At 66.2% G+C, this 55798-nt stretch carries 53 protein-coding genes (2 of these 53 only partly in view); 26 read left to right on the top strand and 27 right to left on the bottom strand.

Features of this window, described 5'->3' with window-relative positions; all coding sequences use genetic code 11:
- The 4 genes from grpE to dnaJ all read left to right on the top strand — a co-directional run.
- Window positions 1–187, top strand: the end of a protein-coding gene (gene grpE / locus JL37_RS10160; protein WP_043543723.1) for a nucleotide exchange factor GrpE. It extends 371 nt beyond the left edge of the window; the window shows 187 of its 558 coding nt (coding positions 372–558); its start codon lies off the left edge, out of view; it ends in the stop codon at window positions 185–187.
- Window positions 188–201: 14 nt separating this feature from the next.
- On the top strand, window positions 202–606 hold the full coding sequence (locus tag JL37_RS10155) for a thioredoxin family protein (protein WP_043543722.1): 405 nt from the start codon (window positions 202–204) through the stop codon (window positions 604–606).
- A gap of 80 nt (window positions 607–686) precedes the next feature.
- Entirely contained in the window at window positions 687–2612 is a 1926-nt protein-coding gene (gene dnaK / locus JL37_RS10150) for a molecular chaperone DnaK (protein ID WP_043543721.1), read from the top strand.
- A gap of 109 nt (window positions 2613–2721) precedes the next feature.
- Window positions 2722–3846 carry a molecular chaperone DnaJ gene (gene dnaJ, locus JL37_RS10145; protein WP_043543720.1) on the top strand — a complete coding sequence of 375 codons (1125 nt, stop codon included), beginning with the start codon at window positions 2722–2724 and terminating at the stop codon, window positions 3844–3846.
- Window positions 3847–4088: 242 nt separating this feature from the next.
- Here dnaJ and JL37_RS10140 read toward each other — a convergent pair whose 3' ends face one another.
- Together JL37_RS10140 and JL37_RS10135 are read right to left on the bottom strand one after the other, a co-directional pair.
- Window positions 4089–4478, bottom strand: a complete 390-nt coding sequence (locus JL37_RS10140; RefSeq protein ID WP_043543719.1) for a DUF4148 domain-containing protein — start codon at window positions 4476–4478, stop codon at window positions 4089–4091.
- 290 nt (window positions 4479–4768) lie between these two features.
- Window positions 4769–7525 carry a pitrilysin family protein gene (locus tag JL37_RS10135; protein WP_043543718.1) on the bottom strand — a complete coding sequence of 919 codons (2757 nt, stop codon included), beginning with the start codon at window positions 7523–7525 and terminating at the stop codon, window positions 4769–4771.
- 107 nt (window positions 7526–7632) lie between these two features.
- Between JL37_RS10135 and JL37_RS10130 the strand changes: the two genes are divergently transcribed.
- The 3 genes from JL37_RS10130 (at window position 7633) to JL37_RS10120 (ending at window position 9459) form a co-directional block, all read left to right on the top strand.
- Window positions 7633–8232 carry a GNAT family N-acetyltransferase gene (locus tag JL37_RS10130; protein WP_043543717.1) on the top strand — a complete coding sequence of 200 codons (600 nt, stop codon included), beginning with the start codon at window positions 7633–7635 and terminating at the stop codon, window positions 8230–8232.
- A 231-nt stretch (window positions 8233–8463) separates the two neighbouring features.
- The gene (locus tag JL37_RS10125) at window positions 8464–8841 is read left to right on the top strand and encodes a hypothetical protein (RefSeq protein WP_043543716.1); all 378 of its coding nucleotides are present in this window, start codon (window positions 8464–8466) and stop codon (window positions 8839–8841) included.
- A 60-nt stretch (window positions 8842–8901) separates the two neighbouring features.
- Entirely contained in the window at window positions 8902–9459 is a 558-nt protein-coding gene (locus JL37_RS10120; protein ID WP_052097047.1) for a GNAT family N-acetyltransferase, read from the top strand.
- A 9-nt stretch (window positions 9460–9468) separates the two neighbouring features.
- On the opposite strand, the gene JL37_RS10115 is transcribed toward JL37_RS10120, so the two are convergent.
- Both JL37_RS10115 and JL37_RS10110 read right to left on the bottom strand, forming a co-directional pair.
- The gene (locus JL37_RS10115; RefSeq protein WP_043543713.1) at window positions 9469–10641 is read right to left on the bottom strand and encodes a VWA domain-containing protein; all 1173 of its coding nucleotides are present in this window, start codon (window positions 10639–10641) and stop codon (window positions 9469–9471) included.
- Between the two features lie 25 nt (window positions 10642–10666).
- Complete coding sequence (locus JL37_RS10110) at window positions 10667–11548, bottom strand: MoxR family ATPase (protein WP_043543711.1); 882 nt, start codon at window positions 11546–11548, stop codon at window positions 10667–10669.
- 175 nt (window positions 11549–11723) lie between these two features.
- Here JL37_RS10110 and JL37_RS10105 point away from each other — a divergent pair, with 175 nt between their 5' ends.
- Together JL37_RS10105 and JL37_RS10100 are read left to right on the top strand one after the other, a co-directional pair.
- A complete protein-coding gene (locus JL37_RS10105) occupies window positions 11724–12077 on the top strand; it encodes a cytochrome c (RefSeq protein WP_043543710.1) in 354 nt (117 codons plus the stop codon).
- An 11-nt stretch (window positions 12078–12088) separates the two neighbouring features.
- Complete coding sequence (locus JL37_RS10100; protein ID WP_043543708.1) at window positions 12089–12451, top strand: cytochrome c; 363 nt, start codon at window positions 12089–12091, stop codon at window positions 12449–12451.
- 55 nt (window positions 12452–12506) lie between these two features.
- Here JL37_RS10100 and JL37_RS10095 read toward each other — a convergent pair whose 3' ends face one another.
- Complete coding sequence (locus JL37_RS10095) at window positions 12507–12932, bottom strand: DUF1841 family protein (protein WP_043543706.1); 426 nt, start codon at window positions 12930–12932, stop codon at window positions 12507–12509.
- Between the two features lie 203 nt (window positions 12933–13135).
- Between JL37_RS10095 and icd the strand changes: the two genes are divergently transcribed.
- A complete protein-coding gene (icd, locus tag JL37_RS10090) occupies window positions 13136–14392 on the top strand; it encodes an NADP-dependent isocitrate dehydrogenase (RefSeq protein WP_043543705.1) in 1257 nt (418 codons plus the stop codon).
- A gap of 109 nt (window positions 14393–14501) precedes the next feature.
- Complete coding sequence (locus tag JL37_RS10085; protein WP_043543878.1) at window positions 14502–15779, top strand: O-antigen ligase; 1278 nt, start codon at window positions 14502–14504, stop codon at window positions 15777–15779.
- On the opposite strand, the gene kdpE is transcribed toward JL37_RS10085, so the two are convergent.
- The 6 genes from kdpE to kdpF are packed head-to-tail and all read right to left on the bottom strand — an operon-like array spanning window position 15761 to window position 23970.
- The gene (kdpE, locus tag JL37_RS10080; RefSeq protein WP_043543704.1) at window positions 15761–16453 is read right to left on the bottom strand and encodes a two-component system response regulator KdpE; all 693 of its coding nucleotides are present in this window, start codon (window positions 16451–16453) and stop codon (window positions 15761–15763) included. The genes JL37_RS10085 and kdpE overlap by 19 nt on opposite strands.
- A 12-nt stretch (window positions 16454–16465) precedes the next feature.
- Window positions 16466–19252 (bottom strand): sensor histidine kinase KdpD, encoded by a 2787-nt coding sequence (locus JL37_RS10075; protein WP_043543703.1) that lies wholly within the window; start codon window positions 19250–19252, stop codon window positions 16466–16468.
- 25 nt (window positions 19253–19277) lie between these two features.
- Window positions 19278–19886 (bottom strand): potassium-transporting ATPase subunit KdpC, encoded by a 609-nt coding sequence (gene kdpC, locus JL37_RS10070; protein WP_043543702.1) that lies wholly within the window; start codon window positions 19884–19886, stop codon window positions 19278–19280.
- Between the two features lie 24 nt (window positions 19887–19910).
- Complete coding sequence (gene kdpB / locus JL37_RS10065; protein ID WP_043543877.1) at window positions 19911–22070, bottom strand: potassium-transporting ATPase subunit KdpB; 2160 nt, start codon at window positions 22068–22070, stop codon at window positions 19911–19913.
- Between the two features lie 17 nt (window positions 22071–22087).
- Window positions 22088–23881 carry a potassium-transporting ATPase subunit KdpA gene (gene kdpA, locus JL37_RS10060; protein WP_043543701.1) on the bottom strand — a complete coding sequence of 598 codons (1794 nt, stop codon included), beginning with the start codon at window positions 23879–23881 and terminating at the stop codon, window positions 22088–22090.
- A complete protein-coding gene (kdpF, locus tag JL37_RS10055) occupies window positions 23881–23970 on the bottom strand; it encodes a K(+)-transporting ATPase subunit F (RefSeq protein WP_043543700.1) in 90 nt (29 codons plus the stop codon). Before kdpF ends, kdpA begins: the two co-directional genes overlap by 1 nt.
- Window positions 23971–24683: 713 nt before the next feature.
- Between kdpF and JL37_RS10050 the strand changes: the two genes are divergently transcribed.
- Both JL37_RS10050 and JL37_RS10045 read left to right on the top strand, forming a co-directional pair.
- Window positions 24684–24962: a DUF4212 domain-containing protein gene (locus JL37_RS10050; RefSeq protein ID WP_043543699.1), complete on the top strand. Its 279-nt coding sequence runs from the start codon at window positions 24684–24686 to the stop codon at window positions 24960–24962.
- The gene (locus JL37_RS10045) at window positions 24962–27070 is read left to right on the top strand and encodes a sodium:solute symporter family protein (protein WP_052097045.1); all 2109 of its coding nucleotides are present in this window, start codon (window positions 24962–24964) and stop codon (window positions 27068–27070) included. The genes JL37_RS10050 and JL37_RS10045 overlap by 1 nt, the downstream gene beginning before the upstream one ends.
- Before the next feature lie 78 nt (window positions 27071–27148).
- On the opposite strand, the gene JL37_RS10040 is transcribed toward JL37_RS10045, so the two are convergent.
- From JL37_RS10040 to trxB, 3 genes are read right to left on the bottom strand one after another with little or no spacing between them, the layout of a single operon-like run.
- Window positions 27149–27478 carry a multidrug efflux SMR transporter gene (locus JL37_RS10040; RefSeq protein ID WP_008158844.1) on the bottom strand — a complete coding sequence of 110 codons (330 nt, stop codon included), beginning with the start codon at window positions 27476–27478 and terminating at the stop codon, window positions 27149–27151.
- Entirely contained in the window at window positions 27475–28143 is a 669-nt protein-coding gene (locus JL37_RS10035) for a Smr/MutS family protein (protein ID WP_043543698.1), read from the bottom strand. Before JL37_RS10035 ends, JL37_RS10040 begins: the two co-directional genes overlap by 4 nt.
- The gene (trxB, locus tag JL37_RS10030) at window positions 28130–29089 is read right to left on the bottom strand and encodes a thioredoxin-disulfide reductase (RefSeq protein WP_043543697.1); all 960 of its coding nucleotides are present in this window, start codon (window positions 29087–29089) and stop codon (window positions 28130–28132) included. The genes JL37_RS10035 and trxB overlap by 14 nt, the downstream gene beginning before the upstream one ends.
- A gap of 42 nt (window positions 29090–29131) precedes the next feature.
- Here trxB and JL37_RS10025 point away from each other — a divergent pair, with 42 nt between their 5' ends.
- Together JL37_RS10025 and lolA are read left to right on the top strand one after the other, a co-directional pair.
- Window positions 29132–31510: a DNA translocase FtsK gene (locus tag JL37_RS10025; RefSeq protein WP_156124262.1), complete on the top strand. Its 2379-nt coding sequence runs from the start codon at window positions 29132–29134 to the stop codon at window positions 31508–31510.
- The gene (lolA, locus tag JL37_RS10020) at window positions 31510–32133 is read left to right on the top strand and encodes an outer membrane lipoprotein chaperone LolA (protein WP_043543695.1); all 624 of its coding nucleotides are present in this window, start codon (window positions 31510–31512) and stop codon (window positions 32131–32133) included. Before JL37_RS10025 ends, lolA begins: the two co-directional genes overlap by 1 nt.
- A gap of 260 nt (window positions 32134–32393) precedes the next feature.
- On the opposite strand, the gene JL37_RS10015 is transcribed toward lolA, so the two are convergent.
- The 9 genes from JL37_RS10015 to JL37_RS09975 form a co-directional block, all read right to left on the bottom strand.
- A complete protein-coding gene (locus JL37_RS10015) occupies window positions 32394–32831 on the bottom strand; it encodes a RidA family protein (RefSeq protein WP_043543693.1) in 438 nt (145 codons plus the stop codon).
- A 65-nt stretch (window positions 32832–32896) separates the two neighbouring features.
- On the bottom strand, window positions 32897–34351 hold the full coding sequence (locus JL37_RS10010; RefSeq protein ID WP_043543692.1) for an amidohydrolase family protein: 1455 nt from the start codon (window positions 34349–34351) through the stop codon (window positions 32897–32899).
- Window positions 34352–34365: 14 nt separating this feature from the next.
- Window positions 34366–35238: a MurR/RpiR family transcriptional regulator gene (locus tag JL37_RS10005; protein ID WP_043543691.1), complete on the bottom strand. Its 873-nt coding sequence runs from the start codon at window positions 35236–35238 to the stop codon at window positions 34366–34368.
- Window positions 35239–35251: 13 nt separating this feature from the next.
- Window positions 35252–36253: an ABC transporter ATP-binding protein gene (locus tag JL37_RS10000; protein WP_043543690.1), complete on the bottom strand. Its 1002-nt coding sequence runs from the start codon at window positions 36251–36253 to the stop codon at window positions 35252–35254.
- Window positions 36250–37257: an ABC transporter ATP-binding protein gene (locus JL37_RS09995; RefSeq protein WP_043543689.1), complete on the bottom strand. Its 1008-nt coding sequence runs from the start codon at window positions 37255–37257 to the stop codon at window positions 36250–36252. The genes JL37_RS10000 and JL37_RS09995 overlap by 4 nt, the downstream gene beginning before the upstream one ends.
- 2 nt (window positions 37258–37259) lie before the next feature.
- Complete coding sequence (locus tag JL37_RS09990) at window positions 37260–38129, bottom strand: ABC transporter permease (RefSeq protein ID WP_043543688.1); 870 nt, start codon at window positions 38127–38129, stop codon at window positions 37260–37262.
- A 253-nt stretch (window positions 38130–38382) separates the two neighbouring features.
- Window positions 38383–39324: an ABC transporter permease gene (locus tag JL37_RS09985; RefSeq protein WP_043543687.1), complete on the bottom strand. Its 942-nt coding sequence runs from the start codon at window positions 39322–39324 to the stop codon at window positions 38383–38385.
- Window positions 39325–39533: 209 nt separating this feature from the next.
- A complete protein-coding gene (locus tag JL37_RS09980) occupies window positions 39534–41090 on the bottom strand; it encodes an ABC transporter substrate-binding protein (protein ID WP_043543686.1) in 1557 nt (518 codons plus the stop codon).
- 71 nt (window positions 41091–41161) lie between these two features.
- The gene (locus JL37_RS09975) at window positions 41162–42430 is read right to left on the bottom strand and encodes an amino acid deaminase (RefSeq protein ID WP_043543684.1); all 1269 of its coding nucleotides are present in this window, start codon (window positions 42428–42430) and stop codon (window positions 41162–41164) included.
- 236 nt (window positions 42431–42666) lie between these two features.
- Here JL37_RS09975 and JL37_RS09970 point away from each other — a divergent pair, with 236 nt between their 5' ends.
- The 5 genes from JL37_RS09970 (at window position 42667) to JL37_RS30385 (ending at window position 46898) form a co-directional block, all read left to right on the top strand.
- On the top strand, window positions 42667–43458 hold the full coding sequence (locus JL37_RS09970) for a deaminated glutathione amidase (RefSeq protein ID WP_043543682.1): 792 nt from the start codon (window positions 42667–42669) through the stop codon (window positions 43456–43458).
- A gap of 77 nt (window positions 43459–43535) precedes the next feature.
- The gene (locus tag JL37_RS09965) at window positions 43536–44876 is read left to right on the top strand and encodes a replication-associated recombination protein A (protein ID WP_043543681.1); all 1341 of its coding nucleotides are present in this window, start codon (window positions 43536–43538) and stop codon (window positions 44874–44876) included.
- 42 nt (window positions 44877–44918) lie between these two features.
- Window positions 44919–46265, top strand: a complete 1347-nt coding sequence (gene serS / locus JL37_RS09960) for a serine--tRNA ligase (RefSeq protein ID WP_043543678.1) — start codon at window positions 44919–44921, stop codon at window positions 46263–46265.
- Window positions 46266–46498: 233 nt separating this feature from the next.
- A complete protein-coding gene (locus JL37_RS30000) occupies window positions 46499–46747 on the top strand; it encodes a hypothetical protein (RefSeq protein ID WP_081955020.1) in 249 nt (82 codons plus the stop codon).
- A complete protein-coding gene (locus JL37_RS30385; protein ID WP_156124261.1) occupies window positions 46734–46898 on the top strand; it encodes a hypothetical protein in 165 nt (54 codons plus the stop codon). The genes JL37_RS30000 and JL37_RS30385 overlap by 14 nt, the downstream gene beginning before the upstream one ends.
- Before the next feature lie 94 nt (window positions 46899–46992).
- Here the strand turns inward: JL37_RS30385 and JL37_RS09955 are convergent, their stop codons facing one another.
- Together JL37_RS09955 and JL37_RS09950 are read right to left on the bottom strand one after the other, a co-directional pair.
- Window positions 46993–47310: a virulence factor gene (locus JL37_RS09955; protein WP_043543677.1), complete on the bottom strand. Its 318-nt coding sequence runs from the start codon at window positions 47308–47310 to the stop codon at window positions 46993–46995.
- 304 nt (window positions 47311–47614) lie between these two features.
- A complete protein-coding gene (locus tag JL37_RS09950) occupies window positions 47615–48118 on the bottom strand; it encodes an ASCH domain-containing protein (RefSeq protein ID WP_043543676.1) in 504 nt (167 codons plus the stop codon).
- A 189-nt stretch (window positions 48119–48307) separates the two neighbouring features.
- On the opposite strand from JL37_RS09950, the gene JL37_RS09945 reads away from it, so the two are divergent.
- Together JL37_RS09945 and JL37_RS09940 are read left to right on the top strand one after the other, a co-directional pair.
- Entirely contained in the window at window positions 48308–48505 is a 198-nt protein-coding gene (locus JL37_RS09945; RefSeq protein ID WP_043543675.1) for a hypothetical protein, read from the top strand.
- A 68-nt stretch (window positions 48506–48573) separates the two neighbouring features.
- Window positions 48574–49767 carry an amidohydrolase family protein gene (locus JL37_RS09940; RefSeq protein WP_043543674.1) on the top strand — a complete coding sequence of 398 codons (1194 nt, stop codon included), beginning with the start codon at window positions 48574–48576 and terminating at the stop codon, window positions 49765–49767.
- 12 nt (window positions 49768–49779) lie between these two features.
- Here the strand turns inward: JL37_RS09940 and JL37_RS09935 are convergent, their stop codons facing one another.
- Complete coding sequence (locus tag JL37_RS09935; protein ID WP_043543673.1) at window positions 49780–50658, bottom strand: LysR family transcriptional regulator; 879 nt, start codon at window positions 50656–50658, stop codon at window positions 49780–49782.
- Window positions 50659–50820: 162 nt separating this feature from the next.
- Between JL37_RS09935 and JL37_RS09930 the strand changes: the two genes are divergently transcribed.
- From JL37_RS09930 to JL37_RS09920, 3 genes are read left to right on the top strand one after another with little or no spacing between them, the layout of a single operon-like run.
- On the top strand, window positions 50821–51948 hold the full coding sequence (locus tag JL37_RS09930) for a mandelate racemase/muconate lactonizing enzyme family protein (protein WP_043543672.1): 1128 nt from the start codon (window positions 50821–50823) through the stop codon (window positions 51946–51948).
- A gap of 16 nt (window positions 51949–51964) precedes the next feature.
- On the top strand, window positions 51965–52870 hold the full coding sequence (locus JL37_RS09925) for a dihydrodipicolinate synthase family protein (RefSeq protein WP_043543671.1): 906 nt from the start codon (window positions 51965–51967) through the stop codon (window positions 52868–52870).
- Between the two features lie 37 nt (window positions 52871–52907).
- Window positions 52908–53888: a tripartite tricarboxylate transporter substrate binding protein gene (locus JL37_RS09920; RefSeq protein ID WP_043543670.1), complete on the top strand. Its 981-nt coding sequence runs from the start codon at window positions 52908–52910 to the stop codon at window positions 53886–53888.
- A 78-nt stretch (window positions 53889–53966) separates the two neighbouring features.
- On the opposite strand, the gene JL37_RS09915 is transcribed toward JL37_RS09920, so the two are convergent.
- Window positions 53967–54815 carry an IclR family transcriptional regulator gene (locus JL37_RS09915; RefSeq protein WP_043543668.1) on the bottom strand — a complete coding sequence of 283 codons (849 nt, stop codon included), beginning with the start codon at window positions 54813–54815 and terminating at the stop codon, window positions 53967–53969.
- 161 nt (window positions 54816–54976) lie between these two features.
- Between JL37_RS09915 and JL37_RS09910 the strand changes: the two genes are divergently transcribed.
- On the top strand, window positions 54977–55798 hold the 5' end (the start) of the coding sequence (locus tag JL37_RS09910; RefSeq protein WP_043543667.1) for an MFS transporter. 831 nt of this gene lie beyond the right edge of the window; only the first 822 of its 1653 coding nucleotides appear in the window; the start codon lies at window positions 54977–54979; the stop codon falls past the right edge of the window.

The raw sequence follows: 55798 nt of genomic DNA, 5'->3' as shown, positions 1-55798 counted from the left end.
CAATCTGCTCAAGGACATTGCGCCGGCGCAGGGCGACAAGTTCGACCCGCACCTGCACCAGGCCATTTCGTCCATTCCCCACGAGCAGCCCGCCAATACCGTGGTGCAGCTGCTGCAAAAGGGCTATTCCATCGCCGACCGGACCCTGCGCCCGGCGCTGGTGGTGGTGTCCGCCGGACAAGGCTGAACGGCCCGCGCGCCATGACGACCCCCCGTTTCGACCCGGCCCAGGTATTCCAGGCGTTCGGCATGCGCCACGTCGATACCGAGGGTTTCGACGCGGCGGTGGTCCAGGCGCCGGGAGCGGATCTGCGCTGCGTGTTCCTGTGGGGCCAGGACTGCTATAACTGCAATCTTTTCAAGCAGGCCGCGCTGCTGCACCAGGAAACGCTGCTGGGGCTGGGCCTGACCTGGTTCGAGGCCGACGTCTACGCCGACGAAGCCTTGGGCCGGCGCTTCTCCCTGCATGGCGTCCCCACTTTTGTGATGTATCGCGCCGGGAAGCGGCTAGGGCGCATTACCGGCTGGCCCGGGCTGCCCCAGTTCACGGCGGCGGTCGGGCGCCTGCAGGAAGCGGCATCGGAAAATTCGAGCCGGGCGTCTTGAAAAACCCTGCGGGCAGCCCCAGTTACGTGGGGACAAGAAGTTTCTCCCTATTTTCATAGATTCAATCAAGGTAACCCACCATGAGCAAGATTATTGGCATTGACCTGGGCACGACCAACAGCTGCGTGGCTGTCATGGACGGCGGGCAGGTCAAAATCATTGAAAACGCGGAAGGCGCTCGCACGACTCCCTCCATCGTCGCCTACATGGACGATGGCGAAACCCTGGTCGGCGCGCCGGCCAAGCGCCAGGCGGTGACCAACCCGAAGAACACCCTGTACGCGGTGAAGCGCCTGATCGGCCGCAAGTTCGAGGAAAAGGCGGTGCAGAAGGACATCAACCTGATGCCCTACGCCATCGTCAAGGCCGACAACGGCGACGCCTGGGTGGAAGTGCGCGGCAAGAAGATGGCGCCTCCCCAAGTGTCGGCCGACGTGCTGCGCAAGATGAAGAAGACCGCCGAGGACTACCTGGGCGAAGAAGTGACCGAGGCCGTCATCACCGTGCCCGCCTACTTCAACGACAGCCAGCGCCAGGCCACCAAGGACGCGGGCCGCATCGCCGGCCTGGAAGTCAAGCGCATCATCAACGAACCCACCGCTGCCGCGCTGGCGTTCGGCCTGGACAAGACCGAGAAGGGCGACCGCAAGATCGCCGTCTATGACCTGGGCGGCGGCACGTTCGACGTGTCCATCATCGAAATCGCCGATGTCGATGGCGAAAAGCAGTTCGAAGTGCTGTCGACCAACGGCGACACCTTCCTGGGCGGCGAAGACTTCGACCAGCGCATCATCGACTACATCATCGGCGAGTTCAAGAAGGAACAGGGCGTCGATCTGTCGAAGGACGTGCTGGCCCTGCAGCGCCTGAAGGAAGCCGCCGAAAAGGCCAAGATCGAGCTGTCCTCGGCCCAGCAGACCGAAATCAACCTGCCGTACATCACGGCGGACGCCTCGGGCCCGAAGCACTTGAACCTGAAGATCACGCGCGCCAAGCTGGAAGCGCTGGTCGAAGAACTGATCGAACGCACGATCGAGCCCTGCCGCGTCGCCATCAAGGACGCCGGCGTGAAGGTTTCCGACATCGACGACGTGATCCTGGTCGGCGGCATGACCCGCATGCCCAAGGTCCAGGAAAAGGTGAAGGAATTCTTCGGCAAGGATCCGCGCAAGGACGTGAACCCCGATGAAGCCGTCGCCGCCGGCGCCGCCATCCAGGGCTCCGTGCTGTCGGGCGACCGCAAGGACGTGCTGCTGCTGGACGTGACGCCTCTGTCGCTGGGTATCGAAACCCTGGGCGGCGTGATGACGAAGATGATCCAGAAGAACACGACGATCCCGACCCGGTTCTCGCAGACCTTCTCGACCGCTGACGACAACCAGCCGGCCGTGACGATCAAGGTGTTCCAGGGCGAGCGCGAAATCGCTGCGGGCAACAAGGCCCTGGGCGAGTTCAACCTCGAAGGGATTCCCCCGTCGCCCCGCGGCATGCCGCAGATCGAGGTCACGTTCGACATCGACGCCAACGGCATCCTGCACGTGTCCGCCAAGGACAAGGGCACCGGCAAGGAAAACAAGATCACCATCAAGGCCAACTCGGGTCTGTCGGAAGACGAGATCCAGCGCATGGTCAAGGATGCCGAGGCCAACGCCGAGGAAGATCACCGCGTTGCCGAACTGGCCCAGGCCCGCAACCAGGCCGACGCGCTGGTGCATGCCACCCGCAAGTCGCTGACCGAATATGGCGACAAGCTCGAAGCCTCCGAAAAGGAAGGGATCGAAGCCGCCATCAAGGAACTGGAAGACACGTTGAAGGACGGCGACAAGGCCGCGATCGACGCCAAGGCGGAAGCCCTGTCCTCGGCATCGCAGAAGCTGGGCGAGAAGATGTACGCCGATATGCAGGCTCAGCAGGCCGCAGGCCAGCAGCAGGCAGCCGACAACGCGAAGCCGGTGGACGACAACGTCGTCGACGCCGACTTCAAGGAAGTCAAGCGCGACCAATAATGGCCGGGCGCTGACCAGCCTCTGCCGCCCGGTAGCCGGAGAAATCCGCCTACCGGGCGTACTCATTCTGTAGCACTGAAAAGAAGGCTCGTTTTCGAGCCCACGGATCATGGCAAAACGCGACTATTACGACGTCCTGGGTGTGGCCAAGAACGCCTCGGACGACGAACTCAAGAAGGCCTATCGAAAGCTGGCCATGAAATACCATCCGGACCGCAATCCGGACAGCAAAGAAGCCGAAGAGAAGTTCAAGGAAGCCAAGGAAGCCTACGAGGTCCTGGGCGATGAGCAGAAGCGCGCCGCGTATGACCGCTACGGCCATGCGGGCGTGGATCCCAACGCCGCCGGCATGGGCGGCGGCATGGGCGGCGGGTTCGCCGACGCGTTCGGCGACATCTTCGGCGAAATCTTCGGGGGCGGCGGCGGCCGCCGTGGCGGCGGTCCGCAGGTCTATCGCGGCGCCGACCTGAAGTACGCGCTGGAGATCACGCTGGAGCAGGCCGCAGCGGGCTTCGATACCGAGATCCGCGTGCCCAGCTGGGAAAACTGCGACACCTGCCACGGCTCGGGCGCCAAGCCCGGCACCTCGCCCAAGACCTGCCGCACCTGCGGCGGATCCGGCGCCGTGCGCATGCAGCAGGGTTTCTTCAGCGTGCAGCAAACCTGCCCGACCTGCCATGGCAACGGCAAGGAGATCACGGATCCCTGCCAGGCGTGCGACGGCGTGGGCCGCATCCGCCGCAACAAGACCCTGCAGGTAAAGATTCCGGCCGGCATCGACGACGGCATGCGCATCCGCTCCAGCGGCAACGGCGAGCCCGGCATCAATGGCGGGCCTCCGGGCGACCTGTATGTGGAAATCCACATCAAGCAGCACAAGATCTTCCAGCGCGATGGCGATGACCTGCACTGTGAATTGACCATCCCGTTCACCACGGCCGCCCTGGGCGGAGAGCTCCAGGTGCCGACGCTGGGCGGCAAGGCCGAGATCTCGATTCCCGAAGGCACGCAGTCCGGCAAGACGTTCCGCCTGCGGGGCAAGGGCATCCGGGGAGTGCGGGGCAGTTATCCGGGCGACCTGTACTGCCACGTCGTGGTCGAAACGCCGGTGCGGCTGAGCGACGACCAGAAGAACATCCTGCGCCAGTTCGAGGCTTCGCTGAACGATGGCGGCGACCGCCACTCGCCGCAGAGCAAGTCGTGGACGGACCGCGTGAAGGAATTCTTCAGCTGAGCCGCCTGGCCAGGCAAGAAAGCCGCGACAGCCGTCGCGGCTTTTTTTTGTCCGCCATGGCCTCGGGCGCGGAAGGCAAAAAAAACCGCGGCTTGCGCCGCGGTCGTACTGCTACTTCAACTGCTACTTCAACTGCTACTTCAACTTCAACTTCAACTGCTACTTCAACCGCTGCTGTCGCCGGAAAAAACCGGCCTCAAGCCATGATGCCGCGTGAGGCCGGCCGGGCCACAGCAAGCAGCTCACCGGGTGATCGGCGGGTATTCCAGTTCGCCGAACGTGTATTGGCCGCTGGCCTTGGCTTGCGCCAGTTCAGCCTGGACATCGGCGCGCGACTTGGCGCTGGCCGAGGCCGTCGCGACGGGCGGGTATTCGAGTTCGCCAAACGTGTACTGGCCGTTGAACTTGGCCTGTTGCAGCTGGGATTGCACTTCCTGCGAGCTCAGGCTGGTCGTTTGCGGCAGGGCGGGCGGGTAATCCAGTTCGCCGAAGGTGTATTGGCCGCTGGCCTTGGCTTCCTGCAGTTCAGTCGCCACCTGGGCGCTGCTCTTGGCTTGTTCCAGGCCGGCAGCTTGGGCGCCGACGCCCGCCAGGGCCAGGGAAAGCAGAAGGGTGGTGGTTAGGCTTTTCATGGTAGACCTCCAATTCGTCTTGTGTGGGGACCGAATCCGGCGGCCCTCCGTCGTGGTTCGTTGTTTGTTCCCGATGACTGAATTGTGATCGCTATCCCACCTGGGATAAACCCGTATTTCTTGAAAACATCTTTCCAAATATTCGAGTAATTAGCTTTTTTCTATTTATTACTTCCATGAATGGCATTGTCATGGGGCTGCCCTAGCCTTTTTGGGTGACACAACAAGGGCACGAATGCCAAAAAAAGCCCCGCCGAGGGCGGGGCTTGGGGCGGGGCAGTCGCGTAGGGTCAGGGCGCAGCCTTCTTTTTGAAGTCGCCGGCCACTGCGGTGCTGAAGCCGTCCGGACGCAGGTACTTGCGCAGGGCGGCGTTGACCTCGTCGGCAGTCAGCGCGGAGATCTTCTTGTCCATTTCGGCGGACCAGGCGAACGTGCGGCCCCGCTGCAGGTAGTCCAGCCAGGTGCTGGCCAGCACGTCGTCCTGGGCGCGCGCCAGGTTGCGGTAGTTCAGCAGCGCATTGATGCCGTCCGAGATTTCCTTGTCCGTGAAACCATCCTTCAGCACGCGGGCCAGTTCCTCGCCGATCGCCTTTTCGAGGCGTTCGCGGTTCTGCGGCGCGTAGATCGCGTACATGGTCCAGTTTGCGGAAGGTTCGAACGACGAAACGGACAGCGAGCTGCGCACGTTATAGGACAGGCCTTCGGTTTCCCGCACGCGATTCCACAGGCGCGAAGTTTCCGAGGCTCCGAACAGGTAGTTGCCCAGGTACAGCGCCGCGTAATCCGGGTCCGTGTCTTGCAGCTTCAGCGGCATGCGCGATATGTAGAAGGCGTTGGCCTTGTCGGGCGTGTCGATGTCGAACTGCTTGGCGGAGACGTCGCGGTACGGGTTGGGCACGCGGGTGTAGGCGGGCGCCTTCTTCCAGCCGGCCAGCCCGTCCTGCAGCGCCTTTTCCACGGACTTGGGTTCGAAGTCGCCGACGGCGGAGTACTCGATATTCCCCGCGCCATAGAACTTGGCGTGGAACTCGACGAGGGCGTCGCGCGTCAGCCCCTGCGCGCTGGCGAGCGCTTCTTCGAAGGTGGGAACGTAGCGCAGGTCGTCGGCGGGCCAGGGGTTGTCCTGGCGGGCGATGGCCCGGCCGGCCAGGGCCGAGGGCTCGGTCATGGCGTTTCGGATGGAGGTTTCCATCTGGCGCTGGTATTCCTCCAGCTGTTCCTTCGGGAAGTTGGCGTTGCGGACGATATCCAGCGCCAGTGCGGTGAGGGCAGGCAGGTTTTCGCCCTTGGTCGACATGGCGATCTTCAGCGTGGTGCCGCTGCCGCTGAAGCCCAGTTCCGCCTGCAGCGCATCCAGGCGGTCCTGGATGTCCTGGCGCGACAGCTTGGCCGTGCCGCGCAAGAGCAGGTCGGCAGCGGCGCTGGCGTTTACGCGTTGTCCGCGCAGGTCTTTCTCGTTGCCGAATTGGATCAGCATCTGCGCCTGCACGCGGTTGCCACGCGTAGCCTTGGGCAACAGCGCCAGCTGCACGGGGCCATTGGGCAGCTCCAGCTTCTTGCGCTGCGTCAGCTTGTCGATGTTTTCGGGCGAAGGGTCGAACGCGGAGGCGGCTTTGAAGTCCGGATCGCCCTTGTAGTCCTTGAAAACGGCCGTCAGGTCCACGCGCTGCGCCTGAGGGGCGCGCACGGGCTTTTCCGTGGGGATGTAGCGGCCTTCGATGCGGTTGCTCTGCACCAGGTAGGACGTCGCGGCGTGCTGCACTTCGGCCAGCGTGGCCTTGCGCGCGCGGTCGCGTTGCAGGAAGAACAGGCGCCAGTCGCCGGCGGCGATGGCCTCGGAGAGCGCGATGCCGACCTGCTCCGGATCGCTGTAGGTCTGTTCCCAGGCGGTCAGCCACTTGCTGCGGGCGCGGTCGAGCTCCTGCTGCGTGAACGGCTTCTTGCCCAGGGACTCCAGCGTGTCCGTCAGCGCCTTCATCGCGGTATCCAGGCTTTTGCCCGGCGTCAGTTGGGCGGCGAACATCGCCAGGCCAGGGTCCAGGTTCTCCATGGTGAAACCGAACACGCCCGAAGCCAGCTTGGTCGGGACCAGGGCATGGTAGAGGCGCCCGGAAGGCGTGTCCGCCAGGATGGTGGCGGCCAGGTCCAGCGGCACGAAATCGGGGCTGCCCGCGGCGGGGATGTGGTACATCGCGGCCACCAGCGGCGTGCCGCCCGCGCGGCGCAGCGTCACGGAGCGTTCGCCGTCCTGGGCGGGCTCGACGGTGTACTCGGGCGGTAGCTTGCGCTCGGGCTTGGGCAGCTTGCCCAGCGTTTCCTCGATGTCGGCCAGCGTGGCCTGGGGATCGAATTTGCCCGCCACGATCAGCACCGCGTTGTCGGGCTGGTAGTACTCGTGATAGAAGGCGCGCAACTGGGCGATGTCCACGTTCTCGACATCGGAGCGGGCGCCGATCGTGTTCTTGCCGTAGCTGTGCCACTGGAACGCCACGGACTGCATCTTCTGCATCAGGATGCGGAAGGGGCTGTTCTCGCCGCTTTCCATTTCGTTGCGGACCACGGTCATTTCCGAGTCCAGGTCTTCCTTGGCGATCAGGGAATTGACCATGGCGTCGGCTTGCCAGCCCAGGTACCACTTGAGGGTGTCGGGATTGGCCGCGAAGCTGGCGAAATAGTTGGTGCGGTCGCTGGAGGTGGAGCCGTTGGCCTGCAGGCCGCGTCGCGAGAACTCGCCCATGGCGTTGCGCGTCGTGGAGGTGCCCTTGAACAGCATGTGCTCGAGCAGGTGGGCCATGCCCGTCTGGCCGTAGTTCTCGTTGCGCGAGCCCACCAGGTAGGTCATGTTGACGGTCGTGGAGGGCTTGGATTCGTCGGGAACCAGAAGCACCCGCAGGCCGTTGGCCAGGCGGTATTCGGTGATGCCTTCGATCGAGGCGGCCTCCGAGACGCCGGCCGGCAGGCTGGCGGCCCCGGCCTGGAAGGCCAGGAAGGAGGTGAACAGCAGCGCGCCCAGCGGGCGCGGCAGCTTCGATAGGGACAGGCGCATGGCAGACAATTCCTTTGGCATGGCAGAATCCGTTGGAGTGTATACGTTGGCAATGGTTCAGGGGCCGCGCAGCGTGCCCCCTGGCCGCCAGGCAAAGGAAATCGGGAATGTCCATATCCATAGAAGTCGAAACGCCGCGCCTGGTGCTGCGGCAATGGCGCTCGGCCGACCACGCGCCTTTCGCGGCGCTGAATGGCGATCCCCGCGTCACGGAGTACCTGCTGCCCTTGACCGCGGCCGAGAGCGATGCGCTGGCGGGCCGGCTGGCCGCCGGCATCGACGAGCACGGCTGGGGGTTCTGGGCGGTGGAGGCGCCGGGCGTCGCGCCGTTCATCGGTTTCGTGGGCATCAAGCCTTTGCAGCCCACGCTGCCGTTCGCCCCGGGCGTGGAGATCGGCTGGCGCCTGGCGCGGCCGCACTGGGGCAAGGGCTATGCCAGCGAGGCGGCCGCGGCTGCGCTGAAAGTGGGGTTCGAACAGGTGGGGCTGGACGAAATCGTGGCCTTCACCGTGACGGGAAACCAGCGCTCGCGCGCGGTGATGGAGCGCCTGGGCATGAGGGCGGACCTGAATCCCTTCGACCATCCCGCCGTGCCGGAAGGGAGCCCGCTGCGCCAGCACGTGCTCTACCGGATCGGCCGGGACGACTGGCGCGCACAAAAAAATGGTGACACAGACTCCGGCGAGGCGCCAGTCGCCTTGGGGTGAGGAAAGCCCCGCGCGCCGCGACCCTGCGGCCGGCAGAGCTGATTTGAGGTGCCCCGGCCTGCGGGTGTAAGCTGTTCAGCACGTAGTAGCAGTCCGCCGACGGGATGCGCGATAGCCGCCACTGGCTTCCCGTCCAACGCCTGGCGCCGCCCGATGCGCGCGGCGCGGGTGCTTGTCGTTCGCGCCTTCGCTGCCGGTATCCTGCCGGCGCATCTTTCGGAGGAACGACCCATGCTGACCGAGATCGTCACGCGTGCGCTGTCCCAATTGACCGGAACCCGCCTGAGCGGAGACGGAATCAAGGGGCAGTTTCAGTACGCTTATGCCAGTGATGACGGCCAATTCGTGGCCATACTGACCCACGACATGACCACCTATGTGGTGGACCTGAGCACACAACGATATTTTGCGGAGTGCGGAGGATCGCCCCGGGGATTTGCCGGGCACGTGCTTGAGATGGAAGGTGTCGCGGCGCGCAGCCACCCCTGGCCCGCCGCGAACGATCTGTTCGACCTGGACATGGACGCCGACGAATTGTCGTGGCGCCAATGCCCCGGCCTGCGCCAGCCTCCTTCCGCCGACCGATCTGTGGAGAGCCGCGCCGCCTGAGAGTGGCCAGAAGCGGCAATGTTTCACTGAACCGGCGGTATCGCCGTTTTTTTTTCCGCCATGACTACGCCCGCCGAAACCCGCGCGCCCGAAGGCGCCACCCTGGTCGACTGCACGCATGAGCGCCATGCGGACCAGATCCTCGCCATTTTCAATGACGCGATCGCCACCTCGACCGCGCTGTACGACTACAAGCCGCGCCCACGCGAAGCGATGGAGGCCTGGTTCCAGGCGAAGCGGCAGGGCGGCTTCCCGGTGGTGGGGTACGAAAACGAAGCCGGCGAACTGATGGCGTTCGCCAGCTACGGCACGTTCCGCGCGTGGCCTGCCTACAAGTACTCGGTCGAGCATTCCGTGTACGTGGAAGGGCGCTTCCGCGGGCGGGGGCTGGCCGAAGCGCTGATGCGGGAACTGATCGCGCGGGCCCGGGCCAGGCAGGTCCACGTGCTGATCGGCGGCATCGACGCGGCCAACCAGCGCAGCATCCGCCTGCACGAGAAGCTGGGCTTCACGCATGCGGGCACAATCCGGGAGGCCGGCTTCAAGTTCGGGCGCTGGCTGGACCTGGCCTTCTACCAGTTGACGCTGGAGACGCCCGATCAGCCGGTGGATGGCTGAGGCGGCGGTTTACTTCGACAGCGTGCGCATGGCCTGTTCCAGGCCGGCGACCGTGACCGGATACATGCGGCCCTGCATGATGTCGCGCAGCAGCGCGATGGACTGGCGGTACTGCCAGGATGCGGTAGGCTCAGGATTGAGCCAGACCGACTTGGGCCAGGCTTCCAGCAGGCGCCGCACCCACTCCGCGCCGGGCTCCTTGTTGTAGTGCTCGACCGAGCCGCCCGGCTGCAGGATTTCGTAGGGGCTCATGGTGGCGTCGCCGACGATGATCAGGCGCCAGTCGGGGTTGTACTTGCGCAGCACGTCCCAGGTGTCGAAGCGTTCGCTCTGGCGGCGGCGGTTGCTCTGCCAGAGGCTTTCGTATGGGCAGTTGTGGAAGTAATAGACTTCCAGGTTGCGGAATTCGCTGCGGGCCGCGGAGAACAGTTCCTCGACGCGCCCGATGTGGTCGTCCATGCTGCCGCCCACGTCCAGCAGCATCAGCACCTTGACCGTGTTGTGGCGCTCCGGGACCATGCGCAGGTCCAGGTGGCCGGCGTTGCGGGCGGTGCTGGCGATGGTGTCGTCCAGGTCCAGCTCCATTTCGGCGCCTTGCCGGGCGAAGCGCCGCAGGCGGCGCAGCGCGACCTTGAAATTGCGCGTGCCCAGTTCGACCTGGTCGTCGTAGTCCTTGAACTGGCGCATGTCCCACACCTTGACCGCGCTGCGGTTGCCGGCGGATTCGCCGCCCACGCGTATGCCTTCGGGGTGGTAGCCGCCATTGCCGAAGGGCGAGGTGCCGCCGGTGCCGATCCACTTGCTGCCGCCGGCATGGCGTTCCTTCTGCTCTTTCATGCGCTCTTTGAAGAGCTCCATCAGCTTGTCCCAGCCGTGCTTTTCGATCGCGGCCTTTTCTTCGGGCGTAAGGCTTTTCTCGAACTGCTTGATCAGCCAGTCCAGCGGGATTTCCTTGCCCGGGGGCAGGGCGGCGGCGATGCCGCGGTAGTACGCGCCGAATGCCTTGTCGTAGCGGTCGTAGAGCGCCTCGTCCTTGACGAGGGCGGCGCGCGCGAGGAAGTAGAAATCATCCAGCGTGGGCGCCATGAGGCCCTGGCGCAGGGCGTCCACCAGGGTCAGGTATTCCTTGACCGAGACGGGGAGCTTGTGCGCCCTGAGATGGTAGAAGAAATCGATCAGCATTTGCGGGCCGCTCGTGGATGCCGGATCAGCGGCGCTGGCCGCCGCGCGTCATGGCCGCCAGGCGTTCCAGCAGGTGCACGTCCTGTTCGTTCTTGAGCAGCGCGCCGGCCATCAGCGGCACCGCCGTGGCGGTGTGCGCGTCGATCTCGGCGGCGGTGGCGCCCTCGGCCAGCAGCAGGCGCAGCCAATCCAGCAGTTCGGACGTGGAAGGCTTCTTTTTCAGGCCCGGCGCGTCGCGCAGCGAGAAGAATGTGTCCAGCGCCGCGCGCAGCACGTCCTGCTTCAGGTCGGGATAGTGCACGGCCACGATATCGCGCATGGTCTCGCGGTCGGGGAAGCGGATGTAGTGGAAGAAGCAGCGCCGCAGGAAGGCGTCGGGCAGGTCTTTCTCGTTGTTGGACGTGATGATGACCAGCGGGCGGTGCTGCGCCGAGATGGTCTCGCGCGTTTCGTATACGTGGAACTCCATGCGGTCCAGCTCGCGCAGCAGGTCGTTCGGGAATTCGATGTCGGCCTTGTCGATTTCGTCGATCAGCAGGACGGCGGGCTCGGGCGACTGGAAGGCCTGCCACAGCGTGCCCTGCACGATGTAGTTGCGGATGTCGCGGACTTTCTCGTCGCCGAGCTGCGAATCGCGCAGGCGCGACACGGCGTCGTATTCGTACAGGCCCTGGTGCGCCTTGGTGGTGGACTTGATGTGCCATTGCAGCAGCGGGCGGCCCAGCGCGCGCGCCACCTCTTCCGCCAGCATGGTTTTCCCGGTGCCGGGTTCTCCCTTGATCAGGAGCGGGCGCTGCAGGACGAGCGCGGCGTTGACGGCGAGTTTCAGGTCATCGGTGGCGACATAGCTGTCGGTCCCGTCGAAGCGGTCGGGCGAGGCGGAAGTAGCGGACTGGGCTGCGGACATGGTCGGATGGCATATGTGGTTTGATGGAGATCAATACCATCGTAAGGTATTAATCCTGAGCAATTATCGTACAATCAGGCGGTTTTGCTTTGGGTTCGACCCGCAACGTGTTTGCCGAGGGCCTTTTCTTGAGAGCAGGCCCTAGTCCTTAGCCATACGAAGAAGAGCCACTCCAATGAAGTTGCGAACCTCTCTGAAGTACACGCTATCCGTGTTGGCCGCAATGGCATCCTGTGCGATCGCCGGCCAGGCTGTTGCTGCGGACGCAGCACCGGTCGGTAATGTCCAGAACGCCCGCGACAAGGTTTCCATGTGCATCGGTTGCCACGGCATCGAAGGCTACAAGGCGACGTTTCCCGAGCTTTACCATGTTCCGATGATCGCTGGCCAGAACGCCAAGTACATCGAAACCGCCCTCAACGAGTACAAGAAAGGCGCGCGCAGCCATCCCACCATGGATGCCATCGCCGGCAGCCTGTCCGACCAGGACATCGCCGACCTGGCCGCGTACTACTCGAATCTCAAATAAGGGGCAAACAGATGAATCGCATCATGCTTGCCCTCGCGGGCGCGACCCTGGCCATGGCGGGCACTGCCTCGCAGGCCCAGGAACTGGCGGCCGGCAAGGCCGTATTCGACAAATTCAATTGCGCCTCCTGCCACGGCGCCGACGCCAAGACGGCGGTGGATCCGGCCTACCCGGTCCTGGCGGGGCAGCATGCGGACTATCTGGTCCATGCCCTGAAGGCCTACAAGCGCGGCGCCTCCGGCAGCGCGGCCACGGCCAACGTGCGCAAGAACCCCATCATGGGGGCCTTCGCCACGCAGCTGTCGGACCAGGACATCTCCAACGTGGCGGCATGGCTCTCGGCGCAGCCGAGCGACCTGGGCGTGCGCAAATAGGGCTTCCGCGGCCCTCGCATACGGAAAACCCTCGGCATGCCGAGGGTTTTTGTTTTCAGCGCCCGACGCGCTGGCGGATCAGGTCGATGTAAGTGTCGCTGTCCAGCGGCGTGCCCAGCCGCTGCGCCTCCCAGACCACCTGGCCGAGGCATTCCATGATTTCATGCGCGGCGTGGTGCGCGTCCGTGCGGGCCACCAGTTGCTGGTAGGCGTTCCGGATGCCGGGCGGATGGTCGATGGACAGCTGCTCGGCGATGGCCAGGTGCATGGACAGATGCAGAAAGGGATTGGTGCGCCCCTTTTCCACCGAGTATTCCGCCGTCATGGCTTCAGGGTTTTCCAGGTCGCCGTGGTACTCCGGGTGCTCGATGATCCAGTCCAGGGCGATGGCTTCGAGGGGCGTAAGCACTTCGGCTGCGCGGTGTTTGCGCCAGGTTTCGATGAAGAATTCGCGGACTTGGTCGCGGGAGGGATTGAACATCTGCGGGGGACGGAAAGCGGGCTGTCGATGCATTATTTTACCGCCCGGCGCGGCCCGCCGGGCCGGGCGGCCCCTTTGCGATATAGAATGGGTTGCCATCCGCCATCCGGTGTGCGGTTCTCGAGGACGGTATTCCCCGCGGAATCGGACGCTTCCCGATGCCGGCGCGTGCAGAAAAATCACCCGGAGCAAATGGAGCATTCATGTCCTACCAACATATCAAGGTTCCCGCTGGCGGCCAGAAGATCACGGTCAACGCCGATTTCTCGCTGAATGTGCCCGAGCAGCCCATCGTTCCCTTCATCGAGGGCGATGGCACGGGCGCCGACATCACACCGGTGATGATCAAGGTCGTTGACGCGGCGGTGCAGAAGGCCTACGGCGGCAAGCGCAAGATCCACTGGATGGAAGTCTATGCCGGCGAAAAGGCCACCAAGGTCTACGGCCCGGACGTATGGCTGCCCGACGAAACCCTGGAAGTCGTCAAAGACTACGTGGTTTCCATCAAGGGCCCGCTGACCACCCCGGTCGGCGGCGGCATCCGTTCGCTGAACGTGGCGCTGCGCCAACAACTGGACCTGTACGTCTGCCTGCGTCCGGTGGCGTACTTCAAGGGCGTGCCTTCTCCGGTCCGCGAACCCGAAAAGACGAACATGGTGATCTTCCGCGAGAACTCGGAAGACATCTATGCCGGCATCGAGTACATGGCTGAAAGCGAGCAGGCCAAGGAGCTGATCCAGTTCCTGCAGACGAAGCTCGGCGTGAAGAAGATCCGCTTCCCGAACACGTCGTCGATAGGCATCAAGCCCGTGTCGCGCGAAGGCACCGAGCGCCTGGTGCGCAAGGCCGCGCAGTACGTCATCGACAACGACCGCACGTCGCTGACCCTGGTGCACAAGGGCAACATCATGAAGTTCACGGAAGGCGGCTTCCGCGACTGGGGCTATGCCCTGCTGCAGAAGGAGTTCGGCGCCCAGCTGATCGACGGCGGCCCGTGGTGCAAGTTCAAGAACCCGAAGACGGGCCGCGAGGTCATCGTCAAGGACGTGATCGCCGATGCCTTCCTGCAGCAGATCCTGCTGCGTCCGGCCGAATACGATGTGATCGCCACCTTGAACCTGAACGGCGACTACATCTCGGACGCGCTGGCCGCGCAAGTGGGCGGCATCGGCATCGCCCCGGGCGCCAACCTGTCCGATTCGGTCGCCATGTTCGAAGCCACGCACGGCACCGCGCCGAAGTACGCCGGCAAGGACTACGTGAACCCCGGCTCCGAAATCCTGTCGGCCGAAATGATGCTGCGCCACATGGGCTGGACCGAAGCCGCCGACCTGATCATCTCCAGCATGGAGAAATCCATCCTGTCCAAGAAGGTCACGTACGACTTCGCCCGCCTGCTCGAAGGCGCGACCCAGGTGTCGTGCTCGGGTTTCGGCCAGGTCATGATCGAAAACATGTAATCGGCGGCTTCCCGCCTGCAAGTCCCATAAACCCGCCCGCCGTCATGGCGGGCGGGTTTTGTCTAGCGGTTCGGCATAGGCATGCCGTTTTTTTTCCAGGTTGATCGTTGTGCCCCGACTGTACATTTCCCTGGCCACCTGGCTGGTGCTGCTGGTGCCGGCGCTGGCATTGACCAGCCCGGTGGGCGGGCCGGCCATTGTGTATCTCGCGGGCCTGATCGCACTGGCCGCGCTTGCCGCCAATGCGGTCCGGCGCTATGAGCCGATGGATTTCCGGGCCCTGTGGCCCATGGCCGTGGCCTTGCTGCTGCCGCTCGTTTGCTTGTTCGCCACGTCGGCGGTGCGCGGGGTGTGGAGCGACTCGGAACTTGAGAAGCTGCTCCGGTTCGCGCTGGCGCTGCCGGTGCTCTGGCTGTTGCTGAGGGCGCCGCGGCAGTGGCTCAGGCAGATCCAATGGAGCATCGTGGCCGGCGCGCTCGCCGGTTCGGCGATGCTCATCGCCATCATGATGACCGCGGACCGCAACGCCGTGGTCCAGGTGGGCGGGCGCTATAACGCCGTCGCCTTCGCGAACCTGACGCTGCTGTTCGGCATGATGTCGCTGCTGAGCATGGGTTGGGGCGCCAGCACGCGCTGGCCGCGCGCCGAGAACGCCCTCAAGCTGCTGGCCGGGGGGCTGAGCGTCTGGGCCACCTGGCTGTCCGAGACGCGCAGCAGCTGGATGCTGCTTCCCATCCTGGCGGTGGTCTTCCTGTTCGGACTGCATGGATGGAACCGGCGCCACAAGCTGTACTGCGCGCTGGCGCTGGCCGTGGTGCTGGCCGTCGCCGCGGCCGGCATCTGGAACTTCAGCAGCCGCATGCAGTACCTGAAGAGCGATCTTCAGGGTTTTGCGACGTCGACCGACCGCGATACCTCGTTCGGCATACGCCTGCAACTGTGGCATGCCTCTTTGCTGATGTTCGAAAAAAGCCCCATCGTCGGGGTGGGCCCTAGCAACTTCCGCGGCGAGCTCCTGCAGCTCGAGCAGCAGGGGATCGTGTCGCACGAGGTCGTCGAAGGCTATGGCGAACCCCATAATGACCTGCTCGCGGCCCTCTCGGGATACGGGCTGCTGGGCCTGATGGGCATCATGGCGCTGTACCTGGTGCCGGCGGGGGTGTTCCTGCGCCGGCTGGCCAGCGACGATCGCGTCATACGCGTCGGAGCGCAGATGGGCTTGCTGTTCTGCCTGGGCTACTGCGCCTACAGCCTGACGGAAATGATGTTCCGAAATATGCGCAGCGTTCCCACGTACTCGCTGATCGTCGTGGCGCTGATCGCGCTGACGGCGCCCAGGCCGGCGCAACAGGGCGCTCAGCGCCCGGTTCAGCCCGCGAAACGGTAGCCCACGCCGATCTCCGTCAGCAGATGTACCGGCTGCGCGGGGTCGGCTTCCAGCTTCTGGCGCAGGTGGCCCATGTAGATGCGTAGATAGTGCACGCTTTCCACGTGCGATGGCCCCCATACCGCGCGCAGCAGCTCGCGATGCGTCATCACCTTGCCGCGGTGCGCGAGCAGGGCCGCCAGCAGCCGGTATTCCATGGCGGTCAGGTGCACATGCTGACCGCCGCGTTCGACGACGCGGCGCGCGAAGTCGACTCGGACGTCGCCGAAGGCGATCTCCGATGCATTGCCCGCGCCGCCCCGCGCGTGGCGCCGCAGCAGGACGCGCAGCCGGGCCAGCAGTTCGCTGACTCCGAAGGGTTTGGTCAGGTAGTCGTCCGCGCCGGCATCCAGCGCGGCGACCTTGTCCGCCTCCGCGCTGCGCGCGGACAGCACCAGCACGGGCACTTCGGTCCAGCCGCGCAATTCGCGGATCAAGGTCATTCCGTCTTCATCGGGCAGGCCCAGATCCAGCACCACCGCGTCCGGCTGCCGCGTGCCGGCCTCGACCAGGCCGCGCTTGACGGTGTCGGCCTCATGGACCGCGCAGCCTTCGTTTTCCAGGGCGTGGCGGACGAAGCGCCGGATATTGGCATCGTCTTCAATGATCAGGACGGTGGGCTGGTAATCGAACATGCGGCGAGCCGGTCAGGGGAGATCGGATTGAATGGAGGGCGGCGTGCCCAGCGGCAGCGTGAAGACGAACTGCGCGCCCGATTGCTGGCCGGGCGCCTGTTCGACCCAGATCCGTCCGTGGTGCGCGGCGACGATCGCCTCGCATACCGCCAGCCCCAGGCCGACGCCGGGGGTGGCGGATTCGCGGTCTCCGCGCGTGAATTTCTCGAAGATGCGGCGCTCCGCGCCGGGCGCCACGCCCGGGCCGTTGTCGGCCACGGCCACGCGCAGCTCGCCGTCCTGCACGGCCGCGCGCAAGCGCAGGATGCTGCCGGCGGGCGTGTACTTGGCCGCATTTTCCAGAAGATTGCACAGCACGCGCTCGATCAGCACGCCGTCGCATTCCACCAGGGGCAGATCGGACAGGGAGTCTACCGCGACGCGGTGCGCCGCCAGCGGCTCCCGCAGCTCGGCGAGCGCGGCGCCCACCAGTTCCTCGATGGACTGCCATTCCAGGCGTAGCGGCGCGTCGCGGCTCTGCAGCCGCGCCATGTCGAGCAGGTTGACGACGACCGCATGCATGCGCCGGGCCTGGTCGCGCATGGCGCGCAGGGTGCCGTGGACGTCCGGCGGCAGGGCCGCCTGCTGGCGCATCAGCGTATCCGTCATGCCGACCAGGCTGGTCAGCGGGGTGCGCAGGTCGTGCGAGACGGCCGAGAGCAGCGAGTTGCGCAGTTTTTCCGATTCCATGCTGACCAGGGCCTGTTGCGCGACCTCCACGTAATGCAGGCGCTCCAGCGCAATGGCGATCAGCGTGGCGTAGGCCTCGGTCTGGCGGCGCGAGTCGGGATTCGAGAACAGGCCGCGGCGGGCGGCGGCCAGTGCCAGCACGCCGCGGGTGCGCATGGGCGCCTTCAGCGGCAGGTACAGCAGATCGCTATTGGAGAGCGTGGCCGTGCCGGCGCCCGCCGGCTGGCCGTGATCGTAGACCCATTGCGCCAGGGCCGATTCCAGCGGCGGCATGTCGGCGTCGGGAGGGGAGGCCAGCTTCAGGCGGTCGTCCATGCCCAGAATGTACAGGGCGCAGCGCGAGCCGAAGGTGGCGTGCACGAATGCGCCGGCCAGGGCGACGATCTGCTCCGGCTGCAGCGCCGACGATAGTTCGCGCGCGAATTCATAAAGGCTGCGCGCATCGGCCTCCCGCTTGACCGAGGCCTGGGCCTGCAGGCGCAGCCCGGCGGTGAGCTGCCCGATCAGCAGCCCCACGGCCAGCAGCACGCCAAACGTGAGCAGGTATTGCACGTCCGACACGGCGAAGGACGCCAGGGGCTGCACGAAGAAGAAATCGAAGAGGCCGACGCTGACGACCGAGGCCAGCGCCGCCGGCCCCCGGCCATGGCGCAGCGCCACGGCCACCACCGCCAGCAGGAACAGCATGACGATGTTGGTCTGGTGCAGGGCGGGGAAGGCCAGGGCCGAAAGCGCGGCGGCCACGGCGCAGTAGCACAGCGCCCAGGCGTAGCCCGCCAGAGGCCGGGAGCCGCGCTCGTCGGCAGCCTGGCGCGCGCGCCGTCCCAGCGAGAGCGGGTCGCGGCCGGGAGCGGGGCTGGCCGGAAGCGGCGGCGCGCCCAGCCGGATGACGTCGATTTCCGGGCAACCCGCGGCCAGCATGTCCGCGAAGCTGTGGCGCCGCCACAGCCAGCCCGGCGCGATGGCTGCCGTGAGCGCGGCGGACAGCGACAGCCGCAGGCGTTCCAGGCCGCTGGCGCGCGTGCGGCCGAGTATGGCCTTGGTGATGTTGTGGCGGCGCACGTAGCGCACCACCGCGTCGACCATATCGCCGCCCGCCAGGGTTTCGCTGCGGGCGCCCAGCGCATCCGCCAGGGCCAGGCTGCGCTGCATGCGTTCCTGCTCGGCCTGTGGAAGCGGAGCCGCGCGCGGCGTGTCGATGGTGACCACGTGCAGATCGCATTCCAATTGCTGGCTGAGCCGGTGGGCGCTGCGGATGACGTACTCGGCGTCGACGTCCGGGCCGATGCAGGCGACCACCGCTTCGCGCGTGCGCCATACGGATTCGATGGCGCGGTCGCGGCGATAGGCCTGCACGTCGTCGTCCACGTGGTCGGCGGTGCGGCGCAGCGCCAGCTCGCGCAGGGCGATCAGATTGCCCTTGCGGAAGAAGTTGCGGGTGGCGTGGCGCGCCTGTTCGGGCAGGTAGACCTTGCCTTCCTTGAGGCGGCGCAGCAGTTCGTCGGCGGACAGGTCGACGAGGATGACTTCGTCGGCCGCATCGAAGACCTCGTCGGGCACGGTCTCCCAGACGCGCACGCCGGTGATGCTGCCCACCGCCTCGTTCAGGCTGTCGAGGTGCTGCACGTTCAGCGTGGTCCAGACGTCGATGCCGGCCGCGAGCAGTTCCTGGATGTCCTGCCAGCGTTTGGCGTGGCGGGAGCCCGGCGCGTTCGAATGCGCGAGTTCGTCCACGAGCACCAGCCCCGGCCGCCTGGACAGCGCGCCGTCCAGGTCGAATTCCTTCAGGAGATGGCCCCGATAGGCGACTTCCGTGAGCGGCAGCGCGGGCAGGCCTTCCAGCAGGCTGGCGGTTTCGCGCCTGCCGTGGGTCTCGACGATGCCCGCCAGCACGTCCCTGCCCTGGGCGGCCTGCGCGCGCGCCGCCACCAGCATGGCGTATGTCTTGCCGACGCCGGCGGACGACCCGAAGTAGACGCGAAGCTTGCCGCGCACCGCCTGCCGCGCGGCGTCGTCCAGGGTTTTCAAGAGCGCGTCGGGATCGGGACGCTCGCCAGCGGTGTCGGCCATGTGCGCAATACTATACGCCGCGGTCTCAGCGTTCCGCGCTCAATTTGTCCAGCGCCAGATTCAGCGTCAGGACATTGACCGCGGGCTCTCCAAGCACGCCGAGCCAGGGCGCATCGGTATGCGCCTTTATCAGGGCGTCGACCTGGCCGGGCGCCAGGTGGCGGACGCGCGCCACGCGCGCCGCCTGATACGCCGCGGCCGCCGGACTGATGTGGGGATCCAGGCCGCTGCCGGATGCGGTGACCAGCTCCGCGGGTACGGGCAGGGGATTGCCGGGGTCCGCCGCCTTCAGGGCGGCGATGCGGGCCTGGATGGCTTCGGCCAGCGCCGGGTTGCGCGGCCCCAGGTTGGATCCGCCGGACCCGGCGGCGTTGTACGGCATGGGCGCGGTGGCGGATGGGCGGCCCCAGAAGTATCCGGGGGAGCTGAATGATTGGCCGATCAGTTCGGAGCCGACGATGCGGTCGTTCTGCCGGATGAGCGATCCGGCCGCCTCGCGGGGAAAGACGGCTGCGGCGATGCCGGAGGTCAGGAAGGGGTAGGCGAGGCCGGTCACCAGCGACAGGGCGGCGAAGACCGCGATTGCCGGGCGCAGGATGCCGCCATGGCGCGGCGTGGAAGCGGGGGAGTTCATAAGGGTTCCTTTTTTGCCGGCGGGCTAGATCCAGCCCAGCGCGGACAGCGTCATGTCGACCAGCTTGATGCCGGCGAAGGGCACCAGCAGACCGCCCAGGCCGTAGATGAGCAGATTGCGGCGCAACAGCACCGACGCGCCCAGCGGGCGGTAGCGCACGCCCTTGAGCGCCAGCGGTATCAGCACCACGATGATCAGCGCGTTGAAAATAACGGCCGACAGGATGGCCGAGGCGGGGGTGGCCAGGCCCATGACGTTCAGCGCGTTCAGCTGGGGATAGACCGTGGCGAAGGCGGCCGGGATGATGGCGAAATACTTGGCCACGTCATTGGCCACGCTGAAGGTCGTGAGCGCTCCGCGGGTCATCAGCATCTGCTTGCCGATCTCGACGATTTCGATGAGCTTGGTGGGGTTGGAGTCCAGGTCCACCATATTGCCCGCCTCCTTGGCGGCCTGGGTGCCCGAGTTCATCGCCACCGCCACGTCGGCCTGGGCCAGGGCGGGCGCGTCGTTGGTGCCGTCGCCCGTCATCGCGACGAGGCGGCCTTCCGACTGGTAGGCGCGGATGAGCTTGAGCTTGGCTTCGGGCGTGGCTTCCGCAAGGAAGTCGTCCACGCCCGCTTCGGCGGCGATGGAGGCGGCCGTGAGCTTGTTGTCGCCCGTGATCATCACGGTCTTGATGCCCATGCGGCGCAGTTCGGCGAAGCGCGACTGGATGCCGGGCTTGACGATGTCCTTGAGTTCGACGACGCCCAGGGCCCGGCCGCCGTCGCTGACCATCAGCGGCGTGCTGCCGCGGCGCGCAACGTCTTCGGCCAGCTGCAGCGCTTGGACCGGCACTGTGGAATCCCGCGCGCCCAGCCAGGATTGGACGGCGTCGACCGCGCCCTTGCGGATCATCCGGCCATCCAGGTCCACGCCGCTCATGCGGGACTGCGCCGTGAAGGGCACGAATTCCGCGCCGGGCGTGGAGGCTGCCGGCGCATGGAGCGTCTTGTCGGCCAGCGCCACGATGCTGCGGCCCTCGGGGGTTTCGTCGGCCAGCGACGCAAGGCGAGCGGCCTGCGCCAGCTCGCGCGGGGATACGCCCGGAGCGGGCAGGAAGGCCGACGCCTGGCGATTGCCGAAAGTAATGGTGCCGGTCTTGTCCAGCAGCAGCACGTCCACGTCTCCCGCGGCTTCGACGGCGCGACCCGAGGTGGCGATGACGTTGGCGCCCATCATGCGGCTCATGCCCGCTACGCCGATGGCGGACAGCAGGCCGCCGATGGTGGTGGGGATCAGGCAGACGAGCAGGGCCACCAGCACGGTCACCGTGACCGCGGCGCCACCGCCGGCGGCGTTGACCGCGTAGATCGAGAACGGCATCAGGGTCACGACCACCAGCAGGAACACCACGGTCAGGCCCACCAGCAGGATGGTGAGGGCCAGCTCGTTGGGCGTCTTCTGGCGCTTGGCGCCTTCGACCATGGCGATCATGCGGTCCAGAAAGCTCTCGCCCGGATCCGCCGCGATGCGCACGAAGATCCAGTCCGACAGCACGCGCGTGCCGCCGGTCACCGACGAGAAGTCGCCGCCGGATTCGCGGATCACGGGAGCCGATTCGCCGGTGATGGCGCTTTCGTCCACCGACGCCACGCCGGCGATGACCTGGCCGTCGCCGGGGATGGTCTCGCCCGCTTCGACCAGCACCACGTCGCCGCGGCGCAGCAGGCCCGAGGGCTGGCTGACCGACTGCCCGCGCCAGGCGCCGGGCTGTGCCGTGCTGGCGTCGGCGTCGCGAAAGCCCTTGAGCAGACGGGCGTCGATGGTGGTGCGCAGGCCGCGCAAGGTTGCCGCCTGCTGCTTGCCACGGCCTTCGGCCAGCGCCTCGGCGAAGTTCGCGAACAGCACGGTGAACCACAGCCACACGGCGATCGCCAGGATGAAGCCGGCGGGCGCCTCGGCCTGGCCGCGCAGGGCCATGACCCAGAGCACCGTGGTCAGGATGCTGCCCACGTAGACCACGAACATCACGGGGTTCTTCAACTGCGCGGCGGGCGACAGCTTGCGCAGGCTGTCCAGCACCGCGGGGCCGGCCAGGGCGCGCGACCACATGCCGAACTTACGTTCGTGGGTAGCGGCCGAAGGCGCGCGGGCGGCGCCGCCTCCGGCGCCGGTAGTAGAGGTTTCAATCTTGGCCATTTTCATTCCCAGCCTTTCTATTGCAGGTGTTCCGCGACAGGGCCGAGGGCCAGCGCGGGCACGTATGTCAGGGCGCCCACCAGCAGCACCGCGCCGATCAGCAGCGCCACGAACAGCGGGCCGGTGGTGGGCATGCTGCCGGGACCGGCGGGATGCCGGCGCTTGGCGGCCAGCGAACCGGCCATCGCCAGGATGGCGACGATGATGGCGAAGCGGCCGAACCACATGGCGATGCCCAGCAGCACGTTGTAGAAGGGCGTGTTGGCGGACAAGCCGGCGAAGGCGCTGCCGTTGTTGTTGGCGGCGGACGTCAGGGCGTAGAGGATTTCCGAAAAGCCATGGATGCCCGGATTCAGCACGCCCGCCTGGCCCGCCGGCGCCGATACGGCCAGGGCCGTGCCGCCCAGCACCAGCAAGGGCGTCGCCAGGATGACGATGGACACCATCTTCATGTCGTAGGCTTCGATCTTCTTGCCCAGGTATTCCGGGGTGCGGCCTATCATCAGCCCGGCGATGAAGACGCCCAGGATGGCGAAGGCCAGCATGCCGTACAGGCCGGAGCCCACGCCGCCGAAGACGACTTCGCCCAGCTGCATCAACAGCATCGGCGGCAGGCCGCCCATCGGATTCAGGGAGTCGTGCATGCCGTTCACCGCGCCGCAGGAGGCCGCCGTGGTGACGGTGGCGAACAGCGAGGTGGCGGCGATGCCGAAGCGGGTTTCCTTGCCTTCCATGTTGCCGCCGGGCGAGAACGCGCTGGCCGCGCTGTCGGCGCCCTCTGCTGCGGCCATGGGGTTGGCCTGTTGCTCGAAGTAGGCGGTGGACAGCGCGAACCCGGCGAACAGCAGGGTCATCGCGGCCAGGATGGCGACACCCTGGCGCCGGCTGCCGACCATTTCGCCGAAGGCGAAGCACAGCGCGGCCGGGATCGCCAGGATGGCAAGCATCTCCAGGAAGTTCGACAGCGGCGTGGGGTTCTCGAAGGGGTGGGCGGAGTTGGCGTTGAAGAAGCCGCCGCCATTGGTCCCCAGCAGCTTGATCGATTCCTGCGAGGCGACCGGGCCCATGGCCAGGGTCTGGGTCTTGCCGACGACGGGGTCCGTCACGGCCTGGCCCTGGGCATCCAGCACGGGCTGGCCTTGGGCGTCCATGCGGGGCTGCTGGTAGTGCACCGCCTCGACGGTCCGGACTTCCTGATAGGGGCTGAAATTCTGGATCACGCCCTGGCTGACCAGCGCCAGCGCCAGCAGCAGCGATAGCGGTAGCAACACGTACAGCGTGCAGCGCACCATGTCGGCCCAGAAATTGCCTACCGTGGCCGAGCAATGCCGCGACAGGCCGCGGATCAGCGCGAAAAGCACGGCGATGCCGGTTGCCGCCGAGACGAAGTTCTGCACCGTAAGCGCCAGCATCTGCGTCAGGTAGCTCATCGTCGACTCGCCGCCATAGCCCTGCCAGTTGGTGTTGGTGACGAAGCTGATGGCGGTGTTGAGGGCCGAGTCGGGGGATACCGCGCCCAGGCCGGCGGGGTTCAGGGGCAGCACGCCCTGGAGGCGCTGCAGGCCGTAGACCGCCGCGATTCCCACGACGTTGAACGCCAGCACGGCCAGGGCATACCGCTTCCAGCCCATCTCGGCCTGCGGGTCGATGCCCGCCAGCCGGTAGATGCCGCGTTCCAGGGGGCGGCCCCAGGCGGTCAGCCGGGATTGGCCGTTTTCCATGGCAATGCGGATGTAGCGACCGAGCAGGGGCGCAATGGCGAGCAGGACGGCCAGGTACGCGGCCAGCAGGCCGATGAATTCGGCGGTCATCAGAATTTCTCCGGTTTGAACAGGGCGACCAGCAGGTAAGCGAATAGCAGGGCGGCCGTCAGGCCGCTCAGCCAATAGAGCCAGCTCATGATTGGTCTCCTGCAGACAGGGTTGCGCAGAACCGGAGCAGGGCCAGAGTCAATCCGGCCATGGCGGCGAAAATGGCGATATAAATGGCATCCACGTTTTTTCTCCCGGGAGCGCGTGCTCCCCTTGAACGGCGGCCCGCTCGCCGGCAGGCGCAGCGGCCGATCGGGACACCGGCAGGTTACGGAGCAGGGGGTAAAAACGGGGTATAGGTTTGGGAGGGGGGGATAAAGAAAACGTAAAAACCGCTTGCCGTGGTGTGTGCACGGATCCGGGCATCGTCAGGCCGGGCCGTGCACGGCTGTGGATAAGCTGCTGGGCCAGAGGCGGGAAGGTGGAAAACCCTGGCGTGAATCAGACGTAAAGCTTGGAAAAATCCCAATATTTAGAACTTTCGGCCCAAAATGCACTTATATGGTGCATCGAATATGTAAATGAATGCTCCGTCTTAGGGCATTCCCCTAGTGTGACAAGCCCGCATCTGGTGCAGAATCTCATCCCATGCAGGTGAGGAGACAAAGCCCTGCATGGGCAAATACCGGCGGCACCGGTACATAAAAAAAGTAAAGCAGTACCCAGAAAAAAAGCAAAACGCACAGCGGCTGGCACCTGGTAGTGCCAGCCGTTGTCGCATAAAAAGCCGGCATTGCTTCGCAGGGGGCTTTTCAAGCGCCGCGTTTCGCGATATTTAGGTAGGGCCCCGCTCATCCTAGCTATGCCGGAATCGCGTCTTACACCTCCCAAATCCGCACCGTCCCCTTATTGGCGCCGCAATCTGTGGCTGATCGTGCTGCTGCTCGCCGTCTGGGCGGCCCTGACCTTCGTTCCTTCGTATTTCGCCCGCGGCCTGAGCTTCGATTTCATCGGCTGGCCGTTCGCGTTCTGGATGGCCGCCTACGGCGCGCCGCTGGCCTATCTCATCATCATCGCCATCTACGCCCGGGTCATGAATCGCGCCGATGAGCGCGCGGAAACGCCCGGGGAGAGCCGCTGATGCCGTTTTTCAGCGGAGACACGCCCCAGCAGTTCCGAGTCCGATTGCGGCGGATCTACGTGCTGTACACGGCGGGGTTCGCGCTGATGATCCTGATGATGGCGTTGGCCGAGATCCTGGGCATGCCGCGCAACTGGATCGGTTACGTGTTCCTGCTGGTCACGGTCAGCCTGTACGCCGGAATCGGCATCGTCTGCCGCACCTCGGACCAAGTGGAGTACTACGTGGCCGGCCGCCGCGTGCCCGCCATCTACAACGGCATGGCCACGGCCGCCGACTGGATGTCGGTGGCCTCCTTTATCGGCGTGGCCGGCACGCTGTACCTGACGGGCTACGGCGGGCTTGCCTACATCATGGGCTGGACGGGCGGCTACGTGCTGGTGGCGATGTTGCTGGCGCCCTACCTGCGTCGCTTCGGCCAGTACACCATCCCCGATTTCATGGGCGCGCGCTATGGCGGCAACATGCCGCGCCTGGCGGGCGTGGCGTGCGCCATCCTCTGTTCCTTCACCTACCTGGTGGCGCAGATCTACGGTGTGGGCATCATCACCACGCGCATGACCGGGATTTCGTTCGAGCTGGGCATCTTCGTGGCGCTTGGCGGGATGCTGGTCTGTTCGTTCCTGGGCGGCATGCGCGCCGTTACCTGGACCCAGGTGGGCCAATACATCATCCTGGTCATCGCCTATCTGGTGCCCGTGGTCTGGCTGTCGGTCAAGCATACGCACATGCCGGTGCCGCAGCTCTCGGCCGGCGCCGTGCTCCAGCAGGTGACCGAGAAAGAGGTGTACCTGCAGAACGATCCATCCGAAATCGAGGTGCGCCGGCTGTGGCAGCAGCATGCCGACGAAATGGCGCGCAGGGTGCAGGCGCTGCCCGAATCCTGGACGCTGGAAAAAGACAAGCTGCGCAGCCGGCTGGCGCAGTTGAACGCCACCGACGCGCCCATGGTCGAGATCCGTTCGGCCGAGCGCGAACTGGCCAGCTATCCCGCCGGCGTCGAAGAGGCGCGCATCGTCTGGTCGCAGGCCAGGGCCTCGTTCGAGGCGCGCGCCGCGCCGCCCACGCCGCATGCGGAGCCATTCCCCGCGAAGGATCCCGAGGAACAGCGCAATATGCGCGTCAACTTCCTGGCGCTGGTGCTCTGCCTGATGCTGGGCACGGCGGGCATGCCGCACATCCTCATGCGCTCATACACCACGCCCTCGGTCATCGAGGCGCGCCGCTCGGTGTGCTGGTCGCTGCTGTTCATCCTGCTGCTGTATTTCATGGCGCCCGCGCTGGCCTTGCTGGTGAAGTACGAGGTCTACACGCAGGTGGTCGGATCCAGCTTTCTCAGCCTGCCCAATTGGGTGCATGCCTGGAGCGCGGTCGACACCAACCTGCTGGACGTCACGGACCTCAACCGGGACGGCATCGTGCAGCTGAGCGAGATCAGCATGGGCGCCGATGTGGTGGTGCTGGCCATGCCGGAGATCGGCGGGCTGCCGTATGTTATTTCGGGCCTGGTGGCGGCGGGTGGGCTGGCCGCTGCGCTGTCCACGGCCGACGGCCTGTTGCTGACCCTGTCGAATTCCCTGTCGCACGACATGTGGTACCGCATGGTGTCGCCGCGCATGTCGGCGGCGCGCCGCGTGATGGTGTCCAAGATCCTGCTGCTGGTGGTGGCGTTCGGCGCGGCCTGGGTGGCGGCGCGCAAGCCCGCGGACATTCTCTTCATGGTGTCGGCCGCGTTCTCGTTCGCCGCCTCTTCCTTTTTCCCGGCCCTGGTCATGGGCGTATTCTGGCGGCGAGCCAATAAATGGGGCGCGACTTTCGGCATGGCGGCGGGGCTGGCGGTCACTTTCGCCTATATGACGCATACGCACCCCTGGCTGCGCGAATGGGTGCTGGGCGTGTCCCGCGCCCAGCCGGTGGACCTGTGGTGGGGCATCCAGCCGATTGCCGCGGGCGTGTTCGGGGCGCCGGTGGCCTTCCTGACCATCATCGTCGTATCCCTGCTGACGCCGCCGCCGGACCGGGCGACGCTGGCCCTGGTGGATTACCTGCGCAATCCCGGATCGTCCCGGGGGGACGCCTATGGGGCGGAGCAGGCGTCGGCGCGCTGATCGGGCGGGTTAGCGCAGGCGGCCGAGGCTGGCGTCGCGCGGCGCATCAGCCGAGCGCGATGGCAGCCGAGGACGCTGTCAATGCGAGACCGATTTGGAAAACACGTTCATCACCACCACGCCGGCGATGATGAGGCCGATGCCGATCAGCGCCGGGGTGTCCAGGTGCTGCTTGAACAGCACCGCGCCCACGATGGAGATCAGCACGATGCCGACGCCGGACCAGATCGCGTATGCGATGCCCACGGGGATCTCGCGCAGCGTCAGCGACAGGAAATAGAACGAGATCAGGTAGCCGAACACCGTGACGATGGACGGCATCAGGCGGGTGAAGCCCTCGGATCCCTTGAGCGCGCTGGTTGCGAAGATCTCTGCGATGATCGCCACGCCCAGATAAAGCCATTTCATTTGCGGGGCCCTTCCGATTGGCGCAGAAGCACCAGCAGGGCGCCCGCGCCGCCTTCGCGCTCAGGCGCTTCGGAAAACGCCAGCACCTCGTTCTTCTGCACGAGCCAGGTGCGCGCCTTGTCCTTCAGCACCGGTTCCAGTCCCTGCGAGCCGTAGCCCTTGCCGTGCACGATGCGCACGCAGCGGATGCCGTGCTCGAGGCATTCATCCAGGAACGACAGCAACGCGTGGCGGGCCTGCTCAACGCGCAACCCGTGCAGGTCCAGTTCGGCGCCGGCGCGCCATTGGCCGCGGCGCAGATTGCGCGCGGTGTCCGGGGCGGCGTCGCTGCGCACGAAGGCGGTGCCGCCTTCGGACAGCAGGTGCGTGATTTCCCCGCCGTCGGAGACTCCGGCATCGGCGCGGGAAGGGGTTTCGCCCAGCGCGTTAGCGCGGCGCAACGCCGGCGAGGGCAGCGGCGCCGGTTTGTGCTCCACGCGGGCGGACTGCTTGAGCGGCGTGACCGATTGCATGCTGCGCTTGAACGCCGCCATCGCGTCCACGGGGGCGGCCTCGGCCTTGCGGGCCGCCGCCACCCGGGACGCCAGCGCGGTGCGCTCGCGCTCTTCCTGGAGGTCTTTCTTCAGGCGTTTCAGGTCGGCCAGGCCGACCTTACTGCCCCGCATTCTCCAGCCACCGTTGTGCGTCCAGCGCGGCCATGCAGCCCGTGCCGGCGCTGGTGATGGCCTGGCGGTAGACGTGGTCCTGGACGTCGCCGGCGGCGAACACGCCCGGGACGGAGGTCATCGTGGCCATGCCGGACAGGCCGCTCTTGGTGACGATGTAGCCGTCCTTCATTTCGAGCTGGCCCTGGAAGATCTCGGTATTGGGCTGGTGGCCGATGGCGATGAACGCGCCGGTGGCCGCCATGTCCTCGGTGGCGCCGGTGTCCACGTGGCGTACGCGCACGCCGGTAACGCCGCTGTCGTCGCCCAGCACCTCTTCCAGCGTATGGAACAGCTTCAGTTCCATGTTGCCGTTCTCGACCTTGCTCATCAGCTTGTCGACCAGGATGGGTTCCGCGCGGAACTTGTCGCGGCGGTGGATCAGGGTGACCTTGCGGCAGATGTTGGACAGGTACAGCGCCTCTTCGACGGCGGTGTTGCCGCCGCCCACCACGACCACGTCCTGGTTGCGGTAGAAGAAGCCGTCGCAGGTGGCGCAGCCCGACACGCCGCGGCCCATGAAGGATTGTTCGGAGGGCAGGCCAAGGTACTTGGCCGAGGCGCCGGTGGCGATGATCAGGGCGTCGCAGGTGTAGACCTTGCCGGTGTCGCCCGTCAGCGTGAACGGGCGCTTGGACAGGTCCACCTTGGCGATGTGGTCGAACAGCATTTCGGTGTTGAAGCGCTCGGCATGCTTCTGGAAGCGCTGCATCAGGTCCGGGCCCTGCACGCCATCCGCGTCCGCGGGCCAATTGTCGACGTCCGTGGTGGTCATGAGCTGGCCGCCTTGGGCCAAACCTGTAACAAGAACGGGGCTCAGATTGGCGCGTGCCGCATAGACGGCCGCCGTGTAACCGGCGGGGCCGGAACCGAGTATCAAAACTTTAGCGTGCGTAGGCGTGGACATGGGCGGGTATCTTTAGGTTAACGCCCAATTATAATGAGCCGCATGCCGCGTATCTCGACTGCTTCTCCGCGCGCCTCGCGCAACACCCGAAACGGGCCTTCGCCCCTGCAGACGCGTCTTTCCGCGTTGCTGCGCGAAGCCCGCTGGATCCTCTTCGCCGCGCTGGCGGCGTGGCTTACCCTGGTGCTCGCCACCTGGAGCCCGTCCGACCCAGGCTGGTCGCACTCCGTCCCCGCCGGGGCCATCCACAACCGTGGCGGCACCCTGGGCGCCTATCTGGCGGACATTTTTCTCTATCTGTTCGGCTTTTCCGCCTGGTGGTGGGTCGTCCTGCTGCTGCACCGCGTGCGCGCGGGGTACCGCCGCCTCGCCAGCCATCTGCGTGTTACCAATGGTAAACAACCAGAGGCGCTTCCCCGCGTCCACTGGGAAGAGGGCATCGGCTTCTTCCTTCTGCTGGTCGGCTCGCTGGGCATGGAAGCCCTGCGCCTGGCCAGCCGCGGCACGCACCTGCCGGGGGCCTCGGAAAGCGCCAGCGGCGCGGGCGGCGTCATCGGCCAGACCCTGGCCGACCTGATTGGCCGCAGCATCGGCTTCACCGGCAGCACGCTGGCATTTCTCGTCATGCTGGCGATCGGCCTGAGCCTGTTCTTCTCGTTCTCGTGGCTGTCCGTGGCCGAACGGGTCGGTTCGTGGCTGGAAGGCCTGGTGCGCCGCATCCGCAATTCCTACGCCGCCCGCGAAGACCGCAAGGTCGGCGAGGTGGCCAAGGCCGTGCGCACCGAGCAGGTCGTGGCCAAGCAGGAAAAGCTGGTCCACGAGCAGCCGGTGCGGATCGAGCCCGCCATTACCGTGGTTCCCAAGTCCGAACGCGTCGAAAAGGAAAAGCAGCAATCGCTGTTCTTCGCGCCGTCGGGCGGCGCCGAAGGCGACCTGCCGGCGATCAGCCTGCTGGATCCGCCGCAGGCCAATCAGGAAACGGTATCGGCCGAGACCATCGAATTCACCTCGCGCCTGATCGAAAAGAAGCTGGCCGACTTCGGCGTGTCCGTCACGGTGGTGGCGGCGCAGGCCGGGCCGGTCATCACGCGCTACGAAATCGAGCCGGCCACTGGCGTCAAGGGCAGCCAGATCGTAAACCTGGCCAAGGACCTGGCCCGGGCGCTCAGCCTGGTCAGCATTCGCGTGGTGGAAACCATTCCCGGCAAGAACCTGATGGGCCTGGAATTACCGAACCCGCGCCGCCAGATGGTGCGCCTGTCGGAAATCCTGGGCTCGCAGACGTATCACGCCAGCCATTCCGTCGTGACGATGGCGCTGGGCAAGGACATCGCCGGCAACCCGGTGGTGGCCGACCTGGCCAAGATGCCCCACCTCCTGGTGGCGGGCACGACCGGCTCGGGCAAGTCGGTCGGGATCAACGCCATGATCCTGTCGCTGCTGTACAAGGCGGATGCTTCCCATACCCGCCTGATCCTTATCGACCCGAAGATGCTGGAAATGAGCGTCTACGAGGGCATTCCGCACCTGCTCGCGCCCGTCGTCACCGACATGCGCCAGGCGTCCAACGCGCTGAACTGGTGCGTGGGCGAAATGGAGAAGCGCTACCGCCTGATGAGCAAGATGGGCGTGCGCAACCTGGCCGGCTACAACACCAAGATCCGCGACGCGATCAAGCGCGAAGAGCCGATCCCCAATCCGTTCTCGCTGACGCCCGACGAGCCCGAGCCCCTGGCGCCGCTGCCCACCATCGTGGTGGTCATCGACGAACTGGCCGACCTGATGATGGTCGTGGGCAAGAAGATCGAAGAACTGATCGCCCGCCTGGCGCAGAAGGCGCGCGCCGCCGGCATCCACCTGATCCTGGCCACCCAGCGCCCCAGCGTGGACGTCATCACTGGCTTGATCAAGGCCAACATCCCGACGCGCATCGCGTTCCAGGTATCGTCCAAGATCGACTCGCGCACCATTCTTGACCAGATGGGCGCGGAAACCCTGCTGGGCCAGGGCGACATGCTCTACATGCCGCCGGGCACCGGCCTGCCGGTGCGCGTGCACGGCGCCTTCGTGAACGACGACGAAGTGCACCGCGTGGTGGAAAGCCTGAAGTCGCAGGGCGAACCCAACTACATCGAGGGCCTGCTGGAAGGCGGCCTGGACGGCGACGGCGAAGGCGCCAGCAGCGTCACCGGCATCGGCGGCGACGCCGAGTCCGATCCGATGTACGACCAGGCCTGCGAAGTGGTGCTCAAGCACCGCCGCGCGTCCATTTCGCTGGTGCAGCGCCACCTGCGGATTGGTTACAACCGTGCGGCGCGGTTACTGGAGCAGATGGAGCAATCGGGTATTGTGTCGGCGATGCAGTCCAATGGCAACCGCGAGATCCTCGTTCCCGCGGCGGCCGCCCGAGAGGAAGCCTGATGAAGACGTTTCGCCGACTGGCCGCGGTTGCGGCCTTGGCCCTGGCGCCCGCCGTGGCGCTGGCCGCCAGCGCGCAGGAGCAATTGCGCGCCTTCGTGGCAACGGTCACGGCCGCCACCGGTTCGTTCTCGCAGTACACCGTGAACAACCAGGGCCGCACGCAGCCGGCCCAGACCGGCGTGTTTTCGTTCCAGCGCCCCGGCAAGTTCAAGTGGGCGGTGCAAAAGCCCTACGAGCAGCTGGTCATTTCCGACGGCCGCAAGGTATTCCAGTTCGATCCGGACCTGGCCCAGGTGACGGAGCGCAAGGTGGACGCCGCCATCGGTACTTCGCCCGCTGCGATCCTGTTCGGCTCGGGTTCGCTCGAACAGTCGTTCGACGTGTCGGCCCTGCCGTCCAAGGACGGCATCGAATGGCTGCGCGCCAAGCCGCGCACCGCCGACGCGGGTTTCTCGCGGGTGGACATCGGCATGAAAGACAACCTGCCCGTGCGCGTGGAGCTGCTGGATTCCTTCGGCCAGACGACCCGCGTCGACCTGTCCGGCATCTCCGCCAACCCGCAGCTTCCCGCCAAGGAATTCGAGTTCGTCGCGCCCAAGGGCGTGGACGTGGTGAAGATGTAGGGTTCCGTTGGGGTCAGACACGTCTTCTGGTCACGTTAGTGGGCGCGGCGTGGGGGCACCGCCCCACCGCCGGGCCGTCCCAAGGTGGGGCAGCTAGCCCACGTTAGTGGGCGCGGCGTGGGGGCGCCGCCCCACCGCCGGGCCGTCCCAAGGTGGGGCAGCCCCCCGGGGGCAGCTAGCCCACGTTAGTGGGCGCGGCGTGGGGGCGCCGCCCCACCGCCGGGCCGTCCCAAGGTGGGGCAGCCCCCCCCGGGGGGCAGCTAGCCCACGTTAGTGGGCGCGGCGTGGGGGCACCTGTACGCGATACAGTCGACTTCGACCTTGGCGTCCACCACCAGCGATGACTGCACGCAGGCGCGGGCGGGGGGATTCTCCCCGAAGTATTCCCTGAACACCTTGTTGAACGACGCGAAGTCGCGCGCGTCGTCCAGCCACACGCCGCAGCGCACGACGTGTTCGGGTCCGTAGCCCGCTTCCTTCAGAATGGCCAGCACCTGCTGGATGGCCTTGTGGCTTTGCGCGACGATGCCGCCTTCGATGACTTCTCCGTTTTCCATCGGCACCTGGCCGGATACGTGCAGCCAGCCGTCGGCGGCTACCGCCCGGGCGAAGGGCATGTGCGAGCCGCCCTGGCCCGTGCCGCCGGCGACGCCGTAGCGGGTGATGCCGTTGCTGTCGGCGGTGGGAGCATTGCTCATGGTTCTCTCCTTGAAATGATGGCCTGTGTCGCGGCGGACGGGCGCGTCGGGCGTTCGCGTGGCGTTTACTCGAAGTTCTTTCTCAGGTCGCCGTTGCGGGGCAGCCAGCGGCCGGCGCGGTCGCCGGTGGGCTGGCCGTGGCGATAAGACAGTGCGCCATTGACCCATACCGCCTCGATGCCCGCGGCCGTCTGCACCGGGGCGGCGAAGGTGGCGCGGTCGATGACCGTGGCAGGGTTGAACAGCACCAGGTCCGCGTGATAGCCCTCGCGGACCAGGCCGCGCTCGGCCAGGCCGAAGCGCGCCGCGGACAGGCCCGTCATCTTGTGGACAGCCTCGGCCAGCGGGAACAGGCCCACCTCGCGGCTGTAGTGGCCCAGCACGCGGGGGAAGGCGCCCCAGAGGCGCGGATGCGGCATCGGATCGTTGGGCAGTCCGTCGGATCCCACCATGGTGAGACGGTGCGACAGCACGCGGCGCACGTCTTCTTCGTCCATGTTGTGGTACACCGCTCCGGCCGGCTGCAGGCGCGCGGCCGCCTCCATCAGGCTCACGCCCCAGTCTGCGGCGATGGCGGCCAGCTTGCGGCGGGCCTGCTCGGGATGCGGCACGGACCAGGTAATGTCGATGTCGAACTCGTCCGTGACTTGCTTCAGGTCCAGCGTGGACGAACTGGCGGAGTAGGGGTAGCAGTCGCAGCCCACGTGCTGCAGCCGGCCCGCGGTTTCCAGCGTGGACAGCACTTCCCGGGTGCGGCCCCAGTTGCCCGCGCCCGCGCATTTCAGGTGCGACACCACGACCGGCACGCGGGCATGCCGCGCGATGTCGAAGGCCTCCTGCATGGCGTCCAGGATGGCGGCGAACTCCGAGCGCAGGTGCGTGGTGTAGAGCGCGCCGAATTCATCCAGCGCTTCCGCCAGCAGCTTGACCTCGTCCGTGTCCGCCTCGAAAGCGGAGGCGTAGGCCAGGCCGGTGCTCAGGCCGATGGCGCCATGGGCCAGCGCGTCGCGCAATTGGGCGCGCATCGCCAGCACCTCGTCGCGCGTGGCGGGCCGGTCCAGCCGGTCCATGTGGTTGCTGCGCAGCGCGGTGTGGCCCACCAGCGCCGCCACGTTGACGGCGGGGCGCGCGGCCTCGATGGCCTGCGTGTAGTCCGCGAACGTGGGGTAGCTGAAGTCTTCCCGCTTGCCCAGCAGGTTCATCGGATCAGGCGGTTCGCCGCGCAGGGTCACGGGCGATGCGCTGATGCCGCAATTGCCCACCACCACGGTGGTCACGCCCTGGGACAGCTTGGGCAGCATGCCCGGCGTGCGGATTACGTTCGTGTCGTCGTGGGTGTGCACATCGATGAAGCCGGGGGCCAGCGCCAGATCGGTGCCGTCGATGATCTGGCGCGCGGGCGCGCCAGGCAGTTCGCCGATCGCGGCGATGCGGCCGCCGGCCAGCGCGACGCTGGCGTGGTATGCGGCGCCGCCGGCTCCGTCCAGGACCAGCACGTTGCCTATGAGGGTGTCGTACATCTTTTGTTCCAGATTCAATCGCCCAGCGGCAGGCGATTCGGGCCGCCGCGGTGCTCGTCCAGCGCCAGCTTGATGCGGCGCAGGCGCTCGCGGTTCTCTTCCTGGTTCAGCATGGCCAGTTCGGTGGACAGCAGGTCGATCGCAAGCATCATCGCGTAGCGGGAGGCCGAGGGTTTGTAGATGAAATCCGTTTCGTCCGTCCGGATCGGGAGCACCACGTCGGCGAGCCTGGCCAGTTCGGAGGTCGTGTCCGTGATGGCGACGAGGCGCGCGCGGTACTGCTTCACGATGCGCGCGGCGCCCACGATCTCGGGCGTCAGGCCCGATGCCGACAGCACCAGCACGGCGTCGCGTTCGTCCAGCGTGGCCGCGACCATGCGCAGCAGCACGGCGTCGCTGTAGACGGCGATGGGGTAGCCCAGCCGCACCAGGCGTGACTGGACCTCCTGAGCCAGCACGGCGGAGGCCCCGCCCATGCCGAACACATAGATCATGCGGGCCCCGTCCAGGGCGGCGGCGGCCGTTTCGAACAGCTGTTCCGTGAAAATGGGCAGGTGGGCGCGCAGCGTGCTTTCGATGTCGCCGTAGATGCGGGCGTAGAAAGTGCTTTCCTCGGCGGGGGCGCTCGGATCCAGGAAACGGCTGCCCACCGTGCTGGCCTGCGCCAGCTTCATTTTCAGGTCGCGCGTATCGTCGCAGCCGACGGTGCGGGCGAAGCGCGAGATGGTGGCGATGCTGACGCCCGCCTTGGCGGCGAGCTGGTCGACGGTGGCGCTGGCGCTCCAGATGATGTCGTCGAGGATGGCGTCGGCAACCTTGCGTTCGGTTACGCTCAATGCGTCCCGCCGACTGCGTATCTGGAAGACGATGTCGCGGATGATGTTCATGGGGATTCCTGGGTCACTGGGCCAGTTCGGGGTCGTCGAGGCGGGAACAGGCCGCGTAATGGCCCGGGCCGACGCCGACGGCCTGTGCGTCGATTGTCCCGCAGGCCTCGATCGCGTGCGGGCAGCGGGTGCGGAATACACAGCCGGAAGGCGGATTGACCGGGCTGGGGATGTCGCCCTTCAGCAGAATACGCGAACGCGGGGCGCGCGGATCCGGCACGGGCGCGGCGGACAGCAGCGCGCGGGTGTAGGGGTGCCTGGGGCGGGCGTAGACCTCGCGGGTCGGCCCGCGCTCCATGACGCGGCCCAGGTACATCACCACGACTTCGTCGCACAGGTAGTCCACCACGGCCAGGTCATGGGCCACGAATAGCATGGTCAGGCCCAGATCGCGCTGCAGGTCCTGCAAAAGGTTCAGCACCTGCGCCTGCACCGACACGTCCAGGGCGGAAACCGGCTCGTCGGCCACGATGAAGTCCGGCTCTACCGCCAGCGCGCGGGCGATGCCGATGCGCTGGCGCTGGCCGCCGGAGAACTCGTGCGGATAGCGCCGGGCATGGTCGGCGTTCAGGCCCACGCGTTCCAGCAGTTCCCCGATGCGGGCTGCGCGGCGGTGCTGCGCCAGTTTGTGGGTGTCCAGCGCCTCGCCCAGGATCTCGGCCACGGTCATGCGCGGGTTGAGGCTGGCGTAAGGGTCCTGGAACACGATCTGCATGCGGCGGCGCCACGGCAGCATCTGTTTTTCGGACAGTGTGGAGATGTCGTGTCCGTCGAACACGATGCGGCCGGCGGTCGGGGCGAACAGGCGCAGCAGCGCGCGGCCGGTGGTGGTCTTGCCCGAGCCGGATTCGCCGACCAGGCCGACGATGGTGTTGCGCGGCACGTCGAAGCTGACGCCGTCCACCGCCCGCACCACCGGCGCGTTGCGCGCCGACGAAGTGGGGAAGTGGACCTTCAGGTCCTGGATCCGCACCAGCGGCTCTTCGGCGCGGATGGGGGCTGGTCTACTCGTCATATCGGATTCACCTTGATGCAGCGCGCGTGGTGGTCGGCTCGCACCGGCACGAGTTCGGGCACGGCGGCGAGGCAATCGCTGGCGGCGAGCGGGCAACGCGGCGCGAAGGTGCAGCCGGGCGGCAGCGACAGCACGCTGGGCACGTTTCCGGGGATGGCGCGCAGACGCTCGCCCGAAGCGAGCAGCGCGGCGGTGGGGATGCAGGACAGCAGGCCGCGCGTGTAGGGATGCGTGGGCTTCTCGAACAGTTCATAGACGCCCGCGTCCTCGACCACGCGTCCCGCGTACATCACCGCCACGCGATGCGCGATCTCGGCCACCACGCCCAGGTTGTGGGTGATGAACAGGATGCTCATGTTCATCTCGGCCTGCAGCCGGCGCAGCAGGTCCAGGATCTGCGCCTGCACGGTGACGTCCAGCGCGGTGGTGGGCTCGTCGGCGATCAGCACGGCGGGATTGCAGGCCAGGGCCAGCGCGATCATCACGCGCTGCCGCATGCCGCCCGACATCTGGTGCGGGTATTCGTTGACACGGCGGTCGGCGGCCGGGATTTCCACCCGTTCCAGCATTTCGCGGGCTCGCTTGATCGCCGCCGCGTAGGATCCGCCTTCATGCTGCAGCACGGCCTCGGCGATCTGGTCGCCTACCGTGTACAGCGGATTCAGGCTGGTCATGGGCTCCTGGAAGATCATGGCGATCTCGGCCCCGCGGATGCGGCGCAGCGTGGCCGGCGAAGCCTGCGCCAGATCGTGCTGCATGCCCTGGCGGTCGCGGAACAGGATCCTGCCGCCTTCGATGCGGCCCGCGGGCTTGGGCAGCAGGCCCATGATGGACAGGCTGGTAACGGACTTGCCGGAACCCGACTCCCCCACGATGGCCAGCGTTTCGCCGCGCGCCAGGTCGAACGTTACGCCATCCACGGATTTGGCGATGCCGTCGCGGCTGTGGAACCAGGTCTTCAGCCCTTCCACTGAAAGCACGATGTCTCGGGTGCTTGCGGTCATGATTACAGTTCCTTGCGCAGGCGTGGATCGAGGACGTCGCGCAGCCCGTCGCCCACCAGTTGCAGCGACAGTACGGACAGCACGATGGCGATGCCGGGGAAGATCATGATCCAGTCGGCCGATCCCATGTATTGCTGGCCTGCGTTGATCATGGTTCCCCAGGTGGGGATGTCGGGCGACACGCCCACGCCGAGGAACGACAGCCCGGCCTCGGCGAGGATTGCGTAGGCGAAGATGAACGTGCCTTGCACCAGGATGGGCGACACGAGGTTGCGCAGCACGTGCACCGTGACGATGCGCCAGGTGGGCACGCCCAGCGCGCGGGCCGCTTCGACGAAGGGCAGTTCGCGGATCACCAGCGTCGAGGCGCGCACGATGCGGGCCAGGCGCGGCGTGTAGACGATGCCCAGCGCGATCACCACGTTGATCAGCGACGGCCCCAGCGCCGCCACCAGTGAGATCGCCAGCAGGATGTCGGGGAAAGCCATCATGGCGTCGATCAGCCGCGATACGAACTTGTCCGCGGTGCGGAAGAAGCCGGCGATCAGGCCCAAGGCGATGCCCAGGATGCTGGACACGATCACGACGGAGAAGCCCACCATCAGCGACAGGCGGCCGCCATGGATGACGCGGCTGAATACGTCGCGGCCGAAGTCGTCGGTGCCGAACCAGTGCGCGGCGCCAGGCGCCTTCAGCCGGTTCATGATGGACAGCTTGAACGGATCGTAGGGGCTGATCCAGGGCGCCAGCAGCGCGGCCAGGACCAGCACGACGATCACGATCAGGCTGATCAGCACGGTCTTGCGCGACACCAGCAGGCGCAGCACCTGCCAGCGGTCGGTTCCGGAATTCACAGTAGTCCCGGTTGTCATTTCAATTGCTCCACTTGCGGTGCATCGAATCGGGGCCGCGCGGAGCCGGCTTTGCCGGGCCGCAGGCGGCGCCCCCTTGAGGGGGAAGCGCCACAGGCGCTTCGGGGGTGGGATTACGCCTCCCGGTTGTCATTTCAATTGCTCCACTTGCGGTGCATCGAATCGGGGCCGCGCGGAGCCGGCTTTGCCGGGCCGCAGGCGGCGCCCCCTTGAGGGGAAAGCGCCACAGGCGCTTCGGGGGTGGGCTTAATCATCAGTAACGCACCCGAGGATCGACAAGCAGGTACAGCAGATCGATGAACAGATTGATCAGCACGTAGATGGCCGCGATGATGAGCAACGCGCCCTGGATGACGGGATAGTCGCGGCGCAGCACCGCCGACACCACCAGGCTGCCCACGCCGGGCAGCCCGAACACCGTTTCGGTCACGACGGCGCCACTGATCAGAAGCGCGGTGGTCAGGCCCAGCACCGTCAGGATGGGGATCAGCGCATTGCGCACGGCGTGCTTCAGGATCACCCTGCTTTCGGTGAGGCCCTTGGCGCGCGCGGTGCGCACGTAGTCGTCGCGCAGCACGTCCAGCATGCTGGCGCGGATGAAGCGGGTGATCAGCGCGGAGTTCACCAGGCCCAGCACCACGGCGGGCAGGATCAGGTGCGACAGGCGCGTCATGAGCGAGGCGTCGGGGCCGCCATAGCCGGCCACTGGCAGCCATCCCAGCTTCACCGAGAACAGCTGCATCAGCAGCAGCCCAAGCCAGAAGCTGGGGACGCTGGAGGTGAACATCGAGAACGACAGCACCGACTGGTCCAGCGTGGTGCCGCGCTTGACCGCGGAAAGTATGCCCACGGGCAGGGCGATGGCGCTGGCGATCAGGAGCGACATCAGCGTCAGCAGCAGCGTGGGTTCGGCGCGGTCGGCCAGCGCCGACAGCACGGGTTTGTTCAGGAATATGGACTGGCCCAGGTCGCCCTGGGCGAGCTTGCCCAGCCACGATACGTATTGCACGGCCAGGGGCTGGTCCAGCCCCAGCTGGGTGCGCAGCGCGGCGATGTCCTGCTGGCTGGCCTGAGGGCCCAGCATCACGGCGGCGGGGTCGCCGGGCGTGACGCGGATGATCACGAACACGATGGTCGCGACGATGAACATCACGGCCACCAGCCCGACCAAGCGGTTCAAGAGATAACGCAGCACGATGAACGTCCTAGAAAATTTTCGGGGGCGTAGGATGGGTGGAGCGCGAGATTTTCGGCACAAGAACGCAACTGCCCAGCGCGCGAAACCCATGCGGCCGTGGGCAGACGGTGCCTGGCATCGACCGAAAAACAATCGATTGCTGCCGCATGGGTTTCGCGCGTTCAGCACCTGAGTTCTTCCTCAAGAACGCTCGCGCTCCACCCATCCTACTTGGCCTTCCACGCGTTCCAGAAATACGGCCATGGCACGGCCTTGGTGCCCTGGAGCGAGGGCGAGCGCGCGGCCTGCGCATTGAAGTCGCCGACCTTGATGAAGGGCACCTCGTCATACACGGCCTGCTGCACGTCGGCCCAGCGCTTCACGCGCTCTTCCTGGGAGCGGGCCTGGTTGAATGCGCCCAGGACCTGATTGCGGCGCGGCGTGTCCCACCAGCCGGGGGCGTCCTTGGACGGGAAGTCGATCAGCGCGGGTTCGGGCAGGAAGGGGCTGTGGGTAATGAAGATGTCCCATACCGCCGGGTCCTGGCGGCGCTGGGTCAGGGTGGCCCAGTCCACGACCTGCATGTCCACGGTGAAGCCGGCCGCCTTCAGGTATTCGGCGGCGACCAGCGCCATCTTGTAGTGGAACTCATACTGCTGGCTGGTCAGGATGCGGATCTTGCGATCCTGGACGTTGGCGCCGTCCACCAGCTTTTTCGCCGCCGCGGCGTCGGCCTTGTTATAGACCTTGCCGCCCAGGGACGTGGCCCAGGGGTAGCCTTCGGGATACAGGTCGCCGTTGAGCTTGTAGAAGTCCTTGTCGCCGAACGCGGCGTACAGCATGTCCTCTTCGTTGAGCGCCAGCTGCACGGCCTGCCGGACGGCCAGGTTGGACATGATGCCCTGCTTGGTATTGAGCACCAGCCGCGGCCAGCCGAAAGGCTTGAGCATCACCGGATCCGAGCGGCCGTTCTTGAGCTTGGGCAGGGATTCCACCGGCAGGGAGTCGATGTAGTCGAACTGGCCCGCCACCGCGCTCTCGACACGGGTATTGGAATTGCTGACCGGAACGAAGCGGATCTCGTCCAGGTATTGCTTGCGCGCGCCGCCGTAGCCGTCGGGCTCGCCGTCGCGCTGCTTGTAGCCTTCGAAGCGGACCAGCTGTATGTACTGGTCCGGCACGCGCGCCTTCAATTGATAGGGGCCGGTGCCGACGAACTCGGTCAGCGCCGGCGCGATCTTGCCCTTGGGCATGATGACGGCGGCGCTGTTGTTCATCGCGAGCAAGGCGGTCAGGGGAGCGTAGGGCTCCTTGAGCGTGATGCGGATCGTGTTGGCGTCCGGCGCTTCCATGTTGGCGATGATCTTCGCGGCCATCTTGCCGCGCGTTGCGGTCTCGGTCCAGCGCTTCAGCGAGGCCAGCACGTCCGACGAATCCATCTTCGACCCATCGTGGAAGGTGATGCCCTGGCGCAGCGGGATCGTATAGGTCAGACCGTCGGAGGAGATTTCCGGCAACTTGTCGGCCAGCAGCGGCGTGAGATTCCACTTGGCGTCGAAGGTGTACAGCGTTTCGAAGAAATGCTGCGTCAGGATGCCCACCAGGTCCGCGGTGCTGGTCATCGGATCCAGCGTCGGCGGCTCGCCGATGGTGGCCACCGAGATCGTGCCTCCCTTGACCGGCGCGGCACAGAGGGCGGGGGACGACAATGCGGTCAAGCCAATTGCGCCGGCCAGCAGCAGGCTATTGAGCCTGCCGCCTCGCCGGGAGGTGCGGAAGTTCATGATTCTCTCTCCAGAGGGTCAAAAACAGGGTGTCGCGTATGGATCGGGATGGGGCCCAGGCGCCGGGCCTGTCAGAAGAAGGTTTCGGCCACGTCGGTAATGCGGTACTGCTCGTCCACCAGGAGCACCTGGCGCCACTTGTCGAACGTCAGGCAGGGATGGGAGATATCGAAGGCGATCATGTCGCCGACCTGGATGTCGTCGCCGTCGCCGATCTGCATGAAGGCATGCTGGTCCATCATGGCCGTGAGCTTCCAGTGCGCGGGAGCGGGCCCGGGAGCCTGCGCGCCGGGGCGGTACCGCAGCGCGGGCGTGGGCAGGCCGGCGTCGAAGGCGGCGTCGCGCTTGCCCAGCGCGACGATGGCGCGCCCCGGTTCGGGCAGCGACTGCACGTAGGCCCAGACCTGAAGGGCGGGTTGCAGGCCAGGCTCCATTTTCCGGGCGACCGGGTTGTGCGCGTTGATGCGTTCGGCTGCCGTGCGGTAGATGCCCACGTCGTGCGACAGATAGCAGCCCGGGCGCAGCACGATTTCCAGCGGCGAGCCGATGTCGAGCTGCGAGAATTCCTCCGCAACTACGTCGAACCAGGCGGAGCCGGCGCCGGAGATCAGCGCCGGACCGCTCTTGCGCAAGCGGCCGGCCGCGGCCAGTCCGCGCAAGGCGTCGGTGGCTCGGCGCAGGAAGGCGCGGATGGCGCCTTCTTCCTGCAGCACGCCCTCATAGACCTCGATGCCGGCCAGGGCCAGGCCCGGCCAGCGCCCGATTTCCTCGGCCGCGGCCTGCAGTTGCGCGTCGTCGCGCACGCCCGTGCGGCCGCCGGCGGGGCCCAGTTCGATCAGCACCGGCAGCACCAGGCCCTGTTCGCCGAAATAGGCGCCTAGTTGGGCTGCGTTGGCGGGCGAATCCACGATGCAGAAAAAAGTGAAGGCGGGATCGCGCAGGAGCCGAGCGATGATGGCCATGTTGGCGCGGCCCACAAGCTGGTTCGCCATCAGGACCTTGCGGATGCCGTGCCGATAGGCGGCCAGCACCTGCGGCGCGGTGGCCAGCGTGATGCCCCAGGCGCCGTTGTCGATCTGGCGCTTGAACAGGGCCGGGCTCATGGTGGTCTTGCCATGCGGCGCCAGTTTTACCCGGTAGGCTTCCATGAAACGCTGCATCCATTGCAGATTGTGGCGCACGCGCGATTCGTAAAGCACGGCCACGGGCAGGCTCACGTCCTCGCGGAGCAGGTTCCAATGCAACCCCGTCACGTCCGCGGTGCTACAGGATTCCGGAAAGGCGCCCAGGCCTTTGCCGTTCGGATCCAGGGGAGCGGCGGGAGAGGATGAGTTCGTCATGATGGGCGCCTGGTTTGGAAAAATATTTACTTTGAATATTGGTTTTTCAAATTATCCTGAAAGAAATTTACAGACGGCAGCTAGGAGTTACCCGTAGTCGGCACGCGGCGGCGGTTGGCGCGACAATAGGAAAACGAGAAAAAGGCGCTTTTTGCCTAGGGGCTGCCCGGGCGGGAAAATACGTCCCCATGTCGCGCGCGCAGGGCGTGCTTGTCGTGCTTGGAAAAGGAAGAGTCATGCTGAAAGTTGCTTTGGGCCAGTTCGCCGTCAGCCGCGTCTGGGAAGAAAACGCTCAGGTCTGCATCGACTTGATGGAACGCGCCAGCGCCGGCGGCGCCGGCCTGCTGGTGCTGCCCGAAGGCATTCTGGCGCGCGACATCACCGATCCGCAGATCGTCCTGAAGGCCGCGCAGCCGCTGGACGGCCCCTTCATGAGCCGGCTGCTGGAAGCCAGCCGGGGATCATCGCTGTCGACGATGATGTGCGTCCACGTTCCCACGGGCGAAGGGCGGGTGTGGAATACGCTGGTCACGCTGCGGGACGGCCGGATCCTGTCCCAGTACCGCAAACTGCATCTGTACGACGCCTTCACCATGAAGGAGTCCACCAACGTCACTCCCGGAACCGACATTCCGCCTTTGCTGGACATCGCCGGGCTGCGAGTCGGCCTGATGACGTGCTACGACGTGCGTTTCCCCGAGCTGGCCCGCCGCCTGGCGCTGGACGGCGCCGACCTGCTGGTGCTGCCGGCCGCCTGGGTCCGCGGCCCGCTCAAGGAAAAGCACTGGGAAGTGCTGGTCACGGCGCGCGCGCTGGAGAACACCTGCTATGTGGCGGCCACGGGCGAATGCGGCGAACGCAACATCGGCTGCAGCATGGTCGTGGATCCGCTGGGCGTGGTGACGGCGCGCGCGGGCGAGGCGCCGGCCCTGGTGTTCGCCGATATCGACCCCGAACGCCTGGCCCATGCGCGCAAGGTGCTGCCGGTGCTGGCCAACCGCCGCTTCGCGCCGCCCGAGCTGGCCTAGGGCTCAAAGGCCAAAAGAGGCCTCGCATGGTGTAATGCTGTCTTGATTTACTTGCTGTCTCCCCCCATCTGCTGCCAATGAGCAACGATCTCTTCGCGGCCGATCCCGCGCATCGGCCCTATGTACCCCTGGCCGAACGGCTGCGCCCGCGCACGCTGTCCGACGTGGTCGGGCAGTCGCACCTGCTGGGGCCGGACAAGCCGCTGCGCGTCGCGTTCGAATCGGGGCGTCCGCATTCCATGATTTTCTGGGGGCCGCCCGGCGTGGGCAAAACCACGCTGGCGCGCCTGATGGCCGACGGTTTCGACGCCCAGTTCATCGCCATCTCGGCGGTGCTGGGCGGCGTCAAGGACATCCGCGACGCCGTCACCGTGGCCCAGGTAGCGCAGGGCCAGGGGCGTCGCACCATCCTTTTCGTGGACGAGGTGCACCGCTTCAACAAGGCCCAGCAGGATGCCTTCCTGCCCTATGTGGAAAGCGGGCTGTTCACCTTCATCGGCGCCACCACGGAAAATCCCTCCTTCGAGGTCAACTCCGCGCTGCTGTCGCGCGCGCGCGTCTACGTGCTGCAATCGCTGACGGCCGAAGAGCTGCAACTGCTGGTCGACCGCGCCGAACAGGCCTTGAACGACGGTCGGGAAGAGGGCGAGATCATCCGCATCGAGGCCGACGCGCGCGAGCAGCTGGCGGCCTGGGCAGACGGCGACGCGCGCCGCCTGATCAGCGCGGTCGAAGTGGTGGCCGAATCGGCCCAGGCCGCCGGCCGCGATACGGTGGACGCGGCCTGGCTGGAGATTTCGCTGTCGCAGAACCTGCGCCGCTTCGACAAGGGCGGGGACGCCTTCTACGACCAGATCAGCGCCCTGCACAAGTCGGTGCGGGGGTCCAACCCCGATGCCGCCCTGTACTGGTTCTGCCGCATGATCGATGGCGGCGCGGATCCCAAATACCTTGCGCGCCGCCTGGTGCGAATGGCAGTCGAGGACATCGGCCTGGCCGATCCCCGCGCCACGGACCTGGCCGTGAACGGTGCCGACATCTACGAGCGCCTGGGCTCGCCGGAAGGCGAGCTCGCGCTGGCGCAGGCGGTGGTCTACATGGCCTGCGCGGCCAAGTCGAACGCCGTCTACAACGCCTATAACCAGGCGCGCAAGTTCGCGGCCGAGCACGGCAGCGCGCCGGTGCCCATCCACCTGCGCAACGCGCCCACCAAACTGATGAAGCAATTGGGCCACGGCAAGGCCTATCGCTACGCGCATGACGAGCCCCACGGCTACGCCGCCGCCGAGCAATATTTCCCGGATGGACTGAATCCCTCCTTCTATCGGCCGACCGATCGCGGCCTGGAGGCTAAAATCCAGCAAAAGCTGGCATTTCTGCGCGAGCTGGACGCGCAGGAACGTGCCAGGAAACAGTAACGGGCGCCGCCCGTTGCTTCACGCAACCTCACCGACCACACCATGCTAGACCCGATACTGCTGCGCAAAGACCTGCAAACCGTCGTAGACCGCCTCAAGACCCGCGGCGTGTCCTTCGACACGGAACGGTTCAACGACCTGGAATCCCGGCGCAAGGCCGTCCAGACCGAAACCGAGTCCCTGCAAGCCCGCCGCAACGCGTTGGCCAAGCAGATCGGTCAGCTCAAGGCCAAGGGCGAAGACGCCAGCGCCGTCATGGCGGAATCGCAGGCCGTGCCCGTGCGCCTGAAGCAGCTGGAAGAAGAATTGGCCGCGTTGCAGCAGCCGCTCAACGACCTGCTGATGTCGGTGCCCAACCTGCCGCATGCCAGCGTGCCCCAGGGCGAGTCCGCCGACGACAACGTCGAAGTGCGCCGTTGGCTGCCGGGCCCCGCCGGCGCCGATGGCAACCCGCCGGCCCTGCCGTTCGAGGCCCGCGACCACGTCGCCGTGGGCGAGCCGCTGGGGCTGGATTTCGACATGGCCGCCAAGCTGTCGGGCGCGCGCTTCTCGTTCATGCGCGGCCCCATCGCCCGCCTGCATCGCGCGCTGTCGCAATTCATGCTGGACCTGCAAACCGGCACGCACGGCTACACGGAGTGCTATACGCCGTATATCGTCAACGCCTCGACGCTCTATGGCACGGGCCAGTTGCCGAAGTTCAAGGACGACATGTTCGCGGTCTCCAAGGGCGGCGGCGACGACGATCCCAAGCAGGACGACCAGGGCAAGCCCTACGTCCGTGAAGACCAGTACCTGATCTCCACGTCCGAAATCACCCTGACCAGCGTTGCCAGGGATACCATCCAGGCCGCGGCGGACCTGCCGATCAAGCTCACGGCGCACACGCCCTGCTTCCGCTCCGAGGCCGGCAGCGGCGGCCGCGACACGCGCGGCATGATCCGCCAGCACCAGTTCGACAAGGTCGAAATGGTGCAGATCACGCATCCCGACCAGTCGTACGAGGCGCTGGAAGACATGGTGGGCCACGCCGAGCGCGTGTTGCAGCTGCTGGGCCTGCCGTATCGCGTCGTGCTGCTGTGCACGGGCGACATGGGTTTCGGCTCGGCCAAGACCTACGACCTGGAAGTCTGGCTGCCTGCCCAGAACACCTGGCGCGAGATTTCGTCGGTTTCCAACTGCGAAACCTTCCAGGCCCGCCGCATGCAGGCGCGTTTCCGCAATGCCCAGGGCAAGCCGGAATTCGTGCACACGCTCAATGGTTCCGGCCTGGCGGTCGGCCGCGCGCTGGTGGCCGTTCTGGAAAACCACCAGCAGGCTGACGGCAGCGTGCAGATTCCCGAGGCGCTGCAGCCTTATATGGGCGGCCAGACGGTATTGAAACCCTGACGCGGGATAATGCGTCCATCCTCCATCAGATGGATAAAAAGGCGGAGCCCGCGGGCTCCGTTTTTTTTTATTATGTGGACATATTCCTGTCGTTTTGGCTTATTAACCTGACGGCATGAGTGTCTGATTTTGATGTGAGCAATTGTGTATTCCATAAAAAGGGCCGGATAGTTGCGGCACAATACACATTGTGTTCTACACGCTTCATTCACTTATATAACAAGGAGTTGTCCATGACTTCAAGAATGATTGGAGATTTTCGTGTGAGATGCTCCGTAGCCCGCGAGGAAGATCAAGGTTATCGCGTGCAAATATGGACCCGCCGGGTTGGCGGCACTGCACCGGAAAAATGCTGGACCGTTCCCGGGCAGGCGCCATTTACCACCTTGCACGAAGCAGAGCAGCAGAGCCAGCAATTGTTCCAGGGTATCAATGGCGTGCGCTTCAATGGCGAACCGGAGTTTGCTCATGCGTCCGCATAATGGTTGGTGGCGGGCGTCGAGCACGCCGCGCCGATGGATCGATCTCGTCCAGGAATCGCCCCGATGGGCCGACGGCAAGGCGCCGCAGGCGGCGGCACAGCAGCCGGCCGTCCTGGCCGCCGCAAAACCGGTCCAGGCTCGCCAGGCTTGAAACCGACCCGATTGGGCGCCGGCATATCGCCAATCGGAGAATGCAAAAAAAGGCCGCTCCCGGGAGCGGCCTCTGTCATTTACGGGGAGGGGGATTAGTCGCGATCGTGCCCGCGGCCGCGATGATAGTGTCCGTGTCCGCGGCCGTGGTAGTGGCCGCGATCGTAATAACGGCCACCGCGGTAATAGACCGGCGCCGGGTAGACCACCGGAGGCGCGACGTACACGGGTGCGGGGCGGTAATAGACCGGGGGCGGCGGCGGCACGTAGACGGGTTGGGGCGCCACGTACACCGGGGCCGGGTACACGATGCCGGGCACGCCGATCGAAATGCCGACGTCCACGCGTGCCAGGGCGGCGCTGGAAATCAGCAGACCCGCGGCACCTACACCAGCGATAAGCCATTTTTTCATGTTGCACCTGCCTACTGCATGACGCAGCAAAGTTGAGTATTCGTTGATGCCATTTTCGGACTTTTCCGCCAGCCAATGGTAAGCGGCCAGCCTTCAATCGCGACAATCCGCAACCGTCCCCAAAGAAATCGCCCGCCTGTTGTTGCTTCGCAGCAGGAACGGTCCGCTATGGGGAAGCGGGGGTTGAAATGGATTGAAATCGGCTGGAATGCCGTGAAGCCGGGCGGCAGGGTTACAGACGGTCACTATCAACGGCCCAGGGCGCGTAACGGTGTTGCGCAGGAGCCCCACCGGATTGCGGCTGTCAGGCTTCCAGGGCTTGCTGGCGGCGGAATTCGACGACCCAGACCCAGGGATTGGCCGCCCAGGCATGCGCGCCATACCGTTCGCACCACGTGAGCGCAAACGCAGTCTGCAGCGGCACGCCGGGCAGCAGGGAGGACGCTTGGTAAAGCGCGAGTATGCCTTCGGCCCGGGCATCGGCTTCGGACAGGTTTTGCAGGCGCTGGATGCGCACGCCCACGATGACGGCCGTGGTGAAGGGATTGCCGGCTTCGTCCGTCAATATGATGCTATCGCCCGATTTCCCGTAGGGGCACCGAACCCAGCTGGACGTTCTGCGCAATTCGGAAGGATTGTCCAGGGACGGACCCATGGCCACCCATCTTCCGGAATCCGAGGCATCGGCATACCAGACCGTGGTCGGTTTGCTCGGTTGCGGCTTCAGGATGCGCCGGCTCTGTACTTTTCCGCCGCTCAAGACTGCCTGTTTAAGCGGCTCGCTGAACTGAAGTGGTTGCCTTTTCATACGCTCGCGGTTCCTCTCACGATCAAGGCATATGCGCCATTGCGGCAATGCCCAGCCGACGCATGCCAACAGCGCGCGGTTTGGGCTTGGCATCAAACAGTATGCCGTGTCGCGCGCGTCATGTCAGGCACCCGGCCGGATTAATGTGTCTTTTTGAATACGGCGCGGGGAAGTTTGTATACTCGAAGCATGAACACAGACCTGCATGATCTCAAGCCGGGGTACTACTGGTACACCATGGCAAATGACCCGCTGGCCATCATTCATATTCATGAAGACGGCGGCGCCACGCTGATGGGTACGGATTACCGCATCGGCGCCGAAGGCGTGGCCGACATGGTCCGCCAGGGCGAACGCTTTTTCTGGATCGAACCGCCCCAAGTCTGATCCCCCGCGTCGCTATCGCCCGGCCGCGCGCCCGGCACGCAGCCGCGCGCGAAGCCTAGGAACCCACCATGACCGACCTGTTGTTGAAGAACGTCCGCGTCCAGGGCGAGGCCGCGGACGTACTGGTGCGCGATGGGCGCATCCAGCAAATCGGCCAGGCGCTCGGCGCGATTCCTGGCATCGCCGTGGAAGACGGCGAGGGCGCCTTGTTACTGCCCGGCCTGGTCGAAGGCCACGCCCACCTGGATAAGACCACCTGGGGATCGTCCTGGTACGTGAACGAAGTGGGGTCGGCGCTGACCGATCGCATCCATAACGAACGGCAATGGCGCGCCAGCACCGGGCATGACGCTGCCAGCCATGCGCGGGCGCTTGCGCTTGCCTTCCTGCGCGAAGGCACTACCCGCATCCGCACCCACGTCGACGTCGACACCGATGCCGGGCTGCGCCATCTGGACGGCGTGCACGCCACGCGCCAGGAGCTGGCGGGGCTCGTCGAAATCCAGACGGTGGCCTTTCCTCAGTCGGGCCTGCTGGTTCGGCCGGGCACCGCCGAATTGCTGGACCAGGCCCTCGCGAGCGGCGCCGACGTGCTGGGCGGGCTGGATCCTTCCGCCATCGACCGCGATCCCGCCCGGTCGCTGGACGTGCTGTTCGGCATCGCCGACAAGCACGGCAAGCCCATCGATATCCATCTGCATGAGCCCGGCGAACTGGGCGCGTTCACGCTGGAACTGATCCTGGACCGCACCCGTGCGCTGGGTATGAACGGCAAGGTGGTCATCAGCCATGCCTTCTGTCTGGGCGGCGTGGACGCGAAGCGGCTCGACGGGCTGCTGCAGCGGCTTGCCGCGCTGGACGTCTCGCTGCTGACCACGGCCCCGCCATCGCGGCCGGTTCCAGCCGTGCGCGCGTGCCGCGAGGCGGGCGTGACCATATTCGGCGGCAATGACGGCATCCGCGACACCTGGACTCCCTACGGCAGTCCCGACATGCTGGCGCGCGCCACGCTGATCGGGTTGCGCAACGATCTGCGCCGCGATGACGAGGTCGAGTGGGCGTTCGATTGCGTGACCAGCGCGGCGGCCCGCGCCTGTGGCTTCGCGGACTACGGCCTGGCGCCCGGGGCTCGCGCCGACCTGGTGCTGGTCGATGCCAGCTGCGTGGCGGAAGCCGTCGTGAAACGAGCGCCGCGCCGCCTGGTGGTGTCGGGCGGAGCGATCGTGGCCCGCAACGGCCAGGACGCGGCCGGCCGGGCCTGACGGGCCCGCGCTTCAGGCCAGGCCGAGCTGCGTCTCGGTCAATTCCACGAACGCTCGCATCAACGCCGAGCGCACTCCCGAGCGCGGCCAGATCGCGCCCACGGTGCGCGCGGGGCACGGCGCGGGCAGCGGCCAGCGCCTGACGCTGGCGGACTGCGCGCCCGTGGTGGCCCAATCGGGCAGCAGCGCAACGCCCAATCCCTCCGAGACCAGGCGGGCGATCGAGTCGATACCGTCGAGCTCGAAGCGCACGTGCGGCCGCAGATTGCGTGCCCTCAGATAGTCCTCCGCCATCTTGCCGCCGACCACGCTGCGGTCGTAACGGATATAGGGTTCCCGGGCGAGAACGGCCAGCGGATCGCGCACCTTCATGCCGGCGGGAGTCACCAGCACCAGCGGCTCTTGCCGCAGGTCGCGCCAGACGCAGGTCTTGGGGATGGAGAATAACGGGTGCACGAGCAGGGCCCCGTCCAGTTCGCCGGCCAGTACCTTGCTGTAGAGCAGGGTGGTGGGGGCCGGTTCTATGTAGATCTCGATGTGAGGATGGCGGGCCACCCAGGTGCGCAGCACGGGGGGCATGATTCCCGTCAAGGCGGTGGGCGTGGCGCCCAGCCTGAGCGGCCCCGCGGGCAGTTCGGTGTCCGAGGCGGCCGAGCGCAGATCGCGCACGTCACGCAGGATTGCGCGCGCGCGTTCGAGAATCCGGTTGCCTGCCGGGGTGGGCTTCACCGTGCGGCCGGAGCGCGCTATCAGGGCGCTGCCCATGTCGGCCTCCAGCGCGCGCAGCCGCTGCTGCACGGTGGCCGGGGTCAGCCCCTGGTGCCGCGCCGCCTGCGCGATGGAACCCAGCTCCACCACGTGCACGTAAGTCTGCAGGAATCGGGAGTCCATGGTTTCTTGTCTTTCCAGAAGATGTTTTTTCCATATTCTAAATATGGATGAAGATAATTGTTGTTTTCTTTGGCCGGGGCAAGAATACGTCCAGGGCGTCGAGACGGCGCAAACCGCGCCGGCGCCGCCAGTCGGAACATTCCAGCAACCAAGGAGCCTGTTGTGCCCATCATCGAATCCATAGACGTCTGCGCCGCCGCGGTGCCCCTGGACAAAGTCACTTCGTTCTCGAACCGCACCGTGTCGACGCGGCACTACGGGCTGGTCAAGGTCCGCTCCGCGGACGGCGTGGAAGGCATCGGCTTCTGCTACGTCGGCAGCGCCGGCGGCGCCATTTTCGAAGCCGCGGTGGAGAGCCTGCTGGCCCCGGTGCTGCTGGGCAAGGACTCGCATGCCGTCGAAGGGCTGTGGCACGCCATGTACCAGGAAGCCCTGCTGCAGGGCCGCCAGGGCACCGTGATGCGGGCGCTGAGCGCGCTGGACATTGCGCTGTGGGACCTGAACGCCAAGACGGCCGGCCTGCCGCTGCACCGCTACCTGGGCGCGGTCGAGCTCGAGTCTGTGCCCGCCTACGCCAGCGGCGGTTACTACCTCGATGGCAAGACGCCGCAGCATCTGGGCGAGGAAATGGCCAGCTATGTGGAGAAGGGTTTCCGCGCGGTCAAGATGAAGACGGGCCGCCTGTCCCCGCGGGAGGAAGAGGCGCGCCTGAAGGCGGCGCGCGAGGCCGTGGGGCCGGATGTCGAACTGATGATGGACTGCAATAACGCATGGCAGGACGTGACCCAGGCCATGCAATACATCCGCCGCTTCGAGCAGTACGACCCCTACTTCATCGAAGAGCCCTTCAGCCCGGACGATATCGACAGCCACGCCAAGCTTGCGCGGTTGACGCGCCTGCCCATAGCAACCGCCGAGATCGGCTATGGCCGCTGGTACCACAAAGAGCTCCTGGACAAAGGCGCGGCCGGCATTCTCCAGACCGACGCGGCGGTTTGCGGCGGCATCACCGAATGGAAGCGCATTGCCGCCACCGCCGCCAGCTATGGCGTCGTGGTCTGCCCTCACTGGTTCCACGACGTGCATGCGCCGCTGGTGGCGGCGACGCCGAATGCGCGTTATGTTGAATTCTTCTGGGACGACCAGGTCCTGAATTTCCGCAAGCTCGTCGATCGCCAGCTGACCCACAAGCAGGGACGCGTGATCCTGCATCAGGAGCCTGGCCTGGGATTCGGCTTCGACGAACGCATGGTCGAACGGTTCGGCAAGTGGACCCGCGTCGGCCGCTGATCACTGGAGAGCCCGCATGAGCACCGCTGCCCCCGAACGCCCGCAGGGCGTCTATTCCCCCGTGCTGACGCCGTTCAACGAGGACCTCTCGCCCAGCGCTCCGCGTTTCGTCGAGCATTGCCGCGCCTTGCTCGAACAGGGCGCGGGCCTGGCGATCTTCGGCACCAACTCCGAGGCCAATTCGCTTACCGTGGCGGAGAAGCGCGGGCTGCTGGACGCGTTGCTGGCAGAGGGCCTGCCCGCCGGGCGCATGATGCCGGGTACGGGCGCCTGCGCCCTGCCCGATGCGGTGGAACTGACACGGCATGCCGTCCAGGCGGGTTGCGGCGGCGTGCTCATGCTGCCGCCGTTCTACTACAAAGGCGTCAGCGACGAAGGCCTGTTCCGCGCCTTCGCGCACGTCATCGAGCAGGTTGCGGACGACCGCCTGCGCATCTACCTGTATCACATCCCGCCTGTGTCCGGCGTGCCGATCAGCCTGCCGCTGATCGAGCGCCTGCTGGGTGCGTTTCCCGGCATCGTCGCGGGCGTCAAGGATAGTTCGGGCGATTGGGCAAATACGGCGGCGATGCTGCGCGATTTCCAGCCGCGCGGCTTCGACGTGTTCGCCGGCACGGAGACGGTGCTGCTGGACACGCTGCGCGCGGGCGGCGCCGGATGCATCACCGCCACCGGCAACGTCAACGCCGGCCCCATTGTCGAGCTCTACCGCCGTTGGCAGGAAGACGGCGCCGACGACAGGCAGCGCGCCTTGAACGAGACCCGCGCGGTCTTCCAGTCCTATCCCATGATTCCCGCCATGAAGGCCGCGATCGCGCAGCGCCGCGGCGATCCGGCCTGGGCCACCGTAAGGCCGCCGTTGGTGGAGTTGAGCGAGGCCGAGGCTGCGCAGCTGGCGCAGCGGCTTGCGGTTCTTTCATAACCAGTCGCCGGCGGCAGACCGGCGCGAGGAGACAAGCATGCAACGTAGGCAATTCATGACCGGCGCCGCGGCGCTGGGGGCGGCGCTCGTGCTGCCGGCGGCGGCTCGGGCGCAGGACATGCCGTCGGGGCCGGTGAAGATCGTGGTGGGATTCCCCGCGGGCGGCGGCACCGACGTGCTGGCGCGTTTGCTGGGCCAGAAGCTGGGCGTGCTGTGGAACATCCCCGTCATCGTTGAAAACCGCGCGGGCGCGGCGGGCCTCATCGCTGCAGAGCAGGTGGCCCGCCAGCCCGCCGACGGCAATACGCTGTTGATGGCGCACGTGAACAGCCACGGCATCGCGCCTGGCCTGCAGCCCAAGCTGGCCTATTCGGTGGAGCGCGATTTCTCGCCTATCGCCCTGGTGGGCAAGACGCCAACGATCCTGATAGGCGGCGCGGCGCAGCCGGCCAAAACACTGCCCGAGCTGGTCCAGCTGTGCAAAGCCCAGCCCGGCAAGATCGTCTTCGGGTCGGCCGGCACGGGCTCCGCGCAGCACCTGGCGCTGGAAATCTTCAAGGCCCGCGCAGGCATCGACGTGCTGCACGTGCCCTACAAGGGATCCGCTCCCTTGATGAACGACCTGATGGGCGGCCACGTCCAGTACTGCTTCGAGGGCATGACCACCGCGACGCCGCTGATTCAGTCGGGCAAGGTGATCGCGCTGGCGCAGACCCTGCAGCAGCGGTCCAAGAGCCAGCCGGACGTGCCCACGGTGGCCGAGCAGGGCTATCCGGGCTTCGAGGCCAGCATCTGGTTCGGCATGGTGGGGCCGGGCAGCATGCCCGGGGCGATGGCCCGGCGTATGAACCAGGACATAGACAAAGTCCTGGCGATGGCCGACGTGCAGCAAAAACTGGCGCAGGTCGGCGCAGAGGACGGCGGCGGCAGCGTGCAGCGCTTCGCCGACTTCATGAAGCAGGAACAGCAGAAATACGCCAAGACCATCAAGGACGCGAAGATCGTCGCGGAAGGGTGAGCGCCCGTCGGAAGAACATGGCAGGCACGCCGCCGCAGCGCTAGCCCGGCACGAGGAACCGGGCTTGGGCGGCAGGTTTCAGCGCGCCTGCGGATCCACCCAGCCGGCCATGGCTGAAATCGAGCAGGCCTTTTCGCTGAGCAGCCGGGCGGTTTCGGATTGCAGGTCGTCGTCGATGGCGCCGACGGGGCCCATCAGCGTGATCGCGGCCTTCATTTCGCCCAGCATGTCGAAGATGGGCGCCGACAGCGACGTGAAATGGGGCAGCAGCGCGTCGCGGCAGCGGCTGAGGTGGTGCTTGCGCACTTCGTCGCGGATGGCCTGCACGTCCTGCGGCGAGTAAGAGCTTCCCGCCGCGCCGCCATATCCCTCGGACTGGGGCGTAGCCATTTCCTGCTCCAGCAATTCACGGGTGCTGGCCTCCGGGAGGTGGGCCAGGAAATTCCGGCCGAGCGCGGAAGACAGCAGCGGAAGCACGCTGCCCACCCGCAATTCCAATAGGGGCCGGCTGCGGGCGCCCTCCACCCGGTAGACGATGGTCGGGCCCTTGTTGCCCCACACGCCCAGGAACACCGTATGGCCGGTAATCGAGGCGACTTCGGCCATGATGGGACGGGCCGTGGTGAAGACGTCGAACTGTTCAAGGGCCGCCAGGCCCAGACGCAAGGCATAGGGCCCCAGGCCATAGTGGCCGGTGTCCGCGTGCTGTTGCACCACGCCCACCTTCTGGAAACTCACCAGGTAGTAATGGACATTGGGCACCGTCAGCCCGCAGGCGTCCGCGATTTCCTTCAAGGGCAGCGGGCGGCCGGCCTTGCGGATCACGTCCAGGATCCGGAACCCCACCTCGATCGATTGGATGCCCCTGCGCGCAGTGGTTGGCGTTTGTTCTGCGTTCTTTTCGACCTTGCCGGCGGGCCTTGCCATTACTGCCTCCACAGTGTTTCTGGCGGGAGTGTAGCAGCGGCTCCGGCGGGTAAAGAGAAGGGCGCGCCGGGTTTTCCCTAGCTTTTTCCTGGCCTGGCTTAAGTTTGATAATAGTTAATGACTACAGCAATATCAATCTAAAGCGATTGGGGAAAGCAAGCATGGAAGCGAACGTTGCAATGCAGGGCGTCGGCGGAGGCCAGACGCTCAGCCGGAAAGAGGAACGCCAGGTGGTGGTGGCCTCGACGCTGGGCACCTTGTTCGAGTGGTACGACTTTTTCATCTACGGGACCCTGGCCGTCTTCATGAGCCAGGTCCTGTTCCCGCAGGACAATCCCACCGTCGCCCTGCTGGCCGCGCTGGGCGCGCTGGCGGTGGGTTTCATCATCCGGCCGCTGGGCGCGGTGATGTTCGGCTACCTGGGCGACAAGCTGGGCCGCAAGTACACCTTCCTGATTACCGTGGTGATGATGGGCGGAGCGACGGTCCTGATCGGTTGCCTGCCCACGTATGAATCGGCCGGCCACCTGTCGTGGATCCTGCTGCTTACCTTGCGGGTCATCCAGGGATTGGCCGTGGGCGGCGAGTATGGCGGCGCGGTGATTTACGTGGCCGAGCACTGCGAGCCGAAGCGCCGCGGGCTGTTGACGGGGTGGATCCAGATCACCTCGTCGGCGGGCCTGATCCTGTCGCTGATCGTGATCCTGTGCACGCAGGCGTCGATGAGCGCGGAAGACTTCCGGCAGTGGGGCTGGCGCCTGCCGTTCATCCTGTCGATCGTGATGCTGGCGATTTCGATCTACGTGCGCGCCAAGCTGCATGAGTCGCCCGTGTTCACGCGCATGAAGCAGCAGAACCGCCTGTCGAAGAATCCGGTCAAGGAAACCTTCGGCCAGTGGTCCAGCCTGCGGCTGGTGCTGCTGGCGCTGATCGGCGTCACCGCCGGTCAGGGCGCAACCTACTTCACCGGCCAGTTCTACGTC

This window comes from Achromobacter sp. RTa (genome assembly GCF_000757485.1).
Classification (GTDB): Bacteria; Pseudomonadota; Gammaproteobacteria; order Burkholderiales; family Burkholderiaceae_B; genus Achromobacter.
Note: the sequence above shows the minus strand (reverse complement) of the source record. Positions and strands in the feature narration are given on the sequence as shown.

What these genes read in the sequence shown, in the direction of transcription:
- JL37_RS10155 (WP_043543722.1), top strand. Translation starts at nt 202, where the DNA reads ATGACGACCCCCCGTTTCGACCCGGCCCAGGTATTCCAGGCGTTCGGC.
- dnaK (WP_043543721.1), top strand. Translation starts at nt 687, where the DNA reads ATGAGCAAGATTATTGGCATTGACCTGGGCACGACCAACAGCTGCGTG.
- dnaJ (WP_043543720.1), top strand. Translation starts at nt 2,722, where the DNA reads ATGGCAAAACGCGACTATTACGACGTCCTGGGTGTGGCCAAGAACGCC.
- JL37_RS10140 (WP_043543719.1), bottom strand. Translation starts at nt 4,478, where the DNA reads ATGAAAAGCCTAACCACCACCCTTCTGCTTTCCCTGGCCCTGGCGGGC.
- JL37_RS10135 (WP_043543718.1), bottom strand. Translation starts at nt 7,525, where the DNA reads ATGCGCCTGTCCCTATCGAAGCTGCCGCGCCCGCTGGGCGCGCTGCTG.
- JL37_RS10130 (WP_043543717.1), top strand. Translation starts at nt 7,633, where the DNA reads ATGTCCATATCCATAGAAGTCGAAACGCCGCGCCTGGTGCTGCGGCAA.
- JL37_RS10125 (WP_043543716.1), top strand. Translation starts at nt 8,464, where the DNA reads ATGCTGACCGAGATCGTCACGCGTGCGCTGTCCCAATTGACCGGAACC.
- JL37_RS10120 (WP_052097047.1), top strand. Translation starts at nt 8,902, where the DNA reads ATGACTACGCCCGCCGAAACCCGCGCGCCCGAAGGCGCCACCCTGGTC.
- JL37_RS10115 (WP_043543713.1), bottom strand. Translation starts at nt 10,641, where the DNA reads ATGCTGATCGATTTCTTCTACCATCTCAGGGCGCACAAGCTCCCCGTC.
- JL37_RS10110 (WP_043543711.1), bottom strand. Translation starts at nt 11,548, where the DNA reads ATGTCCGCAGCCCAGTCCGCTACTTCCGCCTCGCCCGACCGCTTCGAC.
- JL37_RS10105 (WP_043543710.1), top strand. Translation starts at nt 11,724, where the DNA reads ATGAAGTTGCGAACCTCTCTGAAGTACACGCTATCCGTGTTGGCCGCA.
- JL37_RS10100 (WP_043543708.1), top strand. Translation starts at nt 12,089, where the DNA reads ATGAATCGCATCATGCTTGCCCTCGCGGGCGCGACCCTGGCCATGGCG.
- JL37_RS10095 (WP_043543706.1), bottom strand. Translation starts at nt 12,932, where the DNA reads ATGTTCAATCCCTCCCGCGACCAAGTCCGCGAATTCTTCATCGAAACC.
- icd (WP_043543705.1), top strand. Translation starts at nt 13,136, where the DNA reads ATGTCCTACCAACATATCAAGGTTCCCGCTGGCGGCCAGAAGATCACG.
- kdpE (WP_043543704.1), bottom strand. Translation starts at nt 16,453, where the DNA reads ATGTTCGATTACCAGCCCACCGTCCTGATCATTGAAGACGATGCCAAT.
- JL37_RS10075 (WP_043543703.1), bottom strand. Translation starts at nt 19,252, where the DNA reads ATGGCCGACACCGCTGGCGAGCGTCCCGATCCCGACGCGCTCTTGAAA.
- kdpC (WP_043543702.1), bottom strand. Translation starts at nt 19,886, where the DNA reads ATGAACTCCCCCGCTTCCACGCCGCGCCATGGCGGCATCCTGCGCCCG.
- kdpB (WP_043543877.1), bottom strand. Translation starts at nt 22,070, where the DNA reads ATGGCCAAGATTGAAACCTCTACTACCGGCGCCGGAGGCGGCGCCGCC.
- kdpA (WP_043543701.1), bottom strand. Translation starts at nt 23,881, where the DNA reads ATGACCGCCGAATTCATCGGCCTGCTGGCCGCGTACCTGGCCGTCCTG.
- kdpF (WP_043543700.1), bottom strand. Translation starts at nt 23,970, where the DNA reads ATGAGCTGGCTCTATTGGCTGAGCGGCCTGACGGCCGCCCTGCTATTC.
- JL37_RS10050 (WP_043543699.1), top strand. Translation starts at nt 24,684, where the DNA reads ATGCCGGAATCGCGTCTTACACCTCCCAAATCCGCACCGTCCCCTTAT.
- JL37_RS10045 (WP_052097045.1), top strand. Translation starts at nt 24,962, where the DNA reads ATGCCGTTTTTCAGCGGAGACACGCCCCAGCAGTTCCGAGTCCGATTG.
- JL37_RS10040 (WP_008158844.1), bottom strand. Translation starts at nt 27,478, where the DNA reads ATGAAATGGCTTTATCTGGGCGTGGCGATCATCGCAGAGATCTTCGCA.
- JL37_RS10035 (WP_043543698.1), bottom strand. Translation starts at nt 28,143, where the DNA reads ATGCGGGGCAGTAAGGTCGGCCTGGCCGACCTGAAACGCCTGAAGAAA.
- trxB (WP_043543697.1), bottom strand. Translation starts at nt 29,089, where the DNA reads ATGTCCACGCCTACGCACGCTAAAGTTTTGATACTCGGTTCCGGCCCC.
- JL37_RS10025 (WP_156124262.1), top strand. Translation starts at nt 29,132, where the DNA reads ATGCCGCGTATCTCGACTGCTTCTCCGCGCGCCTCGCGCAACACCCGA.
- lolA (WP_043543695.1), top strand. Translation starts at nt 31,510, where the DNA reads ATGAAGACGTTTCGCCGACTGGCCGCGGTTGCGGCCTTGGCCCTGGCG.
- JL37_RS10015 (WP_043543693.1), bottom strand. Translation starts at nt 32,831, where the DNA reads ATGAGCAATGCTCCCACCGCCGACAGCAACGGCATCACCCGCTACGGC.
- JL37_RS10010 (WP_043543692.1), bottom strand. Translation starts at nt 34,351, where the DNA reads ATGTACGACACCCTCATAGGCAACGTGCTGGTCCTGGACGGAGCCGGC.
- JL37_RS10005 (WP_043543691.1), bottom strand. Translation starts at nt 35,238, where the DNA reads ATGAACATCATCCGCGACATCGTCTTCCAGATACGCAGTCGGCGGGAC.
- JL37_RS10000 (WP_043543690.1), bottom strand. Translation starts at nt 36,253, where the DNA reads ATGACGAGTAGACCAGCCCCCATCCGCGCCGAAGAGCCGCTGGTGCGG.
- JL37_RS09995 (WP_043543689.1), bottom strand. Translation starts at nt 37,257, where the DNA reads ATGACCGCAAGCACCCGAGACATCGTGCTTTCAGTGGAAGGGCTGAAG.
- JL37_RS09990 (WP_043543688.1), bottom strand. Translation starts at nt 38,129, where the DNA reads ATGACAACCGGGACTACTGTGAATTCCGGAACCGACCGCTGGCAGGTG.
- JL37_RS09980 (WP_043543686.1), bottom strand. Translation starts at nt 41,090, where the DNA reads ATGAACTTCCGCACCTCCCGGCGAGGCGGCAGGCTCAATAGCCTGCTG.
- JL37_RS09975 (WP_043543684.1), bottom strand. Translation starts at nt 42,430, where the DNA reads ATGACGAACTCATCCTCTCCCGCCGCTCCCCTGGATCCGAACGGCAAA.
- JL37_RS09970 (WP_043543682.1), top strand. Translation starts at nt 42,667, where the DNA reads ATGCTGAAAGTTGCTTTGGGCCAGTTCGCCGTCAGCCGCGTCTGGGAA.
- JL37_RS09965 (WP_043543681.1), top strand. Translation starts at nt 43,536, where the DNA reads ATGAGCAACGATCTCTTCGCGGCCGATCCCGCGCATCGGCCCTATGTA.
- serS (WP_043543678.1), top strand. Translation starts at nt 44,919, where the DNA reads ATGCTAGACCCGATACTGCTGCGCAAAGACCTGCAAACCGTCGTAGAC.
- JL37_RS30000 (WP_081955020.1), top strand. Translation starts at nt 46,499, where the DNA reads ATGACTTCAAGAATGATTGGAGATTTTCGTGTGAGATGCTCCGTAGCC.
- JL37_RS30385 (WP_156124261.1), top strand. Translation starts at nt 46,734, where the DNA reads ATGCGTCCGCATAATGGTTGGTGGCGGGCGTCGAGCACGCCGCGCCGA.
- JL37_RS09955 (WP_043543677.1), bottom strand. Translation starts at nt 47,310, where the DNA reads ATGAAAAAATGGCTTATCGCTGGTGTAGGTGCCGCGGGTCTGCTGATT.
- JL37_RS09950 (WP_043543676.1), bottom strand. Translation starts at nt 48,118, where the DNA reads ATGAAAAGGCAACCACTTCAGTTCAGCGAGCCGCTTAAACAGGCAGTC.
- JL37_RS09945 (WP_043543675.1), top strand. Translation starts at nt 48,308, where the DNA reads ATGAACACAGACCTGCATGATCTCAAGCCGGGGTACTACTGGTACACC.
- JL37_RS09940 (WP_043543674.1), top strand. Translation starts at nt 48,574, where the DNA reads ATGACCGACCTGTTGTTGAAGAACGTCCGCGTCCAGGGCGAGGCCGCG.
- JL37_RS09935 (WP_043543673.1), bottom strand. Translation starts at nt 50,658, where the DNA reads ATGGACTCCCGATTCCTGCAGACTTACGTGCACGTGGTGGAGCTGGGT.
- JL37_RS09925 (WP_043543671.1), top strand. Translation starts at nt 51,965, where the DNA reads ATGAGCACCGCTGCCCCCGAACGCCCGCAGGGCGTCTATTCCCCCGTG.
- JL37_RS09920 (WP_043543670.1), top strand. Translation starts at nt 52,908, where the DNA reads ATGCAACGTAGGCAATTCATGACCGGCGCCGCGGCGCTGGGGGCGGCG.
- JL37_RS09915 (WP_043543668.1), bottom strand. Translation starts at nt 54,815, where the DNA reads ATGGCAAGGCCCGCCGGCAAGGTCGAAAAGAACGCAGAACAAACGCCA.